The organism is Micromonospora sp. NBC_01740 (assembly GCF_035920365.1).
In the GTDB taxonomy this organism is placed as follows: domain Bacteria; phylum Actinomycetota; class Actinomycetes; order Mycobacteriales; family Micromonosporaceae; genus Micromonospora; species Micromonospora reichwaldensis.
The window spans coordinates 796,438-852,046 of record NZ_CP109150.1; the positions used below are offsets into that span (position 1 = coordinate 796,438).

Consider the following 55,609-nt stretch of genomic DNA (forward strand, 5'->3'; position numbering starts at 1 on the left):
CGGAGGACTGCTCCCCCGACGGGATCAGCTCGGGCTGGATGCCGAACGCGCGGACGGCGTCGGCGGTCGCCTCACCGATACAGGCGATCTTGACGCCGCCGAAGTGCCGGGCGTCGAGACCGTGCTCGGCGAACTTCTCCCAGACCGCGCGGACCGCGTTCACCGAGGTGAAGATCACCCAGGCGTACCGGCCGTCGACCAGGCCCTTGACCGCCCGCTCCATCTGGGCCGGGGTACGCGGCGGCTCGACCGCGATCGTCGGCACCTCGCAGGGGATGGCCCCGTACGCGCGCAGCCGGGCGCTCATCACGCCGGCCTGCTCCTTGGTGCGGGGCACGAGGACCTTCCAGCCGTACAGCGGCCGGTTCTCCCACCAGCTCAGCTTGTCCCGCTGGCCCACGCCCTCGCCGACGGTGAGGACCACCCGGCCGGTGAAGCCGAGCGCCGCCGCGACGAACGAGTCGACGGTCGACGTGGTGGTGTACTGCGTCTCGCCGGTGCCGTCGCCGGTCACCCCGACGCCGGTGGTGCCCTCCACCCCGGCCGCGAGCAGCCCGTCGCGGATCGCGGCGAGGTCGCCGGCGTCCACGGCCAGGGCCAGCGAGCCCCGGCCGACGGCGGCGGCCAGCGCGTCGAAGTCCAGCGTGCCGACGTCCTCGACGTCGGCCGCCGTCCGTACGCCCGGCAGCGGCACGCCCGCGTAGGTCGCCACCCCCTCGGCCTGGCCGACCCCGGGAACCACCTCGAAGTGTGCGGCGGTCCGCGCGACCGCCTGCACCTCCTTGACGACCGAATCGTGGCCGAACGGGTCGCCGGCGACCAGGTGCACCGCGTTCAGCCCGGAACGGGCCGCCGAGATCAGCACCTTCGCCACGTCACCCGGCGCGCCCTCCGCCGGAGTGAACTGGGCGTCTTCCCTGGCCTGGGCGCGGACGGCGTCGAGCAGCGACTCGGGGACTCCCCGGTCGTACACCACCTGGTCGGCGTCGACCAGAGCGTCGTGCGCCCGGCGGGTCAGCAGGCCCGGGTCGCCGGGACCGGCCCCGACGAAGGCGATGCGGCCTACGGGCTTACGGGTGCGGGTCATTCTGTGCTCCCAAATTGCTGGGTCCCCGGGCCGGCGTGTCCATCGTGGCCGAGGATCGAGTCGGCGCCGAGGTCGAGGAGTTCGGCGGCGAGTGCCTTGCCGATCTCCGCCGCGTCGGCGAGCGTTCCGGTGCGGGACAGCCGGAGGTCTCTCGTACCGTCCGGACTGATCACCGCCCCGCGCAGATAGATCTCCTGGACGAAGTCACCCTCGACGCCCGAGCCGGTTGGCTCGCCTTCGGCGACGACGGCGTAGGCGGCGACCGGGGCGGAGCATCCGGCCTCCAGGGTGGCCAGCAGCGCCCGTTCCGCGGTGACCGCGGCGTGGGACGGTGCGTGGTCGAGCACGGTGAGCAGCTCGACCAGGTCCGTGTCGTCGGCCCGGCACTCCACCGCCAGCGCGCCCTGGGCGGGCGCGGGCAGCATCAGCATCGGGTCGAGCGTCTCGGTGATCACGTCGGTACGCCCGAGCCGGGCCAGCCCGGCCCGGGCCAGGACGACCGCGTCGAGGTCGGCCTCCGGGCCGAGCACCCGCGCGAGGCGGCTGTCGACGTTGCCGCGGATCGGGGTGACCTCCAGCGGCATCCCGAGGGCGTGCAGCTGGGCGATGCGGCGCAGCGCTCCGGTGCCCACGGTCGCGCCGGAGGGCAGCTCGGCGAGCGTCCGGCCGTCCCGGGCGACAAGCGCGTCCCGCGGGTCCTGCCGCATCGGCACCGCCGCGATGTGCAGCCCGGCCGCCGCCGCGGTGGGCAGGTCCTTGTAGGAGTGCACCGCGAAGTCGATGGTGCCGGCGGTCAGGGCGTCCCGCAGGGCGGAGACGAAGACGCCGACGCCGAGCCGGTGCACCGGCGCGGACGAGCGGTCGCCGGCGGTGACCACCTCGACCAGCTCGACGGGCCGGCCGGTGGCGGCGGTCAGGGCCTCCGCGACGTGGCCGGACTGGGCCATCGCCAGTTTGCTGCCCCGGGTACCGAGGCGCAGGGGCGTGCTCATCGCTCACCTCCGAGGGGCGGGACGTCGGCGGAACCCGTCGACGGCAGATTGTCGGCGTGACCGACGGGCGGCGGGACGTCGGCGAGGCCGAACGGCGGCGGAAGGTCGGCGAGGCCGAACGGCGGCGCGGCGTCGCCGGCCACGATGTCGGGGACGCTGTCGACCGGGGACGTCTGCGGCACCTTGAGGTCGAACAGCTCGCGCAGCAGGGCCGCGTACTGGTCGCCGCCGGGTTCGGCCGCCAACTGGCGCACCCGCACGGTCGGCTGGTGCAGCAGCCGCTGCACCACCCGGTGCACCGTCCGGGCCACCTCGGCGCGCTGGTCGTCGGTGAGGTCCGGGCGGCGCTGGGCGAGCCGGCGCAGCTCGGCGCCGACCACGTCGTCGGCGCGGCCACGCAGGGCGGCCACCGTGGGCGCCACGTCGGCGCCGCGCAGCCAGGTGAGGAAGGCGTCGACCTCGCCGGCCACGATCCGCTCGACGGCGGCGGCGTCGGCGGCGGCGGGCCCGTCGGCGAGCAGCGTCGCCATCCGGTCGATGTCGATGACCTCGACGCCGGGCAGCTCGGCGACGCCGGCCTCCACGTCGCGCGGCACGGCCAGGTCGAGCAGGACCAGCGGCCCCCGGCCGGGGTCGCGCCCGGCGAGCGCCCGGGTCACCACGTCACGGGTGAGGACCGCTTCGGTGGCCGCGGTGGCGGCCACTACGATGTCCACTGTGGAGAGCACGGTGGTCAGCTCCGCCATCGGCGTCGCGCTGGCCCCGTACGCCTCGGCCAGCCGGACGGCCCGGTCGGCGCCCCGGTTGGTGACCGTGAGCGGCCCCGCGCCCAGCCGGGACAGCGTGGCGACGCTCAGCGACCCCATCGCGCCCGCGCCGACCACCAGCGCGGGACGGCCGGCGAGGTCGCCGTCGAGGTGCCCGGCGGCCAGCTCCAGCGCGGCGGTCACCACGCTCTGGCCGGCCCGGTCGATCCCGGTCTCCGCGTGCGCCCGCTTGCCGACCCGCAGCGCCTGCTGCATCAGCTCGTGCAGCAGCCGCCCGGCGGTGTCGGCCCCGGTCGCGGAATGGTAGGCGTCCCGGAGCTGGCCGAGGATCTGCGCCTCGCCGACCACCATCGAGTCGAGCCCGGCGGCGACCCGGAAGACGTGGTCCACGGCGGCGGCGTCGAAGTGCACGTAGAGGTGGTTGGCGAGCGCGGCGGGCTGGCAGCCGGCCTGGTCGGCCAGCACCGCGCAGATGTCGCCGAGGCCGCCGTGGAAGCCGGACACGGCGGCGTAGACCTCCACCCGGTTGCAGGTGGAGACGATCACGGCCTCGGTCACGTACGGCTGGGCGACCAGGCGGTCCAGGGTGCGGGTGAGGTCCGCGGGGCCGACCGCGAGCTGCTCCAGCGTGGCGACGGGAGCGGTGCGGTAGGACGCGCCGACGACGAGCAGTTTCACGTGCCGATCGCCTCCTGCGGGTCGGTGACGGCGAGCCCCCCGGGCAGGGCGGTCAGGGCGGACCCACCGGTGGCGGGCAGCGCGGTCAGCGATGCCTTGCGGTGCTCGTGGAAGGACAGGATCTGCAGCTCGATCGCGAGGTCGACCTTGCGCACGTCGACCCCCTCCGGAACCGAGAGTACGCACGGGGCGAAGTTCAGGATGCTCGTCACACCGACGGCCACGAGCTGGTCCGCCACCGCCTGGGCGGCCGGGGCCGGGGTGGCGATCACGCCGATGGCGATGGCTTCCTCGACGGCGACCCGGGGCAGCTCGTCGATGTGCCGGACGACCAGCCCGCTGATCTCCTCGCCGACCCGGGCGGGGTCGGCGTCGAAGAGGGCGGCGATCCGGAAGCCGCGGCTGGCGAAGCCGTCGTAGCCGGCGAGGGCGTGACCGAGATTACCCACGCCGACCAGGGCGACGGCCCGCCGCTGGGTGAGCCCGAGCACGTACTCGATCTGGTCGACCAGCAGCGCCACGTCGTAGCCGACGCCACGGGTCCCGTACGAGCCGAGGTGCGAGAGGTCCTTGCGGAGCTTCGCGGAGTTCACGCCGGCGGCGCTGGCCAGCCCCTCGCTGGACACGGTCTCGTGGCCGGTTTCGGCGAGGTTGTGCAGGGCACGGAGGTATTCCGGGAGCCGCGCGACGGTCGCCTCCGGCAGATCCGGGAGCGCCGGTACGGCACCGGCTCGGCCGGGCGCGCCAGGGTGACGGTGCTGACTCATGAGACTCCGTGCGGTGCGATCCTCGGCCAACTCGGGCGGCCGGCCGTTTCGGGATCCCCGCTGGCGACCGAGATTGCCGGCTGTGCTAGCAGGGCGCGTCGGAACTACAGAGTAGGCGCTTGTGAACGCGTGCACAAATCGCGATCTTGATAGCTCGCGACGCGGCTTCACCAGCCCCTCCATTCCGCAAGATCGATCCAGTGGCCGCCGCCGGCCACCGCCCCGACCTCCGGGCGGTGGCGATGGTGCCGGTAGCGCCGATTATTGCTCAATTACGACTTCTCTGACCAATCGCGCGGCCCACGGCTCGCCCACGATCCGGTCACGGTAGGGCCAGCCCTACGCCGCAGAGGCGGGCCGACGGGATGGGTCGGCGGCCCCGCGCTGCCTAGCCTCTTGACATGACCGCCGTACCCGTCGCCGCCGATCAGCCCGTGCCGGCGCCGACCATCTCCCGACAGCTCCTGCTGGACTCCGGCTACGTGCTGCTGGGCCTCCCGCTGGCCCTGGCCAGCTTCGTCGTCCTGCTGGTCGGCCTGGCCGCCGGGCTGGGGCTGGTCGTGACGGTGATCGGCCTGCCGATCCTCAGCGGCACCCTCTACGCCGCCCGGGGCCTCGCCGACATCGAGCGCCTCCGCCTGCCCACCGTGCTCCACCAGGCCCGGATCCGCCCCCAGTACCGGCTCCCGGAGCCCGGCGCGAGCGCCTGGCGGCGGATCTTCGTGCCGATGGGGGACGCGCAGTCCTGGCTCGACCTGGCGCACGGCATCCTCAAGCTGATCGTGGCCATCGTCACCTTCGTGGTCACGCTGGTCTGGTGGGCCGGCGCCGTCGCCGGCACCCTCTACTGGGCGTACGACTGGACGCTGCCGCACGGCGACCCGGAGGACGTCGGCCTCCCCCAGCTCCTCGGCCTCGGCGACTCGACCGTCGTCCGGATCGGGCTGCACACCGCGATCGGGCTGTTCTTCCTGATCACCCTGCCGATCGTGGCCCGGGGCTGCGCGCTGCTGCAGGCCGGCTTCGGTCGGGCCCTGCTCACCGGCGTGGCCGAGATGCGCAACCGGATCACCGTGCTGGAAGAGCAGAAGCGGGCCGCCGTCTCCGCCGAGGCGAGCGCGCTGCGCCGACTGGAGCGGGACATCCACGACGGCCCGCAGCAGCGCCTCGTCCGGCTCGCGATGGACCTCAGCCGGGCCCGCCAGCAACTCGCCACCGACCCGGGGGCCGCCGGGCGCACCCTGGACGAGGCGGTCACCCAGACCCGGGAGACGCTCGCCGAGCTGCGCGCCCTGTCCCGGGGCATCGCGCCGCCGATCCTGGTCGACCGGGGACTGCCCAGCGCCCTGGCGGCACTGGCCGGGCGCGGCCTGATCCCGATCGAGCTGCGGGTGGACCCGGAACTGGCCAACCCGGCCGGCCGGCTCGACCCGGCGGTCGAGAGCACCGCCTACTTCGTGGTGTCCGAGGCGCTGACCAACGTCGCCAAGCACAGCCGGGCGACCGAGTGCCAGGTCACCGTGGCCCGGCACGACGGGCGGCTGGAGGTCGACGTCGACGACGACGGGCAGGGCGGCGCCCACCTGGCCAAGGGGCACGGGCTGGTCGGCATCGCCGACCGGATCCGCTCCGCCGGGGGCCGGCTCTCCGTGGTCAGTCCGGCCGGCGGGCCCACCAAGATCCGCGCGGAACTCCCGCTGTGAGCCGTACGTGGTAGACAACAGGACATGCGGATCGTGATCGCGGACGACGCGGTGCTGCTCCGGGAGGGGCTGGTACGGCTGCTCACCGAGCGCGGGCACGAGGTGGTGGCCGCCGTGGCCGACGGCGACGCGCTGGTGGTGGCGGTGGTGGCGCACCGGCCGGACGTGTCGATCGTCGACGTCCGGATGCCGCCGTCGCACACCGACGAGGGGCTGCGCGCGGCGGTGGAGGCCCGCCGCCTGGTGCCCCGCACCCCGATCCTGGTCCTCTCCCAGTACGTCGAGGTGTCGTACGCCGACGACCTGCTCGCCACCACCGGCGGCGGCGGAGGCGGGATTGGCTACCTGCTCAAGGACCGGGTGGCCGCGATCGACGAGTTCCTCGACGCGCTGGACCGGGTGGCCGCCGGCGGGACGGTGCTCGACCCCGAGGTGGTCGGCCAGCTCTTCGCCCGGCGTCGGCGCGACGACCCGCTGCGCGAGCTCACCCCGCGCGAACGTGAGGTGCTCGCGCTGATGGCCGAGGGCCGCTCCAACACGGCGATCGCGAAGACCCTGGTGGTCACCGACGGCGCCGTCGAGAAGCACGTCCGGAACATCTTCACCAAGCTCCAGCTCCCGCCCGACACGGAGCAGCACCGCCGGGTCCTGGCCGTGCTGGCCTACCTGCGCAACTGACCCGCCGCCCGGCCCTGCCACCAGCGCACGGACCGGCCGCCGGCCTGCCGTCCGGGCGCGGACGGAGGCCGGTCTGCCGCGAGCGCGCGGACGGCCGCCGGCCCGGTCAGGGCAGCGTGGCCGCCAGGCTGACCGCCTCGCTGAGGGTGTCGGCGACCGGGTGGCCGGAGGCGCGCAGCCGTGCCGCGTCGGTGAACCCGCCGGTGTAGAGGACGGCGCGGCCCCCCACCGACACGGCGGCGTCGGCGTCGTCGACGGAGTCCCCGATCAGCACCGCGTCCCGGCCGTCCACGCCCAGCTCGGTCAGGTGCCGCCGGAGCGACTCGGCCTTGCGGTCGCCGCCGACGCTCGCCCGCAACCCGTCCACCCGGACGAAGTGCCCGGTGAGCCCGTACGTGTGCACGGTCGGCACCAGCTCCTCGTGGAACCACATCGACAGCAGGGACTGGCTGCCCGGCCAGGCGGCCATCGCGACCGTGGCGTCGTGCGCCAGCTCGCAGGTCGTCAGCCCGGTGCGGTACGCGTCGTGGAAGATCCGGTCCAGCCGGCCGAACGCGTCGTCGTCGACCGCCCGGCCGAGCACCTCGGCGTAGTAGTCGGCGATCGGCCGGCGGAACCGTACCCGGTGCTCGTCGGCGGTCACGGCGGGCCCGCCGACGCTGGCGAAGGCGGCGTTGGTGCAGGCGACCACCAGGCTCAGGTCATTGAGCAGGGTGCCGTTCCAGTCCCACACCAGGTGGTTGCGCGCCGGGGTCATCGGAGCACCCTAACGCCTGGCGTCACAGCTGCGGCGTGGTCAGGTCCCGCAGCAGCCGCTCCTCCTCCACCCGCCAGTAGCCGTGCTCCTTGCCGTCTAGCAGCACCACGGGCAGCCTGTCGCCGTACTCGCGTTCCAGCTCGATGTCGTCGGTGACGTCCTTCTCGGTCCACCGGTCCCCGGTGACCGCCACCACCCGGTCCAGCGCCAGTTTCGCCTCGTCGCAGAGGTGGCAGCCGGGGCGGGTGATCAGGGTGAGTCGGGGCTCACGCATCGGTCTCCTCCGTCGTGCTGGCGCCGGCCGGGGCCGACGGGCGGGTCTCCGGCGACGCCGCCGGGGACGGCACCGGGGACGCCGGGGACGACGCCGTCCGGAGCAGGGTCTTGCGCACCTTGCCGATCACCGAGTGCGGCAACTCGTCGACGAACTCGACGGCGGTCGGGCACTTGAACCGGGCCAGGTTGCGGGCGCAGTGGGCGAGCAGCTCCTCACCGGTCACCGGACGCCCCGGCGCCGGCACCACGTACGCCCGGACAGTCTCGCCGGTCCGCGGGTGCGGCACACCCAGTACCGCCGACTCGGCCACCCCCGGGTGCGCGGAGAGCACCAGCTCGACCTCGTGCGGGTACACGTTGAACCCGTTGACCAGGATCAGCTCGCCGATCCGGTCGACCAGGAAGAGGTCGCCGTCGGAGTCGGCGTACGCCACGTCGCCGGTGGACCACCAGCCGTCGGCGTCCGGGCCGCCCCGGCCGTCCGGCCAGTAGCCGGCGAAGACGTTGGCCCCGCGCACCACGACCTGGCCCGGGTCGGTGCCGGGTGTGACGTCGGAGAGGTCCAGCTCGTCGGCGTCGTCCTCCGGCTCGGCCACGCCGTCGCGCCACAGGTCGGCCCCATCGGTCCCGACCAGCCGCAACTCGACGCCGGGCAGCGGCCGGCCGATGGAGCCGGGCTTCGGCTCCCCGCCGACCAGGGTGGAGGTGAGCACCGGCGCGGTCTCGGTGAGGCCGTACCCGACGTGCACCGGGCGGCCGGCGACCTCGGCGAAGCGCGTCGCGACGGCCGGCTCCAGCGGCGCCGCGCCGCAGACCACGGCCCGGACCGACGTCATCGCCGCGGCGAGGGCGGCGGCGTCCGCCGTGGACCAGGCGGCCACCATCGACGGTACGCCGACCAGCACGGTGACCCGGTGCCGGGCGATCACGGCCAGTCCCGCGTCGGTGCCGAGGTCGTCGACGAGCACCCCGGTCGCGCCATGGTGGACGACCGCGCCCAGCCCCGCGTTCAGCCCGTACGCGTGGAACAGCGGCAGCGCCAGCAGCACGGTGTCGTCCGGGCCGACGACGGGCGGGTCGATGCGGCCGACCTGCTCGTGGTTGGCCGCCAGCGCCCGGTGCGTCAGCATCGCGCCCTTCGGCCGCCCCTCGGTGCCGGAGGTGTAGAGCAGCAGCGCCAGGTCGTCGCCGCCCCGGTCGGGGAACGGCTGACCGGCGTCGGCCACCGGCGGCGCGGTGTGCACGGCGACGAGCGCGGGCAGGTCCCCGGCGGCGTCGGCGACCAGGTCGCGTACCCGTTCGGTGCCGATCAGCACCGAGGCGCCGGAGTCGGCCAGCACGTGCCGCAGCTCGGGGGCGGTGAGGCCGGGGTTGACCGGCACCGCGACCAGCCCGGCGCGCAGCGCGGCCAGGCAGCTCACCACGAAGTCCGGCGAGTTGCCGAGCGCGACGGCGATCCGGGGCGGGTGCGGGTCGGCGGCTCCCGGCGTCGGGTCGGGCCCGGCGGGTCGCGCCCCGGTCAGGGCCGCCAGGGCGTGGGCGGTGGCCGTCACCGATGCGTCCAGTTCGGACCAGGTGAGGGTCCGATCGCGCCAGTGCAGCGCGGGTCGGTCGCCGTGGGCGGCGGCCGCCCGGTGGAGCCGCTCGACGAGGGTCGAGGCGGAGCTGTCGGTTGCGTCCTGCACGGTGGCTGAGTCTGGCACAGCGCGGGGCCTGTGGGCCATGCCCGCCGGAGGCCGGAGGGGACACCCCGGTCGGCGGGAACGGCGGCCCGGACGAGTCCCACCGACGGGACGACCGGTGGGCACGGGCGGGACGCGACCGGTCCCGTCCACAAGACACGCCGGGACGCGTCGGGCGTATCGGACGGTCCTGGGTCGACATCCGCGCCGCTGACCCGCCCGATCCCGCGACACGCGCGCTGACCTGGAATTTCTTTCGCAACCACGCGGCAATCCGAAAGTCAACCGCACACGACGGACAACCGGTCCGCCAGGTGTGCGGCGCGGAGGGAAATACTTCCGCCCTGTGTAACGGACTTGCCACGCGTGGGTGACGTTGGCCCTATCATCACTCGGGTCGGCTCACCCCATTTGCCGTGAGTCGACACCCCTCAGCCCGAGGAGGCCCCCGTGCCTGTGAGCGCATTGGACCAGCACCTCAAGGGGATCTGCCGCCCGTCGGCACACCCCGAGCCAGCCCTGCCCGGCCCATCGGGCCGGGCCACGACGGCGACGCGCCGACCGGCGTGGTCGGCCGGCGGGACGGAGGCGGCGCGGTGACCACCTTCGGATACGCGGAACGGCCGGCCGGCCTGACCAACCCGGTGATCCGCGGCCAGCTCAACGAACGGCCCGCCGCCCGGGGTCCGCTGGACGACACGGGCAGCCTCGCCGTCCGGGGGGAGGGCACGTCGAGCCGGACGCGCAGCCGGCCACACCAGAACGAACCGCCGCCCCGCTCCGCGACACCGGGCGGCAACGCCAAGTCGGCCGGCGGCCGGGTCGCCGTCCCCGCCCGGCCCACCATGCCGGCGCAGGGCCGCCGCACCACGGAACCGGCCAAGGCGCCCGACGATTCGGGCGCGGAGACGGCGGTGCTCCCGGCGGTGCCGGCCGCCGCCGCGCCGGTCAACACCTCGACGGGCTTCCCCAGCCGGCCCGACCCGTCCGACCCCGCGACCGAGGTCTGGGGGCTGGTCGAGCGGGCCCAGGCCGGCGAGTCCGAGGCGTTCGGGCTGATCTACGACCGGTACGTCGACACGGTGTTCCGGTTCGTCTACTTCCGGGTGGGCAACCGGCAACTCGCCGAGGACCTCACCTCCGACACCTTCCTGCGCGCCCTCAAGCGGATCGGCAGCTTCACCTGGCAGGGCCGCGACCTGGGCGCCTGGCTGGTCACCATCGCCCGGAACCTGGTGGCGGACCACTTCAAGTCCGGCCGCTACCGGCTGGAGGTCACCACCGGGGACGTGCTGGACGCCGACCGCGAGGACCGGGGCCCGGAGGGCAGCCCGGAGGCGGCGGTCGTCGAGCACATCACCAACGTGGCCCTGCTCAGCGCCGTCAAGCAGCTCAACCCGGAGCAGCAGGAGTGCATCGTGCTCCGCTTCCTGCAGGGCTTCTCCGTGGCCGAGACGGCCCGCACGATGGGCAAGAACGAGGGCGCGATCAAGGCCCTCCAGTACCGCGCGGTACGAGCGCTGGCCCGGCTGCTGCCGGACGGCTTCCAACCGTAGTCCCGGGCAGGAAGAACGCCGTGCATCGATGCGATGTACGCGCAGGTCCGTGGCGTCGCGACCCCGTGACAGCGATCACTTTCCGTGATTTCGCCTCCGCCGGCCCCGTAACCCATGTCCGGTGCGGACCGTTTCTCCGGGTGCGACCGGTGGTAGCCCCGGCATCCCCCGGGCCCCCGAGGTCCGGCAGCGCGGCCGGCCACGACCTTCGTCCGTGGTGTCCCGCCGTCACCGGTCGCTGTCGAAGACAGCGGCCGACCGGCCGCGACCAGCGAGAGGAGGTGCCCGCGGTGGACAGCAACCTCTTCTCCCGTCGGCGCGCGGAGCGCTTCGCGCAGCTTCTCGACGAGGCCAACGGGGGCCGGCGACACCACGTCCGTTCCCGGGCCGACGACCAGTTGGCCACGCTCGTCGCGGTGGGTCAGCGGCTGCCCGCCGCCCCGCCCGCCGTGGAGGTGGACCCGGAGTTCCGCACCGGGCTGCGGGCCATGCTCCTGGCCACCGCCGAACGCGAGGGCATCGGTGCCCCGGCCGCCGTCACCACCGAGCCGTCGTCCCGGCGCTCCGCCGCCGACGCCGGCCGCAACCGGCTGCTGCCGGCGGTGACCGCCCGCCGGGCCCGCGCCCGGGGCGCCATCCTGGTCGGCGTCGCGGCCGGCGCCGTCGCCCTCTCGGGCATCTCGGCCGCCAGCGAGAACGCCGTCCCCGGCGACGCGCTGTACGGCATGAAGCGCTCCACCGAACGCGCCCAGCTCGCGCTGGCCAGTTCCGACGTCAGCCGGGGCCAACTGTTCCTGGACTTCGCCCGTACCCGGCTCGCCGAGGCGGCCGCGCTGCGCGGCAACGAGGACGGCTTCAGCGCGGTGCTGGACGACATGGACGCCGACACCCGCCAGGGCGTACGCCTGCTGACCACCGCCGCGACGCAGCGCTCGGACCCGGCGGCGCTGGACGCGGTCAACTCCTTCCTCACCGGCCAGCGCCGGGCGGTCGGCGGGCTCCTCGACGACGCCAGCCGGGCCGAACGCGACCGGACCCGCCGCTCGCTCGCCCTGCTCGACGCGGCCCGCAAGCGCTCCGACGCGCTGCGCGCGGCCATCGCCTGCGGCGGGCCCGCACCCGTCGGCAGCGACGCCCTCGGCCCGGCTCCCGCCACCTGCCCCGGCGACCGCTGACCCGGCCTCGGCCGGACCGGCCGAGACGTCCGCGCCACAGTTCTCCCCATGGACGGCCGGCCGCCACGCGCGCCCGGCTACCCTCGCGGAAGCACATGTCGCGCCGGTCGAGCGGAGGGAGGTCGCGTGGTCCGCAGCCGCAAGGTGACCGTCAGCACCGACGCCCACGGTCACACCGCCGGCTGGGCGGAGACCGACTTCGCGCCCCTCGCGCCCCCGGAACCCGATCCGACCGCGGCGGCCTTCTTCGACGTCGACAACACGATGATGCGGGGCGCGTCGATCTACTGGTTCGCCCGGGGCCTCGCCGCGCGCGACTACTTCACCACCGCGGACCTGGCCCGGTTCGCCTGGCAGCAGCTGCGGTTCCGGCTGCTCGCCACCGAGCACGCCGGCGACATGTCGCAGGCCAAGGAGGCCGCCCTCGCCTTCGTCGAGGGCTGGCGGGTGGACGACGTGGAGCGCCTCGCGGAGGAGATCTTCGACGAGCTGATGGCGCCCCGGATCTGGGCCGGCACCCGCCAGCTCGCCCAGCGCCACCTGGACGCCGGCGAGCGGGTCTGGCTGGTCAGCGCCGCGCCCGTGGAGATCGGCCGGGTGATCGCCGCGCGGCTGGGTCTGACCGGCGCGGTCGGCACGGTCGCCGAGATCGTCGACGGCGCGTACACCGGCCGGCTGGTCGGCGACCTGATGCACGGCCCGGCCAAGGCGGAGGCCGTCACCCAGCTCGCCGCGGTCGAAGGGCTGGACCTGCGCCGCTGCACCGCCTACAGCGACTCGTGCAACGACCTGCCGATGCTCTCCATGGTGGGCCGGGGCGTGGCGGTGAACCCGGACGCGGCCCTGTTCAAGGAGGCCCGGCAGCGCGGCTGGGACGTCCGCGACTTCCGCACCGGCCGCCGCGCCGTCAAGATCGCCGTACCGTCCACCGCCGCGGCCGGCCTGGTCGCCGGGGCGGTCGGCGCCGGGTTGGCGCTGCACCGGCGCCGCCGCGACGGCTGACGGCTCGGGCCGCCCGCGCCGTCAGCGGCACCGACCGCCCGCGCCCTCAGCGACGCGGGCCGCCCGCATCGGTCAGGGGCCGAACGGGTCCGGGCGACGCTCCAGCAACTGGTGCAGGGTCTGCTGGATGGTCTCCCGCACCTGGTCCGCGAGGTTGAACACGACCAGCGGATCATCGGCGGAGTCGGTCAGGTGCGCAGTGGGGATCGGCGGGCAGAACTCGATCAGCCACTTGCTCGGCAGCGGCACCACGCCGAGCGGCCCCAGCAGGGGGAACGTGGGCGTGACCGGGAAGTAGGGCAGCTTGAGCAGCCGCGCCAGGGGCTTGATGTCGGCGAGCATCGGATAGGTCTCCTCGCCGCCGACGATGGCGACCGGCACGATCGGGGTGCCCGTGCGCAGCGCCGCCGAGACGAACCCGCCCCGGCCGAAGCGTTGCAGCTTGTAGCGCTCGGAGTAGAGCTTGCCGATGCCCTTGAAGCCCTCGGGGAAGACGCCGACCAGCTCGCCGTTGCCGAGCAGCCGCTCGGCGTCCGGGTTGCAGGCGACCGTACCGCCGGTCTTGCGGGCCAGCTCGGAGACCACCGGCATCCGGAAGACCAGGTCGGCGCCGAGCAGCCGCAGGTAGCGGCGGGCCGGGTGCTGGTCGTGCAGCGCGGCCGAGAGGATCAGCGCGTCCAGCGCCACGGTGCCCGAGTGGTTGCCGACCACCAGGCCGGCGCCCTCGGTGGGCACGTGCTCCAGGCCGGTGACCTCGGTGCGGAACCAGTCGCGGTAGAGCATCCGCAGCAGCGGGTGGAAGACCGCGTCGGTGATCTCGGGATCGAAGCCGAACTCGTCGACCTCGTAGTCGCCGGAGAGCCGACGACGCAGGAACGCCAGGCCCTTGGCGACCTTGCGGTCCCAGTGGTCGCCGGGCCGGTCCTCCACCGCCGGCCCGGCGGGGGCCGGCGCGGCCCCGTTCGGTCCCGTGCCACCCGGCGCCGGGTCCGCCACGGCGGCGGCCGGCTCGTCGGTAGCCGCCGGGTCGGGCTCGTCGGCGAGGGCCGGCGCGTCGTGCGCGACCGTCTCGTCGGTGGCGGAGGTGTCGGGCTCGTCGGGGGTGCCGAGATGGTGTCCGTTCGCCCGCGCGGGCTCCGCGTCCGGCGCGGGCACGGTCAGCGGTACGTCGTAGCGGCCGTCGCGCCGCTCCTCCGGCCCGTTCACGAGCCCTCCCGTACGGCCGCCCGGACCTGCCGGATCCCGTCCAGCACGAGCTGCTCCGCGACGGCCAACTGGTCCCGGTTCACGACGACACCGCCGTAGTGGGCGCGGATGAAGTCGTCGAAGGCGGCGGCGGTGGAACGGGGCGTGAAGCCGTACTCCCGCTCCAGCCGGCTGGTGTCGACGACCCGGCCGTGCACGAAGAGGTCGACCTGGTCCAGGCCGTAGCGGCCGAAGCCGAGGTTGCGGGCGATCGCGGCGGCGCTGGAGAGGCCGGGCTCCAGCACCGGCACGGCCACCCGACCGGCCCGCCGGATCGCCTGCGACAGGGAGAGCACGCCCGGTCCGGCCACGTTGTACGTCCCCGGATGGTCCTCGACGATCGACCGGTGCAGCACCTCCAGCGCGTCGTCGAAGTGCAGGAACTGCAACCGGGGGTCCCGCCCGAACACGGTGGGCACCACCGGCCGGGAGAAGTAGCGGGTGAGGGTGGTGTCGGCGGTCGAGCCGATGAACGGCGCGAAGCGCAGCACGGTCGCGGTGACGTCGGGCCGGCGGCGGCGGAAGCCGCGGACGTACCCCTCGATGTCCAGGATGTCGCGGCCGAACCCGCCGCGCGGCACCTCGCGCGGCTCGGTCTCCTCGGTGAAGACGGCCGGGTCGCGGAACGACGCCCCGTAGGCGGCCGTCGAGGAGCGGACCACGAGCTTGCGCAGCCGGGGCGCGCGCTGGCAGGCGGCGAGGAGCTGCATCGTGCCGATGACGTTCTGTTCCTTCATCGCCGAGCGACCGCCGTGCTGCGGATCCGGCGAAGTGACCAGGGCCAGGTGGACCACCGCGTCGACGTCGAGGTCGGCGAGGAGGCCGCCGAGCGAGCCGGCGTCGACGCGGACGCGCTCGACCCGGTCGAGCAGGTCGGAGAACTCGGCGCCGGGCTCGGGCTGGTCCACGCCGATGACCCGCTCGATGCGGGGGTCGGCCGCGAGCCGGGCCGCGACGTGCGCGCCGAGGTATCGGCTGACCCCGGTGACGACGACGACCCCCGGGGCACCTGTGGTGCCACCGGGGGTCATGTCGCGCACCTTCCCCGGCAGGAGGGATCGAACCGGGAAATCCGCGGCGTGATCACCTGAGCCTCCGGGGGTCGACAGTTGGCAAGTGACGACGGGAGCCGGGCCGGGACCCGGCCCCGGTCACTTGCCGAGACGGCGACGCTGGACGCGGGTCTTGCGCAGCAGCTTGCGGTGCTTCTTCTTAGCCATGCGCTTGCGGCGCTTCTTGACCACCGAGCCCATACGAAAGCCTTTCGATGCAACGTGCGGGGCGACCGGATGACGCCACGGTGTGGCGTCGGCGACCGCTTGCGGACAACGGACCGGACCAGCGGGGTAAGCGGCAGGGCGCACCTGCGGTCACGGTCGGGGTCCAGGGTAGCCGGAGAGCGTCAGCAGGACCAACGCGCCCCCGTCGATGCCCGTTACGTCGTGCTCGGACGACGGCCCGCGGGAGGGTCAGGCGGTTTCCTGAAAGGCGCCCCGCAGGTATTCGTGCACCGCGTGTTCGGGCACCCGGAACGACCGGCCGACCCGGACAGCGGTGAGCTCACCGCTGTGCACCAGGCGGTAGACCGTCATCTTCGACACCCGCATCACCGTCGCCACCTCGGCGACGGTGAGGAACTTGACCTCCGACAGCCGTCCGTCGGACTGCGACCCGGCCATGGCTCACCGACCAATCCCATGCCCGGCGCGTGCCACCGGACGGGTTCGTCCCGCCCGGACCGGCGACGCGCGTGTTACCAGTACGGTAGCGGGACGGCTGTGACCGGCGCGATCCCTTCGTACAACTGATCATGATTCTCGCCGGTGTCCACCCGACCGGTCGGTTCGTTGTCGAACCTGTTGCGCCCGGCGTCCGATCGGTCCCCGTCCGGGACACGCCGCCCGGTCCGGGGCGGTCCGGGACGCTGCCCGACGCACGTGGCCGCCGCGACGGTCGGAAGCGGGCCGCCGCGCGGAAGGCGTCCGGTGGCTCCGGCGGCGCCACCGGAGCCACCGGACGGGTGCCCCGGGCCGCTTCCGGACGCGGACCGGGGCTCCGCGCTGGGAGCGGGCACCAGTGTGTCAGGTCGCCCGGCGCGGCCCGACAGCGGTCGATCATGAATGTCGGGGGCCGCCCGGACCGGCGCCAGCGGGGGCCACGGCGCCGCCCGGCCCGTCAGCCGACCACGGCCCGGACGTACCCGACGCACTCGTCGTGCAGGGCGGACCAGGGTTCGCCGAGGACCCGCTCGGCCGCCTGGTCCACCGGCGTGCGCTCGTGCACCACGGCCGCGAAGAAGGCGAGCAGCCGCTCCGGGCCGAACCGGTCGACCAGGTGCCGGACCGCCAGGTAGGAGACGCCGTAGCTGCCGCTGACCCGGTCGGCGGGGGCGTCGTCGACCGGGCTGAGGCTGTCGAGCCGGCCGTCCCAGCCGCCGCCGAGCAGGCGCCGCACCTCGTCCAGTCCCGCGTACCGGTCGATCGGCTCGCCGTCGGCGCCCGCGTACTCGGCCAGCCCCTCCACCAGCCACCAGGTGCCCTTGCCCGGGTAGCCCCGCTCGGGCAGGGACGCGGCGTGGGTCAACTCGTGCCGGAGCAGGTCGTCCACCCCGCCGGCGACGAGCCCGTCGGCGTTGAGCACCACCTCGTGGTGGCCGCCGCCGACCGTGACCGCGTACCCGCCCGTCCACTTCGGCCGGCCGCCGCCGTACCAGCGCTGCCACTCGCCCCGGCCCGCGTAGAAGATCCGGTACCGGTCCGGCGTGCGGCCACCCACGGCGTACGTGTCGGCGACCCGGGCGGCGGCCTCCGCCTGGGCCAGCAGGTCGGGCAGTTCCTTGCGCAGGGCGGGAGTGGTGGCCACGAGCGTACGCCGACCGACGGCCACGGCCAGTGCGCTGACCTCCCAGGGCCGGGTGCCGGTCTCGGCGGACCGGGACGGCTCCACGGCGAGCAGCCGGGGCCGCTCCCCCTCCCGCCACCGGGTGCCGGTCAGCACGCGGCTGGTGCGGCAGTCCGGCGTGACGAAGCAGTAGCGGAACTCGACAAGCAACCGCCACTCGCCGGGCCGGCCCTCGACCGGGGTGGGCAGGCCGTTGGCGCCGGCCTGCCAGGCGGTCACCCGCAGCGCGCGCAGCGCGGCGTACCGGCGGCGCAGGTCCGGATGCGCGACCGGCTCCGCAACCGCCAGGAACCCGGCGCGGTCCCCGCCGAGCAGGGCGGCGGACTGCCGGGCCAGTTCCGCCGTCATCCGCTCGCCGAGCCGGCGGGCGGCCGCGGTGGCGGGATCGTCGGCCGGTGCGGCGGACGCCCCCGGGGCCGGCGGGTCACCGGCGCGCACCAGGCCGGCCACCAGCGCCGCGGGCAGGCCGCAGGCCAGCAGCAGTACGACCACCGCCAGCGCCACCCCGAGCGGCCGGATCCGCCGCGACGACCGCTCGCTGCCCACCGCCGGAAGGGCCGGCGCGGCGGGCGCGGCCGTCCCGGCGGAGTCAGCGGGCTCGGCCCTCTCAGCGGGCGCGGCTTCCCCGGCGGGCTCGGCCCCCTCTACAGGCGCGGCCCTCTCGGCGGGCTCGGCGGGGCCAGCCGGCTCGGCCCTCTCGGCCGGCTCGGCCTCAATCTCGGCCTCAGCCTCGACAATGGACTCGGCACCGTCAGCCGGCCCGGCCTCGACAGCGGGCCCGGCGCCGTCAGTGGGATCGGCCTCGACCGTGGGCCCGCCGCCGTCGGCGGGCCCGGCCCCATCAGGGGGCCCGGCGCCGTCAGTGGGCCCGGCGCCGTCAGTGGGCCCGGCGCCGTCAGTGGGCCCGGCGCCGTCAGTGGGCCCGGCGCCGTCAGTGGGCTCGGGGCCGTCAGCCGGGTCGGCCTCTTCTGTCGCGGCGGCCGGTGTGCCGTCCGTCACCGGTCGGCCGTCCGTTCCGGGCTGCCCGTCAGTCACCCGCCGAAGGGTACGACCATCGGGCCGGCCGGGCGACCACGGCCCGGCGAGCCACGCCGCCTGGCAGCCCGGAGCGCGGCAGCAGACGGCGGCACGGCGACGGCGGCCACCCACCCCGGCCGGGCGTCGCCGCGTCCAGGGTCAGCCCCACCGGCCGCCGACGGCCGGCACGGCCGGCTCCAGCGGAAAGAGCGGCAGCGGACCCAGGGCCGTCAGCGGCGGTCCGCGCGGGGCCAGGACCGGAACGCGCCGTCCAGCGCGGCGACCAGGTTGTCGAACGTGGCATCGACAGCGCGGGGCATGCCGAAGCCGCCGGCCGCCTCCAGCGAGACGAACCCGTGCAGGGTGCTACGCAGCATCCGGGTCGCGTCGACGGCGTCGTCGCCGTCGAGCCCGTAGCCCCGCAGGGTGGCCCGGATCGCCCCGACGGCCCGCTCGCCGGCGGCGACGTGTTCCGGGTCGGCCGGGTCCGGGACCCGCTGGGTGGCCGGGTAGCGACCGGGGTGCCGGTGCGCGTACGCCCGGTAGGCGGTGGCGACGGCCCGCAGCGCGTCCCCGCCGGCCCGGCCCGCGGCGGCGGCGGTCAGTTCGTCGGCGAGTTCGGCGGTGGCCAGCGCGGAGAGCTTCTGGGCGAGCGCGTCGGCCCCTCGCACGTGCTTGTAGAGGCTCGGCAGCGCGACGCCGAGCCGGTTGGCCAGCGCGGCGAGGGTGAGCTGGTCGGCGCCGACCTCGTCGGCGAGGCGGGCCGCCTCGCGCACCACGCTCGCCTGGGTCAGTCCGGCCCTAGGCACCGGTGACCGCCAGGAACTCGGCGAGCTGGGCGGCGGTGCGCGCCGGCTGGTCTGCGTGCGGGTAGTGGCCGGAGTCGTCGATCATCCGGGCCTCGGCGGTGGCGAAGAGCCGGCGGGCCGCCCGCGCCCCGGCACCCGGGTCGCGGAAGTCCGGGTCCTTCGTGCCCATCAGCACCAGCACCGGCTGCCGGACCTCGCGCGCCCGCGCGGTCCAGTGCGGGTCGGCCGGCGCGATCACGCCGCGCATCGCCGCCATCCGGCCGGGCTCGCGCAGGGTGGCGACCATGGCCTTGCGGTACGCGGCGTCGTCGGCGGGCCGCTCGCACGGGAAGAGCGTGCGGTGGAAGAGCCCGAACAGCCGGGGGCTGCGCAGCACGGCGGCCAGGGCCACCCGCATGAACGGGTTGAGCTTCGGCTCCTCGGCGAACGGGGCGAGCTGGACGACGCCGTTGACCAGGGCGGGATCGTCGGCGGCGGCGAAGACCACGGCCGCCGCGCTGGACGAGCTGCCGACGAGGGTGGCCGGTCCGCCGCCGAGGTCGCGGACCACCGCGAGCAGGTCGGCACCGACCTCCGCCGGGGCGTACGACGGCCAGCCGGCGCTGGACGCGCCGTGCCCCCGGACGTCCACCGCCGCCACCCGGTGCCCGGCCGCGACGAGCAGCGGGACCAGGTGGCGGAAGGAGCCGCGGTTCTCCCCCATGCCGTGCGAGAGGACGACGAGCGGCCCCTGCCCGTGCACCTCGTAGGCGATCCGCCCGCCGTCCCGCTCCACATAGCTAACCGTCATAACCAATAAGCTAATGCAGTTAGCCAACGCCGTCAAGGCTTGACCTCACATCGGCTTCAGGTCGCACGATCGGGTCATGTCGCTCGCCCCCACGCACCTGCGCATCGCCCGACCGAGCCGCGACCTGGCAGCCGCCGAACGCTTCTGGGTCGGCGGACTCGGCCTCGACGTGCTCTGGCGCTCCGCCGCCGAGGCGCCGGGCGAGCACGACCTGCTGATGGTCGGCCGGCCGGGCGACCACTGGCACCTGGAACTCGTCGGCGGGGAGCACGCCGTCGCGCCGACGCCGACCGTCGAGGACCTGCTGGTGCTCTACCTCGACGGCCCCGTCGACGACGGGCTGGTCCGGGAACTGGAACGGGCCGGCGGGACGAGGGTCTCCGCCGGCCCGTACTGGGACCGCTGGGGGGTGACGGTGGCCGATCCGGACGGCTACCGCCTGGTGCTGAGCACCCGGGGCTGGTCGAACGGCTGACCTACTTCTTCGACAGCACGGCCCGGCCGAAGAACATGAGGTTGGCCGGGCGCTCGGCGAGCCGGCGCATCAGGTAGCCGTACCAGTCCTCGCCGTAGGGCAGGTAGGTGCGCACGGTGTAGCCCTCGCCGGCCAGCCGGGCCTGCTCCTCCGGACGGATGCCGTAGAGCATCTGGAACTCGAAGCGCTCGGGGCCGCGGTCGAACCAGCGGGCCCGGTCCTCCCCGATGGCGATCAGGCGGGGGTCGTGGGTGGCCAGCATCGGGTAGCCGTCGCCGGACATGAGGATGTTCATGCACCGCACGTAGGACTTGTCCACCTCGCGCGCGGACTGGTAGGCCACCGACTCCGGCTCCTTGTACGCGCCCTTGCACAGCCGGACCCGGGAACCGGCCGTGGCCAGCTCGCGGCAGTCCGACTCCGTCCGCCGCAGGTACGCCTGGAGCACGGCGCCGGTCGACGGGTGGTCCTTGCGCAGCTTGGCGAGGATGTCCAGCGTCGAGTCGGTGGTGGTGTGGTCCTCCATGTCCAGGGTGACCGTGGTGCCCGCCTCCTCGGCGGCGGCGCAGATCGCCCGCGCGTTGTCGTAGGCGAGCTGCTCGTCGAACATCTGGCCCAGCGCCGACAGCTTGACGCTGACCTCGGCGGCCGGGGTGAGCCCCGCCTCGGCGAGCCGCCGGAGCAGCCCGACGTACTCGTCGCGGGTGGCGGTGGCCTGCTCGGGGGTGACGGTGTCCTCGCCGAGGTTGTCGAGGGTGACCGCCAGACCGTCGTCGACGAGTTCGCGGGTCGCGCGCAACGCGTCGTCGGTCTTGGCGCCGGCGACGAACCGGCGGACGAGGTCCCGGCTGAACGGGGCCGTCGCGACGAGCCGCTCGACCTGGGGTGACCGGGAGGCGGCGAGGATGACGGTACGGAGCATGGACCGAGGGTAACGCCCGCCGGTGGCCCCGCGCGGGGCAGCGGGCGCAGCCTCGGTCGCCAGGTCCCAACACCGTCACAGGCACCGACCGGGGGCGGACGGCGGTGGCCCCCATCGGTTACAACGATGACGTGGAACAACGCCCCCGCCGCCGGCTCCGGTCGGCCTCCGTGCAGCTCGGCGCGCTCACCGTCCTCGCGCTCACCCTCTCCGGCTGCAACATGTCCTCGGACGACGACGATGACGACTGCGCCCTCGGCCCCGTGGGCGGCGGCGAGACGGTGGCCCTGGCGCTGCGGGCGCCCACGGTGACCGCCGGGCGCACCGCGCCGGAGCCGGCCGCTGCGGCGGTGCCCGACCGGGGCGGCTTCGGCACCCACCTCGCCTCCTGCGGCGGCTGAGGTGCGCCGGGAGTCGGTCACCCCCCGCCCGGACTGGGACGCCACGATCCGCTCCCAGGGCCTGGTGTACGTCGACACCGAGCTGCCCGACGGCGGCATCATGTCGTACTGGGACGAGACCGCCGCGTACGCGTTCGAGCTGGACGAGGTGCTGCGGCTGGAGGAGGCGACCGAGGAGCTGCACCGGATGTCGGTCGCCGCCGCCGAGCACGTCGTCGCGCGCAACCGCTACGCCGAGTTCGGCATCCCCGCCTGGGCGGCCGAGGCCGTGGCCCGGTCGCTGCGCGAGGCGCCGCCCGCCCTCTACGGGCGCTTCGACCTCGCCTACGACGGCAGCTGGCCGCCGAAGATGCTGGAGTACAACGCCGACACCCCCACCGCGCTGGTCGAGGCGAGCATCATCCAGTGGTACTGGCTGGAGCACACCCGACCGGAGCTGGACCAGTGGAACAGCCTGCACGAGCGCCTCGTCGAGGCCTGGGCGAAGATCGGCGCGGGGCTGCACGACCGCCGGGTGCACGTGGTCTGGTCCAACGAGGAGGAGTCCGGCGAGGACCACATGACCGCCGGCTACCTCGCCGAGACCGCCCGCCAGGCCGGGCTGGAGGTCACGCTCCAGCCGATCCAGCGGCTCGGCTGGGACGGCCGCCGCTTCGTCGACGCGGCCGACCAGCCGGTCACCACCTGCTTCAAGCTCTACCCCTGGGAGTGGATGCTCGCCGAGCCGTACGGGCCGCTGGCGTTGGAGCCGGGCACCCCGACGACCTGGATCGAGCCGGCGTGGAAGCTGCTGCTGTCGAACAAGGCGCTGCTCGCCGTGCTCTGGGAGCTGTACCCCGGCCACGAGCTGTTGCTGCCCGCGTACCTCGACTCGCCGCGCGGCATGACCGAGTACGTGGCCAAGCCGCTGCTCGGCCGCGAGGGCGGCTCGGTGCGGATCGTCACGGGCGACACCGAGATCACCAACCCGGGGATCTACGGCGACGAGGGCTGGTGCTACCAGGAGTTCCGGGCGCTGCCGGAGTTCGCCGGCAACCGGATGGTGCTGGGCAGCTGGATCGTCGACGGCGAGTCGGCCGGGGTGGGGGTGCGGGAGAGCGCGAGCCTCATCACCGACGGCTACGCGCGGTTCCTGCCGCACTACATCGACGCGCCACGGGTCCCCTGAGTCGTCTACGGTTGTGGGCGTGAACTTCGACGCGTACGCCCGGACCGGCGTTGACCTCGTCAACGCCCGCCTGGACGACCTCGACGACCTCCGGGCCCTCTTCCCCGACGACAACGCGTGGATGCGCGACGAGGTGGCGGAACGGGACCTCGCGACATTCCGGCGGGCGCAGAAGCGCTTGCGCGACGTCTTCGAGTACGGCACATCCGGGCGGGACGCCCAGGCGGTGACCGAGCTCAACGCGCTGCTGGAGGCGTTCCCGGTGCAGCCCCGCATCTCCGGGCACGACTCCAGCGACTGGCACATGCACGTGACCAGCCGGGGCGCCTCGGTGAGTGCCGAATACCTGGCCGGCGCCGCCTGGGGGCTGTCGGTCTGGCTCTGCGAGTACGGCAGCGCCCGGTTCGGGGTGTGTGCCGACGACCGCTGCGGCAACGTCTACCTGGACACCTCGTCCAACTGCTGCCGGCGGTTCTGCTCGGAACGCTGCGCCACCCGCTCGCACGTGGCCGCCCACCGCGCCCGCAAGCGCGCGGCCATCGGCGAGCAGGCCGGCGTGAGCAGCAAGGAATCGCTCAGCACGACCGTCTGACGCCCGGCCCGGCCGGCCCTCCGGTGCCGGCCGGGCACGCGCGGCGGCCCTCCGGGCGGCCATCGGGCACGGGGCGGCGGCCCTCCGGGCGTCGATCGGGCACGGCGCGGCGGTCAGACGTCGACCGGGGACGGGGTGCCGAGGTGCTGGCGGGCGAACGCCAGCGACTCCCGCAGGTCGGCCTCCCGCACGGCGCGGCTCTTCGCGCCCCGGGTGGTCACCTCCACGGCGACCGAGCCGGTGAAGCCGCGCCCGGCCAGCGAGGCGAGCAGCTCGCCGCAGGGCTGGGTGCCGCGCCCCGGCACCAGGTGCTCGTCGCGGCCCTCACCCGTGCCGTCACCGAGGTGCACATGGGCCAGGTTGGCCCCCATCCGGTCGGCCATCGCCAGCGAGTCGGTGTGCGAGGCGGCGCAGTGCGACAGGTCGAGCGTGTAGGAGTCGTACCCCGTCTCGGTCGGGTCCCAGCCCGGGACGTACGGCACGAACTGCCGCCCCGCCATCCGGACCGGGTACATGTTCTCGACCGGGAAGCGCAGGTCGGGGTAGTCGGCGGCGATCGTGGCGAGCCCGTCGGCGAAGTTGCGCGCATAGTCCCGCTGCCAGGTGAACGGCGGGTGCACCACCACGGTGGGCGCCCCGAGCGTCGCCGCCAGCTCCGCGGAGCGGCGCAGCCGCTCCCACGGGTCGGGGCTCCACACCCGCTGCGTGACCAGCAGGCAGGGCGCGTGGACGGAGAGCACCGGGACGCCGTAGTGCTCGGCGAGCCCGCGCAGCGCGCCGGCGTCCTGGCTGACGGCGTCGGTCCAGACCATCACCTCGACGCCGTCGTAGCCGAGCGCGGCGGCCAACTGGAACGCCGCCGCGGTCCGCTCAGGAAAGACCGAGGACGTGGACAGGAGCACGGGGACGCGGGAAGTCACACCATCGAGGGTAGCCGGGGTCGATCGACACCTCGTGACGAGAGACCGCAAACCGCCCAGATCACACCGGACCGTCTACCGTTCGCGGCTCACACCGGACCGAGCTGGTCGAGGTGGCGCAGGATCACGCCCTCGCGCAGCGCCCAGGGGCAGATGTCCAGCGCGTCCACGTCCAACTGGCGCAGCACGGCCTCGGCGACGACCGCCCCGGCGAGCAACTGGTGGGCCCGGCCGGCGCTGACCCCCTCCAGCTCGGCGAGCTGGGCCGGCGGGATGTGCCGGATGAACCCGAGCACCTGGCGCAGCCCGGCGCGGGTGAGCCGGCGGGGCGCCCACAGTCCGGCGCCGGAGGGCGCCGCGCCGGCCAGCCGGGCCAGCGTCCGGAACGTCTTCGAGGTGGCCACCGGCCGCTCCCAGCCCACCGCGGTCAGCTGCGCGACGGCCGGTTCCAGCAGCCCGTCGACGTACGCCCGCAGCTCGTCGACCGCCTCGGCCGGCGGCGGCGCCGCGCTGTCGGGGGCCACCCGGAGCCGGTCCCGGGTGAGCCGGCCGGCGCCGAGCGGCAGGGAGACCGCCACGGCCGGGTCCTCGTCGATGCCGGCCGCTAGCTCCAGCGAGCCGCCGCCGATGTCCAGCACCAGCAGCCGACCAGCCGACCAGCCGAACCAGCGCCGCACCGCCAGGAAGGTCAGCCGCGCCTCGTCCGCGCCCGGCAGCACCTCCAGGCGTACGTCGGTCTCGTCGCGCACCCGCGCCAGCACCTCGGCGGCGTTGGTGGCGTCGCGGACGGCGGAGGTGGCGAACGCGATCAGGTCCTCGGCGCCCAGCCCCACGGCCGCCGCCCTGGCCATGCCGACCGCCTTGACCAGGCCGTCCGCGCCGGCCTCGGTGAGCGCGCCGTCCGGGCCGATCTGCTCGGCCAGCCGCAGCACGACCTTCTCCGAGTGCGCCGGCCAGGGGTGCGCCCCGTGATGGGCGTCGACCACCAGCAGGTGCACCGTGTTGGAACCGACGTCGAGGACACCCAGTCGCATGCTGAAGACACTAGGGCCAACCGGATTGCGCGGCTCGGCGGACCGGTGGGGGCACCGGGCGTACGCTGGGCCGGGTGACAGGCCAGATCGAACTCCGTGTGCTGGTGGACGACCCGGACGACCCCCGCAGCCGCGAGGTGCCCCTGGACTTTCCCCGGGAGTGGATCGAGTTCGCCGACCCGGCGGACGACAACCACCTCATCCGGGCCGACCTGACGTGGCTGCTCTCCCGCTGGACGTGCATCTTCGGCCGGGGCTGCCACGGCATCGTCGCCGGCCGGGCCGCCGACGGCTGCTGCTCGCACGGCGCGTTCTTCACCGACTCCGAGGACGAGCAGCGGGTCCGGGCCGCAGTCAAGCGGCTGACCCCGGCGACGTGGCAGCACTTCCGGCGCGGGTTCAAGAACTGGACCGAGAACGACACGATCGACGGCAAGAGCTCCGCCCGCCGCACCGCCACCCAGGAGGCGGACGGGCCGTGCGTCTTCCTCAACGACGCCGGCTTCCCGGGCGGCGCCGGCTGCGCCCTGCACGCGCAGGCGCTGCGCGACGAGGTGCACCCGCTGGAATACAAGCCCGACGTCTGCTGGCAGCTGCCGATCCGCCGCGACCAGGAGTGGGTCAAGCGGCCGGACAACACGAAGGTGCTGGTCTCCACGCTCTCCGAGTTCGACCGGCGGGGCTGGGGTGCCGGCGGGCACGACCTGGACTGGTGGTGCACGTCCTCCACCGACGCGCACGTCGGCAGCGAGCCGATGTACGTCTCGTACGGCCCGGAGCTGACCGCACTCGTGGGCGCCCCCGCGTACGCGAAGCTGGCCGAGGTGTGCGGGGCGCGCAGGCGGCAGGGCATGGTCGCCCCGCACCCCGCCGACGGCGCCTGACCGACCGACGACGGGGCCTGCGCGCGGCACGGGGCCCGCGCGCGGCACGGCCCCGTCGTGCGTACGCCGGTCAGGGCTCGAACTTGTAGCCCAGACCCCGCACGGTGACGATGAAGCGCGGCGCGGACGGCTCCGGCTCGACCTTGGAGCGCAGCCGCTTGACGTGCACGTCGAGGGTCTTGGTGTCGCCGACGTAGTCGGCCCCCCAGACCCGGTCGATGAGCTGGCCCCGGGTGAGCACCCGGCCCGCGTTGCGCAGCAGCAGCTCCAGCAGCTCGAACTCCTTGAGCGGTAGCTGGACCGCGGCGCCGTCGACGGTCACCACGTGCCGTTCGATGTCCATCCGGACCGGGCCGGCGGCCAGCGTCGGCCCGCCCGACTCGGCGGCCTCGGCGCTCTGCCGCCGCAGCACCGCCCGGATCCGGGCGACCAGCTCCCGGGGCGAGTACGGCTTGGTCACGTAGTCGTCGGCGCCGATCTCCAGCCCGACCACCTTGTCGATCTCACTGTCCCGGGCGGTGACCATGATGATCGGCACGTGCGAGCGCTGCCGGAGCTGCCGGCACACCTCGGTGCCGGACATCTCGGGCAGCATCAGGTCGAGCAGCACGATGTCGGCGCCGGTCCGGTCGAACTCGGTGAGGGCGGCGGTCCCCGTCGCGGCGACGGACACCTCGAAACCCTCCTTGCGGAGCATGTACGACAGGGCGTCGGAGAACGACTCCTCGTCCTCGACCACCAGTACGCGGCTCAACGGGACTTCCTTTCCATGTGCTGTCAGGCCTGCCGGAGCTCGGCCGGACCGGCCTCGATCCCAGCGGGCGGCGGTGTCGCCAGGCCCTCGTCGGGGGGACGGGTGGGCAGCCGGAGGGTGAACGTCGATCCACCACCAAGAGTGCTCGACACCTCCACCCTTCCGCCATGGTTGCCGGCGATGTGTTTCACGATGGCCAGCCCGAGGCCGGTGCCGCCGGTCGACCGGGACCGGGCCTGGTCGGCCCGGTAGAACCGCTCGAAGATCCGGTCGACGTCGGTCGGGGCGATCCCGATGCCCTGGTCGGCGACGGAGATCTCCACGTGTTCGTCGGCGGCGCGGGCGGTGATCCGGACGGTGGTGTCCTCGCCCGAGTAGTTGACGGCGTTCTCCACCAGGTTCGACACGGCCGTGGCGAGCTGCGCGTCGCTGCCGTGGACGGTCAGGCCCCGTTCGGCGTCGACGGCCACCTCGATCCGGCGGGCGGCGGCGGAGGTGCGGGTCCGGTCGATCACCTCGGCGATCACCCAGTCGATCGCGACCGGCTCCGGGGGCGGCTGCGGCTCGGCGCCCTGGAGGCGGGTCAGCTCCAGCAGCTCCTGCACCAGGCGGCCCAGCCGGGTCGACTCGTGCTGGATGCGCTCGGCGAACCGACGCGCGGCGACCAGGTCCTCGGAGAGGTCGGGTGCGCCCGCCCCGGCGGGCTCGGTGGCGTCCAGCAGCGCCTCGGCGAGGAGTTGCAGCGCCCCGATGGGGGTCTTGAGCTCGTGGCTGACGTTGGCGACGAAGTCGCGGCGGACCCGGGCCAGCCGGTGCGACTCGGTCACGTCCGAGGCCTCGACGGCGATGAAGCCTGCCCCGATCCCCATCGCCCGCAGGTGCACCCCGAGCGGGTTCACCCCGGCGTTGTCGCGGCCCCGCGGCAGGTCCAGCTCGATCTCGCGCCGCACGCCGGTGCGGCGCACCTGCCCGGCGAGCGTACGGATCAGTGGGTGGGCGGCGATCGAGCCCTGGGTGGGGCCGGTGCGGAGCAGCCCCATCGCCCGGGCGGCCGGGTTGACCAGGACGGGCAGGTCGTCGGGGTCGAGCACGACCACGCCGGCCCGTAGGGAGTCGATGGTCCGGCGGCCGATGCCGGACTGCGGATCCTCGGCTATCGGGAGCCTCCCGGAGGTGTGGGGGTAGCCGGACCGGCTCCCCGCCCGCGTGGCGCGTTCGCCCAGCGCCGGAACGAGCCGGGGCAGCAGCACCCCGGCGACCAGTCCGACCGCCAGCCCCACGGCCACCGCGACCGTCACCGCCCATTCCACCCGGCGATCGTAGGGTCATTGTTAACCTGGCAACCACCACAAATAGGATGAATCACCTTCGCTTCCGGCAAAGTTCACTCCCGCGTCCGGCGTCGTTCACCGAGGTTCACCTCGGGTCTCCCCGCCCGACCTACCGTGGGCGGCGTACCTGCCCCCGCCGGCCCGGGGCCGGCGACCAGCGACCCTCGCCCGCGCCACGGAGCCGGCGACCGTTGCGCCGGCCCCCCGGCCGGGCGACCGACAACCAGCGACCACAGGACGTGACAATGCGCGACGAGTTCCGGGCTGACCTCCAGATCGTCAGCCAGCTGCTGGTGGACATGGCGGAAGGGGTCCGGGCCGCGATGCGGCAGGCCACCCACGCCCTGCTCACCGCGGACCGCCGGGCGGCCGAGACGGTGATCGAGCGGGACGCCGAGATCGACGAGCTCTACCGGCACGTCGAGGAGCGGGTCTGCGACCTGCTCGCCCGGCAGGCCCCCGTCGCCTCCGACCTGCGCGCGATGATCACCGCGCTGCACGTCGCGGCCGACCTGGAGCGGATGGGCGACCTGGCCGACCACGTCGCCAAGACCGCCCTGCGCCGGCACCCCTCGCCGGCCGTCCCGGCGGAGCTGCGGCCGACCTTCACCGACATGGCCGCCATCGCCGACCGGATGGCCATCAAGATCGGCTCGGTGCTCGCCAAGCCCGACGCCGACCTCGCCGCCGAACTCGACGGCGACGACGACGCCATGGACGACCTGCACCGCAGCCTGTTCGGGCTGCTGCTCGGCGAGGATTGGCCGTACGGGGTGGAGACCGCCATCGACGCCACCCTGCTCGGCCGCTTCTACGAGCGCTTCGCCGACCATGCCGTCAACGCCGGCGAACACGTGGTCTACCTGATCACCGGCCAGACCACCCCCACGGCGGGCTGAGCGCACGCAAAGGGCCCCTCCCCACGCGCGTCGCGCCGGGAAGGGGCCCTTTCCGTGGCTACGTCAGCGGCCCTGGTTGGCCACCGCGGCGGCGGCCGCCTTGGCGGCGGTCGGGTCCAGGTACGTGCCGCCCAGGGTGAGCGGGCGCAGCTGCGGGTCCAGGTCGTAGCGCAGCGGGATGCCGGTGGGGATGTTGAGCTTGGCGATCGCCTCGTCGGAGATCTGGTCCAGGTGCTTCACCAGGGCGCGCAACGAGTTGCCGTGCGCGGCCACCAGCACCGTACGGCCAGCCAGGATGTCCGGCACGATCGAGTCGTACCAGTACGGCAGCATCCGCTCGACGACGTCCTTGAGACACTCGGTGCGGGGCATCAGCTCGCCCGGCAGCAGCGCGTAACGCGGGTCGCCGACCTGCGAGAACTCGTCGTCGTCCGCGATCGGCGGCGGCGGGGTGTCGTACGAACGACGCCAGAGCATGAACTGCTCCTCGCCGTACTCCTCCAGGGTCTGCTTCTTGTTCTTGCCCTGGAGGGCGCCGTAGTGCCGCTCGTTGAGCCGCCACGACCGGCGCACGGCGATCCAGTGCCGGTCGGCGGCGTTGAGCGCCAGCTCGGCGGTGCGGATCGCGCGGCGCATCACGCTGGTGTGCACCACGTCCGGCAGCAGGTCGTGCTCGCGCAGCAGCTCGCCGCCGCGGCGCGCCTCGGTCTCGCCCTTCTCGGTCAGGTCGACGTCGACCCAGCCGGTGAAGAGGTTCTTGGCGTTCCAGTCGCTCTCGCCGTGCCGCAGCAGGACCAGCGTCCCGACGGTGGGCCCCTCGCTAGCAGTCATGCCGATCATCCTGCCGCACGTCGCCGGGCGACGCGCGGGCGGTGGTGGTGACGACCACCACGTGGAAAATGCGCTGCCCGGAGATCCGGCCTGGCACTAGATTGTAAGGCGCAACAATCAAGACGGTCATTACGGGGGCGCTGGCGTGCGGACGATGCGGGGTTGGTTCCGGGACACCACCGGCGGCCTCCCGGTCAGCTTCTGGTACCTGTGGGCCGGCACCCTGATCAACCGGCTCGGCTCGTTCGTCCTGGTCTTCCTGGCCATCTACCTGACGCAGGAGCGCGGCTTCTCCGCGTCGCAGGCGGGGCTGGTGCTCGGCCTCTGGGGCGTCGGCGGGGCGCTCGGCACCACCGCCGGCGGCACGCTGAGCGACCGCTGGGGCCGCCGGCCCACCCTGCTCACCGCGCATCTCGGCGCGGCCACCATGATGCTCGCCCTCGGCTTCGCCCGGGAACTGTGGGCCGTGGCGCTCGGCGCCCTGCTGCTCGGCATGTTCGCCGAGGCGGCCCGGCCCGCGTTCGGCGCGATGGTGATCGACGTGGTGCCGGAGAAGGACCGGCTGCGCGCCTTCTCGCTGAACTACTGGGCGATCAACCTCGGCTTCGCCAGCGCGGCGATCCTCGCCGGCCTCGCCGCCGAGGCCGGCTTCCTGCTGCTCTTCGTGGTCGACGCGACCACCACCGTGATCACCGCACTGGTCATCTTCCTCAAGGTCGGCGAGACCCGGCGGGTCCCCGCCGGCGGGGGCGGCCAGCGGGGCGCCGGCGCCCCCGTCGGGGCGCTGCGCACCATCCTGCGCGACCGGGTCTTCCTCGGCTTCGTGACGCTCAACCTGTTCGCCGCGCTGGTCTTCCTCCAGCACATCTCGATGCTGCCGATCGCCATGGGCGACTCCGGGCTCAGTCCCACCACCTACGGCTCGGTCATCGCGCTCAACGGGGTGCTGATCGTGGTCGGCCAACTCTTCGTACCCCGGCTGATCAGGGGCCGGAGCCGATCGCACGTGCTCGCCCTGGCGTCGGTGGTGATGGGCGTCGGGTTCGGGCTCACCGCCTTCGCCGACACCGCCTGGTTCTACGGCCTGACCGTGCTGGTCTGGACGGTCGGCGAGATGCTCAACTCGCCGTCCAACGCCACCCTGATCGCCGAACTCTCCCCCGCCGAGCTGCGCGGCCGCTACCAGGGCGTCTTCTCGCTCTCCTGGCAGGGAGCCGCCGCGGTCGCGCCCGTCCTCGGCGGCCTGGTCCGGGAGCAGGCCGGCAACGCCCAGCTCTGGTTCGGCTGCGCCGCCATCGGCGGGCTGATGGCGCTCGCCCACCTGATCTCCGGCCCGGCCCGGGAGCGGCGGGCCACGCTGCTGCGGGCCACCACCGGTCCCGTCGTACCGGTGGTGGCGATCCGCCCGCCCGCCCCGCAGGCCGCCGAGGCGGCGGCGACGGCCCCCGCCGAGCCGGTCGGCCCGGCAGGGGACGACGGCCTGCCGGACAAGGGCCCGGCAGGGCCGGTCGGTCCGGCCGGGAGCGACGGCCTGCCGGACAGAGGCCCGGGGCGGGCGCCGGAGCCGACGGGAGCGCGGTGACCAGCGACACGCTGGCGCGGCAGCCCTCGGCTTCCTACGGTCGAGGACGCTTCGGCGAGGACGCCTCGGTTAGGAAACAGAACTGTCGGGAGGACGGGTGCGGGCCCTGCGCCGCTGGCTGGACGACACCGCGGGCGGGCTCCCCGCCACCTTCTGGTACCTCTGGGCCGGCCTGCTGATCAACCGGGCCGGCGCCTTCGCGATGCTCTTCCTGTCGCTCTACCTGACCGAGGCGCGGGGAGCGAGCGAGGCGCTCACCGGCACGGTCGTCGGGGCGTACGGGCTGGGCGGGGCGGGCGGCGTGCTGCTCGGCGGGGTGCTGGCCGACCGGTGGGGGCGGCGGTCCACCCTGCTCGCCGCCCACCTGGCCACCGCCGGACTGATGGTCGGGCTGGCCTTCAGCCGGCACCTGGTGATGATCGCGGCGCTCGCCGCCCTGGTCGGGGTGGCGCACTCGATGCCCAGCCCCGCCTTCGTGGCGGCGATCGTCGACGTGGTGCCCGAACGCCGGCGCTCCCGGGCCTTCAACCTCCAGTTCTGGGCGTTCAACCTGGGCATGGCCGTCGCCTCGCTGCTGGCCGGTCTCCTCGCCGAGGCGAGCTTCGTCGCGCTCTTCCTGGTCGACGCCGCCGCCACCGCGCTCGCGGCGGTGGTCATCGCCTGGAAGGTCCCGGAGACACTCCCCCGCCGCGCCGCCAAGGCTGCCCCGATCTTGGACACTTTCCGCTCCGACCGGACGGAAAGTGTCCAAGATCTTCGGGTGGCACCGGTCCGCGGCAGCGGAGCGGTGACGCGGCGGGTGGGGCGGGAGCGGCAGCGGCGGGTGGGGTGGCCGCGGCGGGCGGGGCAAGAGCGGCAGGCGGGGCGGGAGCGGCAGGCGGGGCGGGAGCGGCGGGTGGGGCGGGAGCGGCGGCCGGGGCTGCACACGGCGCTGACCGACCGCACCTTCCTCACCTTCGTGGGCCTGACCTTCGTGTTGGCCGTGCTGACCATGCAGACGTCGACGATCATGCCCCTGGCGATGCGGTCGGACGGCCTGCGCCCGTCGGCGTACGGCGCGGTGGTGGCGCTCGGCGGAGTCCTGATCGTGCTCGGGCAGCTCTTCGTGCCGCGGCTGATCGAACGGCACCGCAAGGACCGCGTCCTGGCCGTCTCCACCGCGCTGCTGGCGCTCGGCTTCGCCACCCTCGCGTTCGCCGACGACGTGGCGGTCTACCTGGCCGCGGCGGTGGTCTGGACGGTCGGCCAGATGCTCGCCGCGCCGCCCAACGCGCAGATCAACGCCGACCTCGCCCCGCTCGAGCTGCGGGCCCGCTACCAGTCGGTGTTCTACCTGGCCTTCCCGGCGGCGTCGTTCGTGGCGCCCACCCTGGGCGGGGTCAGCCTCCAGTACCTCGGGGACCGGCACTGGCTCATCGTCGGCGGGCTCGGGCTGCTGGCCGCCGGCTGCCATCTGCTCGCCGGCCCACCCCGCGAACGCCGCGTAGCGGCCCTCCGCCAGCTCTCCACCCCCCTTCCCCCATCCCCGACCCCCGCCCCGTCCTCGGTGCGGTGATCATCAGGTTGGCGGCCCTGGGAGATCGACATCGCCGCCGACATCATGATCAACTCAGGTGGCGGGCGGGAAGGAAAGCCCGGGTTGGGGGGACAGCAGAACGCCCACCGCGACTCGTGATCGCGATGGGCGTTCGCACCGTATGACCGGCGGCGGCGGGCGAAGCCCACCCCCGTAGGCGTCGCCCGCTCGCGCCGCCGGTCCAAACAGGTGGCCACCGTCCCCCAACGGTGTTGTTCCACCCGTCCCCCGCGCCTCACTCGGTGCACGGATCTGATCGATCCACCGCTCCCCCGAACGGTTCCAAGCGTGGCGCGGTGCAATAAAGTTAGTTCGCCCGGGATTACGAAGACAACCTGGATGGGCTGTCTCGCCGGTCACAGCTCCGGTTCCCACCGGGAGTACCGTCACTTCGGGCCTCGGTGGTGGCCAACAGCGGTTACCCGTCGACCATTCCCCCAAACACGTCAGGCGTCCTCACGATCGGGCGATTCCGTACGGAAGAAGTTGCTCGGCCGGCCGTCACGGAGCTGCTCCTGGTAGATCAGGTTCAGCTTCCGCTCGTCGAAGGTCCGGAACCACTCGTCCCAGGTGATCTCACGTACCCGGCTGCTCTCGCGGTAACCGGGCATGTTGAAGGTGAGTACGCCGGCCCGCCCCTCCCGCTCGGTGCCCGCGATCGTCGCCGGTGCGGCGCCGCGCTCCCGCGCCCAGTTGCGGATCACGTCGTGGTTGGTGGTCACCAGGCTTCGGCCGGGGCGCTCCGGCCGGTCGGCGGTGGACGAGATGAGCTGCGAGGAGCGCACCGACCGCGAGGTGCTCCGCCCGGTTCGGACACCGGTCGCCGTACCGCCGCGCGTCGTGCCCGCCCGCGACGACGCCGACGCGGACGCACGTGCCGCCGTGGACTTCCGGGCCGCCGACGTGGTCTTCTTCGCCGGGGCGGCCTTCCTGGCCGGAGCCCGCTTCGCCGCCGCCTTCGCCGGCGGAGCGGTCTTCCTCGCCGCCGCCTTCTTCGCCGCCGGAGTTCTCTTCGCCGCAGCCGTCTTCTTCGCAGCCGGTGCCTTCTTCGCAGCCGCCGTCTTCTTCGCCGCGGGTGCCTTCTTCGCCGCCGGGGCCGTCTTCTTCGCCGCTGCCTTCTTTGCCGCCGCCTTCTTCGCCGGAGCGGCCTTGTTCGCCGCCTGTGCCCGGCCCGGGGCTGCCTTGTTCGCCGCCCGGCCCGACGCCGCCTTCTTCGTGGCGGCGGCCCGTCCGGCGGACGCCCGCGTCCCCGTCGCCCGACCGGCGGGCCCGGTGCTGCGACGCGCGGCACCGCCCGAGGGACGCTCCGCCCGCAGGGCCTTCGCCAGCGTCTTCACCAGTTCCGGCTTGCGCAGGGCGGAGATGCCGGAGACCCCGCGCTTGCGGAGCTGCCCCCGAATCTCGTCCACCTTCATGCCGGAGATCTCGGATTCGGAGATCGACGGGGTGTTCGGGGTCTGGTTGCCCGGCTGCCGTTTCATCCTGGTCGCAGTCCCGCCGCGACCTGAGCTGTTCCGCTGAGCCATGGGACGCTCACGCTCCTCGACAGTTGGTCCTCGGCGCGCGGCGGGTCCCAGTGCCGCACCGCGCGGTGCGGCATACCCGTCAGGACCGGTCCGAACCTCCGACCGGGGCACCCGTGGTCCAGGCCGGTCGACGAGCGGCCAGGACCATCCCGGCGAGCACGACCCGAGGCGGTCGTCGGCGGCACCCCCGGTCGGCCCGGCGGCACCGGTGCGGCCCGACGGCATCCGACTGCCCGGCGGGCATCCGACTGCCCGGCGGGCACCAGGCTGCCCGGCGGGCACCAGGCTGCCCGGCGGCACAGGGCTGCCCGACGGCGACCGACCTACCCTGCCGTGCCCGGCTGCCCGGCCGCGCCCGGGGAGGGCTCGAAGAGGTGGGCGAACGCCGCGAGGTTGGCGGTGGACTCGCCCCGCTTGACCCGCCACTCCCACTCCCGCCGGATCGAGCTGCCGAAGCCGATCTCCAGCATCGTGTCGAAGGACTCGTCGGCGTACGTCAGCACCGCGCCCAGGAGCCGGTCCAGCTCGTCGGCGTCGATCCCGGCCGGGTTGACGCGACCGGTCAGGTAGACGTCGCCGACCGCGTCGACGGAGAACGACACGCCGTACATGCGGGCGTTGCGCTGCAACAGCCAGGCCCACAGCTCCTCGCGCCGCTCGTCCGGCTGGCGCATCACGAAAGCCTCGATGCGCAGCGCGTGCTCACCGAGGATGAGGTTGCAGACCGTCTTCAGCTTGTGGGTGCCCGGCAGCGTGACCGCGTACGAGCCCGGGCCGGTCGACTCCCAGGCCAGCTCCCGCTCGTCGCAGACCGACTCGATCAGGGCCGCAAGATCACTCTTCCCGCTCATCGGATCCACTCTACGGCCGGCACCGCCCCGGCACCGGACGACGACGGCCGGCACGACAGCAGCCGGCACCAGGCGACGACGGCCGGCGACGACGGCCAACGCGACAGCGGCGGGCACCAGGGACAGCGGCGGATACCACGCGACGACGGCCGTCGACGACGGCCAACGCGACAGCGGCGGGCACCAGGCGACGACGGCCGGCACGAGAGCGGCCGGCCCAGGCAACGACGGTCGGCATCAGACAACGGGGGTCGGCGCGCGACCGTAGGCCGGCAGGCAGGCGCACGACCGGTCACCAGGAGCAGGACATCGCCGGGCCGCAGGCCAGCTCGGAGGCGAGCCGGGCCCGGTGTGCGGCGATCGCCTCGCCGTAGACGGTGAGCAGCCCGGAGGCGGTGCGGTGCCAGGAGAAGTTGCGGGCGTGCCGCGCGGCGCCCCGGGCCAGCTCGGCGCGGTGGGGCCGGTCCGGCAGCAGGCGGCCGAGCGTACGGGCCCAGTCGGCCGGGTCGTGGCCGTCGATCAGCACGCCGCTGACCTGGTCCCGCACGGCGGTCACGAGGCCGCCGACGGCGGCGGCCACCACCGGCGTACCGCAGGCCTGTGCCTCCAGCGCGACCAGGCCGAAGGACTCGTTGTACGACGGCACCGCGACCAGGTCGGCGGCCCGGTACAGGGCGGGCAGGTCGTCACCGGTCTGCGGGGGCAGGAAACACACCCGGTCGGCGACGCCGAGCGTGCCGGCCAGCTCCATCAGGGCGGTCGGCCGGTCCAGCCCGCTGCCGCTGGGGCCCCCGCAGATCACCACGGTCACCTCGTCGGCGAGGACCGGGTCGCGCTCGCGCAGCGCGGCCACCGCGCGGATGAGCACGTCCGGGGCCTTCAGGGGCTGGATGCGGCCGACGAAGGCCACCACGTACCCGGTGGCGGGCAGCCCGAGTCGGCGGCGGGCCTCGACGACGGCGCGGTCGCGGTTCCCCGGGGCCGGGCGGAACCGGTCCAGGTCCACGCCGGGCTCGACCACGGCGACGCGGGCCGGATCGGCGTCGTACCGGTCGATGAGGTCACGGGCCTCGACCGCCGTGTTCGCGACCAGCCGGTCGGCCTCGGTGACCACCTGCTCCTCGCCGATGACGCGGGCCTTCGGTTCGGGCCGGTCCCCGGCGGCGAGCTGGGCGTTCTTGACCTTCGCCAGCGTGTGCGCGGTGTGCACCAGCGGCACCCCCCAGCGCTCCTTGGCCAGCCAGCCGACCTGGCCGGAGAGCCAGTAGTGGGAGTGGATCAGGTCGTAGTGGCCCGGGGGCCGGGACGCCTCGGTGCGGAGCACGCCGGCGGTGAAGGCGCAGAGCTGCCCCGGCAGCTCCTCCTTGGTGAGCCCTTCGAGGGGGCCCGAGGTGACGTGCCGGACGTGCACGCCGGGCGCCGTCTCGACCACCGGGGGCAGGTCGCCGGAGGTGGCCCGGGTGAAGATCTCCACCTCGACGTCCGCCTCGGCCAGCCGCCGGGCGACCTCCAGGATGTAGACGTTCATGCCGCCGGCGTCGCCGGTGCCCGGCTGGTGCAGGGGTGAGGTGTGCACCGAGAGCGTCGCGATCCGCCGGGGGCGGGGCCACGGGCGCGCACCGCGCTGACGACCCACACCGGTGTGCAACTCCGCCACGTCCGCTCCTTTTGTCACGGTTTATGCCGTCCGCACGCCCGGCGCCCTTCGAACAACGTCCCCGGCCGATGTCATCTTCCCCATCGGGCACCCGTAATGCGCCGGGGCGGCGCCCGGGCGTGACGGACCTCATCACCACGCCGCCGGCACCCGCCGCGGTGGCCCGGGGGAGAATGGCCGGATGACCTCTGTCGCCGTCGTCACCGGAGCCTCCAGCGGGATCGGGGCGGCCACCGCCCGCCGGCTCGCCGCCGAGGGGTTCCACGTCCTCGCCGCCGCGCGGCGTACCGACCGGTTGGCCGCCCTGGTGGCCGAAATCGAGGCCGCGGGGGGCGCGGCCACCGCCGTGGCCTGCGACGTCACCTCCGACGAGTCGGTGGCCGGCCTGGCCGGGGCGGCGACGGCCCTGGGCCCGGTCACCCTCCTGGTCAACAACGCGGGCGGCGCGCGCGGCCTGGATCCGGTCGAGTCCGGGTCGGTCGGCGACTGGCAGTGGATGTACGACGTCAACGTGCTCGGCACGCTGCGTGTCACCCAGGCGCTGCTGCCCGCGCTGGAGGCGTCCGGGGCCGGCACCATCGTGGTCGTCTCCTCGACCGCCGGCTTCACCGTGTACGAGGGCGGGGGCGGCTACGCCGCCGCGAAGCACGCGCAGACGGCGATCGCCGGCACGCTGCGGCTGGAACTCTGCGGCCGACCGGTGCGCGTGATCGAGATCGACCCGGGCATGGTCCGGACCGACGAGTTCGGGCTGGTCCGCTTCGCGGGGGACGCCGAGCGGGCAGCGGCCGTCTACGCCGGGGTCGCCGAGCCGCTGGTCGCCGAGGACGTCGCCGACTGCGTCGCCTGGTGCGCGACGCGCCCGCAGCACGTCAACGTGGACCGCCTCGTCGTACGGCCGCTGGCCCAGGCCGCCCAGCACAAGGTGCACCGGGTCGGCTGAGCCGGCCCGGGCGGTCGCGGACGATGACGGGCACGGCGCGGCACCGGCCGCTCGGCGTGGTGACCCGGGGGACGACGAACCCGAACCGGCTCCGCCGGGTGGACAACTGGATCGTCGAGACCTGCCGGGAGGCGCTGCGCGAGGCGGCCGACCCGCTGGTGGTGGACCTCGGCTACGGCGCCAGCCCGGTGACCGCCGTCGAACTGCGCGCCCGGCTCGCCACCGCGGTCCGCCCCGACGTGCGGGTCGTCGGGCTGGAGATCGATCCGGTACGCGTCGCCGCCGCCCAGCCGTCCGCCGACCCGCCCCGGCTCACCTTCGCCCGGGGCGGCTTCGAGCTGGCCGGGCTGCGGCCCGCCCTGGTCCGCGCGTTCAACGTCCTGCGCCAGTACGACGAGCGCGAGGTCGCCGATGCCTGGCGCACCATGACCGCCGGGCTGGCCCCGGGCGGGCTGCTGGTCGAGGGCACCTGCGACGAGTTGGGGCGGCTCGGCGGCTGGCTGCTGATCGACGCCGACGGTCCCCGTACGCTCACCCTCGCCGCGAAGCTCACCACCCTCGACACCCCGGCGGAGCTGGCCGAGCGGCTGCCCAAGGCGCTGATCCACCGCAACGTCCCCGGCGAGCGGATCCACGACCTGATCCGCGCGCTCGACGACGCCTGGCACGCCGCCGCCGGCTACGCCCCGTACGGCCCGCGCCAACGCTGGCTGCGCGCGGTCGCCGCGGTACGGGCGGCGGGCTGGCCGGTCCTGGACGGCCCCCGCCGCTGGCGCCACGGCGAACTCACCCTCCCCTGGCCCGAGATCGCCCCCGCCTGACGGCTGCCCGGCGGCGGGTCAGATGGTGCAGTTGATGAGGATCGGTTCGGGGTGCAGGGTCACGCCGAAGCGGTCGTGGACGCCGTCGCGGATCTCCCGGGCCAGCTCGACCAGGGACGCCGTGCTGGCGGTGCCGCTGCGGTTGGTCAGGGCGAGGGTGTGCTTGCTGGAGATGGCGACGCCCTCCGGCCCCGGATGGCCCTTGCCGAAGCCGGCCCGGTCGATGAGCCAGGCGGCGCTGACCTTGACCATGTCCCCGGGGCAAGGCCAGGACGGCGGCTCGCCGATGTCGGCGGCGCGCTCCCGCAGCAGCTCGTACGCGGCCACGTCGAGCACCGGGTTGGTGAAGAACGAGCCGACCGAGCGGGTGTCCGGGTCGGTGGCGTCGAGCACCATGCCCTTGCCGGCGCGCAGCCGCAGGACCGTGGCCCGGGCGTCGGCCAGCGGCACCCGGTCCCCCACCTGCACGCCGAGCGCCCGGGCCAGTTCCGCGTAGCGCACGGGGCCGGACAGCGGCGAGCGGGCGAGCCGGAAGTCGACGGAGAGCACCACCCAGCGGTCGCTGTACTTGAAGATGCTGGACCGGTACGCGAACCCGCAGTCGGCGGCGTCGATCCGCCCGACGGTCCCCTCGACCCGGTCGTGGACTCCGACGCCGACGATGGTCTCGGCGACCTCCTGGCCGTACGCGCCGACGTTCTGGATGGGGGTGGCGCCGGTCGAGCCGGGGATGCCGGAGAGGCACTCCAGGCCGGACCAGCCGTTGGCGACGGTGGTGGCGACCAGCTCGTCCCAGGGCTCGCCGGCCTCGACGCGTACGGTGACGGCGTCGGCGTCCTCGGCGACCACCCGCACGCCCCGGGAGCGCACCAGGACGACGGTGCCGGGGAAGCCGGCGTCCCCGATCACGACGTTGCTGCCCCCGGCGAGGAGCAGGACCTGCTCGTCGCGTCCGGCCGCCTCCCGCACGGCCCGCACGATCGCGTCGGCGTCGGTGCCGGCGACGACACGGGCGGCGGGACCGCCCAGGCGTAGGGTGGTGTATCGCGCCAGGTCGCACGTCGTGGCGGGTTCGGTTCCGGTTGTCGGCTGGGCGTAGACGTCTGACACGCCTTTCACCCTAGGCTGAGGGGTAGCCGCGGCGCCCACTGGTGGCCCGGTCACCCCCGGGAGGATGGCGATGAGCAGACTGCACGCAACGAAGGACTTCTGGTTGGGAGCGCTCCGGGCGGAGGGCCCGGCGTTCGCCGCCGCCGTGGCGGAAGCCCCGCCGGAGACACCGGTGCTGTCCTGTCCCGGCTGGACAGTCGCCGACCTGACCCTGCACCTCACCTCCCTCTACCGCTGGGTGCACTCGTTCGCGGGCACCGGCGCGGCCACCCCCTCGCCCGGCGGGTCCGAGCCGGTCGAGCTGGAGCCGGGCGTCGCCCCGCTCCAGCTCTGGCAGCAGGCGTACGACCGGCTGATGACCCTCTTCGACGGCCTCGACCCGGAGGCCCCGGCGTGGAACTGGGCGCCGCAGCCGAAGAAGGCGGGCTTCTGGCCGCGCCGGATGGCGCACGAGACCGCGGTGCACCGGTGGGACGCCCAGCTCGCCATCGCGGCGGGCGAGCCGGTCGAGGCGAAGCTCGCCGCCGACGGGGTGAGCGAGATCCTGGACACCTGGCTGCCGGCCGGTCGGCGCCGCACGGCCGGCCAGTGGCGCGGGGTGGTGCAGATCTCCGCCGTCGACGCCGGTCAGGAGTGGTTCCTGCGGCTGCGCGGCGAGGGCGTGGCGCTGCTCGACACGGCCACCATCTTCGACCACGACGACCACCACGCGCGGGCGCAGGTCAGCGGCACCGCGAGCGACCTGCTGCTGGCGCTCTGGGGCCGGGTCGGCCTCGACACGCTGGACGTGGCCGGCGACCGGGCCCTGCTGGAGGGCCTCCGCGTCGGCTGATCCACCGCCGCGCGGAGCCGGGCCCCGAGGGCTCCGCGCAGTTCCCACCGCACGTACGACGAGAGTGGCCGCCCGGCACAGGCGGCCACTCTCTTTGCGTCCGGTCTCGATCCGCAACCAGCGGAGAGCGCTCTCTTGACACCGGACCGGACCAACCACCACCCTGTCGTGAGAGCGCTCTCTCAGCTCTGCTCCACCACCTGCCTCACCACCTCAGACGACCTGAGAGGGGTCCGACCGATATGGGTGTCTTTCCGCGCCGCCGCCTGGCGGCGGTGGCCCTCGTCGCCGCCACCGCGCTGTTCGCCACCGCCGGCTGCGCCGGCGACGAACCCGCCAAGGACGGCAAGATCACGTTGACCGTGGACGTGTTCAGCCAGTTCGGCTATGAAGAGCTCTACAAGGAGTACATGGCCAGCCACCCGAACGTGAAGATCGTCGAGCGTGGCACCGGCACCAACCTCGACGACTACTCGCCGAAGCTGACCCAGTGGCTCGCCGCCGGCAAGGGCGCGGGCGACGTCGTCGCCATCGAAGAGGGGTTGATGGTCGAGTACAAGGCCAACCCCGACAACTTCGTCAACCTGCTCGACCACGGCGGGGCCGAGCTCCAGGGCAACTTCCTGGAGTGGAAGTGGAAGGGCGGGATGACCCAGGACGGCAAGCTGATCGGTCTGGGCACCGACGTCGGCGGCATGGCCATGTGCTACCGCACGGACCTGTTCGCCAAGGCCGGCCTGCCCACCGACCGCGAGGCCGTGTCGAAGCTCTGGCCGACCTGGCAGGACTACGTCAAGGTCGGTGAGCAGTTCAAGGCGAAGAACACCGGCGCCTCGTTCCTGGACGCCGCGACCAACATCTTCAACACGATCGTGCTCCAGACGGCCGGCAACGCGCAGGGCTACCACTACTACGACACCAGCGGAAACCTGGTGGTGGACAGCAACCCGGCGGTACGGCAGGCCTGGGACACCACCATGGACATCATCGACTCCGGCCTCTCCGGCAAGTACGGCTCCTGGTCCGAGGAGTGGGTGTCGGCCTTCAAGCAGGCCAAGTTCGCCACCATCGCCTGCCCGGCCTGGATGACGGGCGTCATCGAGGGCAACGCCGGCGCCGAGGCCAAGGGCAAGTGGGACATCGCCCGGGTGCCCGGCAACGGCGGCAACTGGGGCGGCTCGTGGCTCGCCGTGCCGACCCAGAGCAAGCACCGCGCCGAGGCGATCGAGCTGGCGAAGTTCCTGACCAGCGCCAAGGGCCAGATCGGGGCGTTCAAGGCCAAGGGCCCGCTGCCCTCCTCGCCGCAGGCGCTGGCCGACCCCGCGATCGTCGACGCCAAGAACGCGTACTTCTCCGACGCCCCCGTCGGGCAGATCTTCGGCGAGGGCGCCAAGACGCTGAAGCCCGTCTACATGGGGCCGAAGAACCAGGCCGTCCGCACCGAGGTCGAGAACGCCGTCCGGACGGTGGAACTGGGTCAGCGCAAGCCCGACCAGGGCTGGACGGACGCGGTCAACAACGCGAAGAAGGCCGCCGCCAAGTAGCCCGAGCCGGAGTGCGGGCGGGAGGGCGCCGGGGGCGCCGGTCCCGCCCGCACCCGGGAAAGGAGTGGTCCGGGCATGACCGTCCAGCTCGACCCGCGCCCGCCGGTCGCACCGGCGCCCCGCACCGGTCGACGCACACCGGCGATGCGGTTCAGCCGCCTCGACACGAAGTACTCGCCCTACCTGTTCATCGCCCCGTTCTTCGTGCTCTTCGGGGTGTTCGGGGCGTACCCGCTGATCTACACCTTCTGGGTCTCCCTGCACGACTGGGACCTGCTCGGCAGCAACCACCCGTTCGTCGGGCTGGAGAACTACAGCCGGCTGCTGGAGGACCCCGACTTCTGGCACGCCGTCGTCAACACCCTCGGCATCTTCGTCATCTCCACCGTCCCGCAGTTGCTGGCCGCGCTCTGGCTGGCCAACCTGCTCAACCGGCAGCTGCGGGCCCGGACGACGTTCCGGATGGCGGTGCTGATCCCGAACATCACGTCGACGGCAGCGGTCGCGATCGTCTTCGGGGTGCTCTTCGGCCGCGAGTTCGGCATGGTCAACTGGCTGCTCGACCTGGTCGGGATCGACGCGATCGAGTGGAAGTCGAACCGGTTCGCGTCCTGGGTGGCCATCTCCACCATGGTCGACTGGCGGTGGACCGGCTACAACGCGCTGATCTTCCTGGCCGCGATGCAGGCCATCCCGCGCGACCTCTACGAGTCGGCCGCCATCGACGGGGCCGGCCGGGCCCGCCAGTTCTGGTCGATCACCGTGCCGCTGCTCAAGCCGACGATCATCTTCACCGTCATCATCTCCACCATCGGCGGGCTCCAGCTCTTCACCGAGCCCCGGCTGTTCCACTCCGGAACCAACCCGATCCGGGGCGGAACGCTACGGGAGTCGCAGACCGTGACCATGTACATGTTCGAGAACGCCTTCGCGCCCCACTACAACTTCGGCTACGGCTCGGCGGTGGCGTGGCTGCTCTTCGCCCTGATCGCGGTCGTCGCGGCGATCAACGTGCTGCTCCTGCGCCGGCTCGGCGGCGCGAAGCCCCCGAAGGATCACGCGAAGTCGAAGGAGGGAGCGCGATGACCCGCCTCTGGGCCGCCAGCCGGCTCACCTACGCCGCGCTGATCGCCGCCGGGGTCCTGTCGATCTTCCCGATCTACTGGATGTTCGTGGTGGCGAGCCGCTCCAACGACGCGATGGGCCAGCTGCCACCACCGGTCACCCCCGGCGGCAACTTCGGCGCGAACGTGTCCCGGCTGCTGAACAACACCGACGCGTACTTCGTCGCCGGCCTGGTCAACTCGGCGATCGTGGCGGTCACGGTCACCGTCTCGGTGGTCTTCTTCTCCACGCTGGCCGGGTTCGCCTTCGCCAAGCTGCGGTTCCGGGGACGCAACGCGCTGCTCATGGTGATCATCGCGACGATGATGGTGCCCACCCAGCTCGGCGTCATCCCGCTCTACCTGCTGATGACGAAGCTGAACTGGAACGACCGGCTGCCGGCGGTGATCGTACCGGCCCTGGTCACCGGCTTCGGGGTGTTCATGATGCGGCAGTACGCCGGCCAGGCGGTCAGCAACGAGCTGATCGAGGCGGCCCGGGTGGACGGCTGCAACACCGCACGGATCTACTGGAACGTCGTGCTGCCGGCACTGCGCCCGGCCGCCGCCGTGCTGGGGCTGCTCACGTTCATGACCACCTGGAACGACTTCCTGTGGCCGTACGCTGTCCTCAACGACCCGGAGAACCCCACCGTGCAGCTCGCCCTGCGCACGCTGTCCGACGGGTACTACACGGACATGTCCCAGGTGTTCACGGGAACGGCCATCGCCACCCTCCCGCTGTTGCTGGTCTTCGTCCTGTTCGGCCGCCAGATCATCGGCGGCATCATGGAAGGTGCGGTCAAGGCGTGAGCACTCTGCGATTCCCCGACAACTTCGTCTGGGGGGCGGCCACCGCCGCGTACCAGATCGAGGGGGCGGCCACCGACGACGGTCGCGGCCCGTCGATCTGGGACACCTTCAGCCGTACGCCGGGAAAGGTCCACCACGGCCACACCGGCGACGTCGCCTGCGACCACTACCACCGCTACGTCGACGACGTGGCGCTGATGGCGGAGCTGGGGCTGAAGGCGTACCGCTTCTCGGTGGCCTGGCCCCGGATCCAGCCGGACGGCACCGGCCCGGTCAACCCGCGCGGCCTGGACTTCTACGACCGGCTGACCGACACGCTGCTGGCCCGGGGCATCGACCCGATCGTCACCCTCTACCACTGGGACCTGCCGCAGGCCCTCCAGGACCGGGGCGGCTGGACCAACCGCGAGACCGCCGAGCACTTCGCCACGTACGCCACGGCGGTGCACACGCGGCTCGGCGACCGGATCCGCACCTGGACGACCCTCAACGAGCCGTGGTGCTCGGCCTACCTCGGCTACGGCAACGGGGTGCACGCCCCCGGCGAGCAGGACGCGGGCGCGGCCTTCACCGCCGTACACCATCTGCTGCTCGGGCACGGCCTGGCGGCCCGCGCGCTGCGCGCGGCCGGCGCGCAGACCGTCGGGATCACGGTCAACCCGGCCGACGTACGCGCGGCCGACCCGGACAGCGCCGCGGACGCGGCGGCGGTCCGCCTCGTCGACGGCCTGCACAACCGGATCTTCCTCGACCCCCTGCTGCGCGCGGCCTACCCCGACGACGTGCTGGAGCACGTGGCCCGCATCGTCGAGCCGACGTTCATCCGCGACGGCGACGAGAAGCTGATCGCCGCCCCGATCGACCTGCTCGGCGTCAACTACTACGCCCCCACCTACGTCGCCGGCCGGCCGGACGGCGCGGGCGGCAGCGCCTACCCGGGCACCGACGGCGCGGTGGAGTTCCTCCCGCCGACCGGGCCGCTGACCGACATGGGGTGGATGATCGAACCGGCCGGGCTGACCCGGCTGCTGGAACGCATCGCCACGGACTACCCCGGCGTGCCGCTGATGGTCACCGAGAACGGCGCGGCGTTCCCCGACAAGGCCGACGCCGACGGTGCCGGGCAGGTGATGGACGCGGACCGCATCGCCTACCTCGACGGGCACCTGCGCGCCGTGCACGAGGCGATCTCCCGGGGCGTGGACCTCCGGGGCTATCTCGTATGGTCGTTACTCGACAACTTCGAGTGGGCCGAGGGCTACCGTCGACGGTTCGGCATCATCCACGTCGACTACCTGACGCAGCGACGCACACCGAAGTCCAGCGCCCGGTGGTACCAGGAGGTGATCTCCCGGAACGGGCTGTGACGAGGGTGGTAACGGGGATGACGACGGCGCAGCGGCCGACGCTGGAAGCAGTGGCCCGGCGGGCGGGCGTCTCGCGGGCAACCGTGTCCCGGGTGGTGAACGGCTCCACGACGGTCGCCGAGCCCATCCGGGACGCGGTCCGCCGGGCGGTGGCCGAGCTGGGGTACGTGCCGAACCTGGCCGCCCGCAGCCTGGTCACCCAGCGGACCGACTCGATCGCCCTGGTGCTGCCGGAGGCCGCCACCCGGGTCTTCTCCGACGACCAGGTCTTCCCCGGGATCATCCGGGGCGCGGCGCAGGAGCTGGAGGCGGCCGACAAGCAGCTCGTGCTGATGCTGGCCGGCTCGCCCGCCGGCCACGACCGGGTCGAGCGCTACACGACCGGGCGACACGTCGACGGGGTGCTCTTCGCCTCGCTGCACGGCGAGGACCCGCTGCCCGGCCGGCTCGCCCGGCTGGGCATCCCGGTCGTGTGCAGCGGCCGGCCGCTCGACGGCGCCGACGTGCCCTACGTCGACGTCGACCACGTCGGCGGGGTGGCCACGGCGGTGCGGCACCTGCTCGACAGCGGACGCCGCCGCATCGCCACCATCGCCGGCCCGCAGGACATGGTGGCCGGCATCGAGCGCCTCGCCGGCTACCGGAACACGGTCGCCGAGGCCGGCCTGCCGGAGCTGGTGGCGACCGGCGACTTCACCCGCGAGTCCGGGGCGACGGCCATGCGGCAGCTCCTCGCCGAGCACCCCGACCTGGACGCCGTCTTCGCCGCCTCCGACCTGATGGCGCACGCCGCCCTGCGGGCGCTGCGCGAGGCGGGGCGGCGGGTGCCGGACGACGTGGCGGTGATCGGCTTCGACGACATCGAGACGGCGGCGTACACCGAGCCGCCGCTGACCACCGTCCGGCAGCCCATCGTGCAGCTGGGCCGGCAGATGACCCGGCTGCTGCTGCGGCTGGCCGCCGGCGAGGCCATCGAGTCCGTGGTGCTCCCCACCGAGCTGATCCTCCGCGAGTCGGCCTGAGGGGCCGGCGGATAACCGGTCGAGCCGCACGGGGGTCCGGCGGTAGCGTCACCGCCGTGACCCCACCGACCCGGCTGATCCGCGTACCCGCCCTCTCCGACGTCGCCGAGTACGCGTACGCGGCCACGGTCGAGCCGCCCGCCCGGCTGGTGTTCACCGCCGGCGCCTGCCCGCTCGACGCCGAGGGCCGGACCGTCGCGCCCGGCGACCCCGCCGGCCAGGCCCGGCAGGTGATGGCCAACCTGGAGACCGCCCTCGCGTCGGCTGGGGCCCGGCTCACCGACGTCGTCAAGACCACCGTGTACGTGGCGTCGTCCCGCCAGGAGGACCTGGTGGCCGTGTGGGAGGTGGTCCGGGACGCGTTCGGCGACCACGAGCCGCCCAGCACCCTGCTCGGGGTGGCCGTGCTCGGCTACGCCGACCAGCTCGTCGAGGTCGAGGCCGTCGCCGCCGTACGCGGGGAGAACTGACGTGCGAATCCGTACCGCCCGCCCCGACGACGCGCCCGCCGTGGTGGCGATGCGTGCGATCGTGCACCCCTACCTGGTGCGCGGCGTCGAGTCGACCCGGCAGATGATCGCCCAGCCCCCGCCCGGCGAGGACTGGACCGCGTACGTCGCCGAGGTCGACGACGCCGTGGTCGGCTGGGTGTCGGCGTACCGCAACGACCGGACCTCGGAGCCGGACGTCGGCGAGATCTCCACCCTGCACGTCCACCCGGAGCACCGGGGCCGGGGCGCCGGCACCGCGTTGCTGACCGCCGCGCTCGGGCACCTGCGGGACATCGGGGCGCGCCGGATCCGCACCTGGGCGCTGCCGGAGTCGCTGCCGTTCGCCCGCCGGCACGGCTTCACGCCGAGCCGGGAGATGCGCTACTCGGCCCTCGACCTGCGGCCGGCCCCGCCGATGCCGGAGTCGCCGCCGGGCGTACGGCTGCTTGCGCTGACCGACGTCGAGCCGCGTCGGGTCTACCTGGCCGAGGTGGCCGCGGCGGCCGACGAGCCGGAGGACGTGCCCGCCGACGCGATCAGCTACGAGAGCTGGCGCTCCGAGATCTGGGACAGCCCGGGCCTGGACCGCGCGGCCAGCACGGTGGCGGAAATCGGCGGCGAGGTGGCGTCCTTCAGCCTCGTCCAGCGCGACGGCGACCGGATGTGGTCGGACTACACCGGCACGCTGCCGACGCACCGGGGGCGTGGGCTGGCCCGCCTGGTCAAGGCGGCGGCGCTGCACCGCGCCGCCGCCGGCGGCGTACGCGTCGCCTACACCTCGAACGACGAGGCGAACGCGCCGATGCTGGCGGTCAACGTCGGGCTCGGCTACCGCCCGGTCGGGTCGAGCTGGTCCTGCCTGCGCGAGCTTTCCTGACGGTGCGATTCAGCCGACGGCCCGCACCGAGGTCCAGGGCCAGCCGGCGGCCCGCCCCGAGGGCTGGGGTCAGCCGGCGGCCCGCACCCGCTGGGCGACCGCCAGGGTCTCGGCGCCGAAGAGCACCAGCCGGGCCTCGGTGACGTGCGCCGGGGTGGCCGAGCCGAGCACCGACAGGGCCTGCCGTACGGCGTCCTCGACCGGCCAGCCGTAGACGCCGGCCGAGATCAGCGGGAACGCCACGGTGCCCGCGCCCAACTCGTCGGCGATCCGCAGGCTGTTCGTGTAGCAGTCGCGCAGCAGCGCCGAGCGGTCCTCGGCGGCCGACCAGACCGGCCCGACCGTGTGCACCACCCAGCGGGCCGGCAGGTCGCCCGCGGTGGTGGCCACCGCCTGGCCGGTCGGCAGGCCGCGGCCGTACCGGGAGGCGCGCAGCGCCCGGCACTCGTCGAGGATGGCCGGCCCGCCCCGCCGGTGGATGGCGCCGTCCACTCCCCCGCCGCCGAGCAGCGACGAGTTGGCGGCGTTGACGATCACGTCCACCCGCTGCGTCGTGATGTCGCCCCCGACCAGGGTGATCTCCACGTCAGCCCTCCGTGACGGACTGGCCGAGCGAGCGGCGGGCCAGCAGGGTCGCCCCGGCGACGGCTGCCGGCATGACCAGCACCGCGCCGAGCGGGATCAGGAAGCAGACGAAGACCGCCACGCCGAAGCCGAGCGTGGTCGGCCGGTCCGCCTTGAGGTGCGCCCGCCGCTCCGGCAGCCGCATCCCGCGCCGGTAGAAGGGGGCCCCAACCAGCTCCACGGCGAGCAGCCAGCCGCCGACCGCCGCCCCGATCACCGGCACCACGGTCTGGCCGACCACCGGGATGAAGCCGGCGGCGAAGAGCGGGATGCCGAAGAGGATCGACAGGCCCACCAGCCGCACCGAGTCGGCGATGCTGCGCCGCAGCGACGGCCAGAACGGCACGTCGACCGCGCCGGGCGTGCCGCCGAGGCGCTCCTCGACGCGTTCGGAGATCTTCTCGTAGAACGGGTCGCCGATGACCAGGGTGACGGCGGTGAAGGTGACGACCGCGAGCAGGCCGCCGAGGCCGAGGAATGCCAGCCCGGCGATCACCCGGACGAGGCTGCGCCCGGTGGTCGACCAGTCGTCGGCAAACGGCGTCACCAGCGCGGCCAGGTCCTCGACGAAGTACGCCAGGGTGGCGAACGCGGCCACGAAGATCGCGCCCGAGATCAACGCCGGGATGACGCCGAGCAGCATCAGCCCGGGGCTGCGGACGTAGAGGCCGAGGCCGCGCAGGAGCAGGCCCACGCCGGTGAAGAACCGGCCGGCGGCGCCGGTCACGGGCGCGGCGATGCGGGGTGCGTTCACGACCGCAGAGCCTAGTTGTACCCGGTCATGAGGGTGATCGCAGCCGGCCGGGCCTCCGGACCCGCGCTCTACTGCCAGGTGGCGGTGTCGGGGTCGATGTCGTGAGCGCGTGCGCTGGCGTCGATGCTCTGCCGGAACCACGTGGTGAGGCCGGCACGGATGCCGTCGTAGTGGGCGGCGAATGCCGGATCGGCCTCGTACCTGCGGCCGAGACAGACCTGCATCTGCCTGGTGAGGGGAAAGTACGAGGAAAAGACCTCGCGGTGCCGCTCGACGAGTCGATTCGCCTCCGGGCTGCCAGGGGTGACCCCGGCGTCCATCGCGTCGCCGAGGGCACGGTCGAGGTCGGCAACGGTGTCGGCGACGGCCTGCCATTCCTCCGGGCTGCGAGAGGCTGCGCGTTCGGCGTACTGCTGCCACTGCGTCGTGTCTCCGTAGCGGTGACGGGCCTGGGCGTGCCGGTCCGGGTCCCACTGGGGGCCGAAGATCGCGGCCTGCTGCTCGACGGTCAGCAGCAGGCCGCGCTCGTGGGCGTCGATCATGCGATCCAGTCCGGCGCTGAGCTGCTGGAGACGGTCGATCCGCTGGGCGACCTGGATGCGCTGCGCGCGCAGTGCGCCGGGCACGTCCGCGGTCGAGTCGTCCAGGATGGCCCGGATGCTGTCCAGACCGAGGCCGATCTCCCGGTAGACGACGATGCGGTGCAGGCGTTCCAGGTCGCCGGCGGTGTAGAGCCGGTAGCCGGCAGTCGTGCGCAGCGACGGTCGCGCCAGACCGATGTCATCCCAGTGGTGCAGCGCGCGGACCGTCACGCCCAGCCGCGTCGAGACCTGGCCGACGGTCAGGCCGTCGGCGTCGGTGGCATCAGGCATGCTCCGCATTGTCGCCGCGACCGCCGCCCGGTGGGGTGATCCCCATGGCTTCAAGGTTCCGCGCCTCCTGGCTGGCCGGATCGAAGGGCTTCGCCGCCGTGAAGACGATCCGTGCGTTCTCGGGGGTGATCACCTCCACGTCGCGGGTGTTCCAGGGGGTGTCCCGGGGGCCGTCGACCGAGTCCGGGTTCAACGCACGACAGGCCTCGACAAGGGGATCGATCTGGCTGAGCACGCCCGAGAAGCTGAAGCTCATCGCTGGTGGCTGCGCCGGGACGCTCTCCGCCGAGCGGAGGAGCACGTCCTGGAACGCCCACCGGCGCAGGTGCACGAGCGTGCCGGGGATGCTGAACAGCTCGAAGAACCCGAGCCCACGAGTCCAGAAGTCCACCGACGCCGCCAGGTCGCTCGTGGGGATCGTCACGAACGCGGGCATCCCGTAGATGCCTCGGAACGGCTCAGGCGCAACCGCGTCCGGGCCCGGATCGGGCACGGGACTCATCTCGAAAGCGTCGTAGTAGTCACTCATGTACCCCACCCTGGGGCCTTACGCAGCGTGAGGGTCAAGCCGCATCGGTGCCGGTCCTACCGCTGGCTGCGGCCAACGTCGTGGCCGCCGTACACCCGGTAGGCGGACCGCCGGCTGGGGACGTCGAGCGGGCACGGCAGGATGGATACGTGCGGGCGGCCCGGTTGATCTCGTTGGTCCTGCTGCTCCAGGCGCGGGAGACGATGACCGCGGCGGAGCTGGCGCGGGAGTTGGAGGTCTCCGAGCGGACCGTCTACCGGGACGTGCTGGCGCTCTCCGCCGCCGGGGTGCCGGTCTACGCCGACCGGGGCCGGGCCGGCGGCTACCGGCTGCTCGGCGGCTACCGGACCCGGCTGACCGGGCTGACCCGCGACGAGGCGGAGGCGCTCTTCCTGGCCGGGTTGCCCGGACCGGCGGGCGACATGGGGCTCGCCGACGCGGTGGCCTCGGCCGAGCTGAAGGTGCTCGCCGCGCTTCCACCGAGCCTGCGCGACGCGCCGGTGCGCACCGGGCAGCGCTTCCACCTGGACGTGCCGGGCTGGTTCCGGGAGGCAGGGCCGCCACCGTGGCTGACCGAGCTGGCCGGCGCGGTCTGGCGGGACCGGGTGGTCGAGCTGCGCTACCGGCGCGGCGACCGCGAGGTCGAACGCGAGGCGCACCCGTACGGGCTGGTCCTCAAGAGCGGGGTCTGGTATCTCGTCGGCCGGGTCGGCGGCGCGTACCGCACGTACCGGGTGGACCGGGTCACCCACGTCGGGGTCCAGACCGCGACCTTCGACCGGGACGCCGGCTTCGACCTGGCCGGATACTGGCGGGAGCAGGCCGAGGAGTTCCTGCGCGGCATGCTCCGGGCCGAGGTCACGATGCGGCTGAGCCCCGTCGGCCTGCGCCGGCTCCGCTTCGTCGCCGACGCCCCCTTCGCGTACGACGAGGCGCTCGCCGCGGCCGGCGAGCCCGACGGGCAGGGGTGGGTGGTGACCCGCCTGCCCGTCGAGTCCGTCGACGTCGCGTACCCCCAGTTGCTGTCCCTGGGGCCGGAGGTGGAGGTGCTCGGCCCGCCGGACCTGCGGGAGCTGATGGTCGACGCCGCCAGGCGGTCCGCCGCGGTCTACCGGGTCGCGCCCGGTCAGCGGTAGCCGGTCACGTCGGCCGGTCTGTCCGTCTCCACCACCTCGGTGATGTAGCGGAACCCGTCCGGCCGGCTGCCGTCGACGTCGGTGAACCCGTACACCTGGGACAGCTCGCCGGCTGAGACGGACGCCTGGTTCCAGCGGGCCCGGTCCTCGTCGGCGGCGAGCGCGGCGACCGCGCGCCCGACGAAGGCCGGGGTCTCCGAGATGAGGAAGTGCGGATCCTTGGCGGCGCCGTCCCGCCAGTTCTCCTCGGTGACCCCGAAGTGCTCCAGCATCGCCTCGGACCGGATCCAGCCCGGTGTCAGCGCCACGGCGGTGCCGCCGTGCGGCTTCAGCTCGTGCCCCCAGACGTACGCGAGCCGGTTGACCGACGTCTTCGCCAGGTCGTAGAAGACCGACAGCCGGTAGTGGTCGTCGTTGTACGCCTTCGTGCCGTCGCCGACCTCCACCACCAGGCCGCCGGGGCGGCGGATCAGCAGCGGCAGGGCGAAGTGGGCGGTCACGACGTGCGTGTCGATCGCCAGGCGCAGGCTGCGGAAGCCGGCCTCCAGCGGCTGCTCCCAGACCGGCTTCTCCCAGGTGGTCAGGGGGTCGCCGCCCCAGATGTCGTTGACCAGCACGTCGAGGCGGCCCTGCTCGGCGTCGATCCTGGCGACGAGGTCGCGGACCTGCTCGGGGACGAGGTGGTCGACCCGGACCGCGATGCCGGTGCCGCCGGCGGCCGTGACCAGCTCGGCGGTCTCCTCGATGGTCTCCGGGCGGTCCATCTCGGAGCGGCCGGCCCGGCTGCTGCGGCCGGTGGCGTAGACCGTGGCACCGGCGGCGCCGAGCTGCACCGCGATCTGCCGGCCGGCGCCCCGTGTCGCCCCGGCGACGAGCGCGATCTTTCCTGTCAGCGGTTTCGTCATGCGGCGAGCCTGTCAGCGATACCTGACAGCCGAAGTCCGGTTTCGCGAAGCCGTGTCGTCCGGCATGCTCGCCGGCATGCACCTGCTGCTCTCCGGGATCGTCGGCTCGGTCGCGTACGGGCTGGCCGGGCCGGGCTCCGACGTCGACCGGATCGGCGTCTTCGCCGCGCCCACCGTCGCCTTCCACGGGCTGCGCCCGCCCCGCGAGTCGGTGGTGACCACCGATCCCGACATCACCCTGCACGAGGCGGCGAAGTGGTGCCGCCTGGCGCTGAGCGGCAACCCGACCGCCACCGAGCTGGCCTGGTTGCCGGAAGACTGCTACGAGACCCGTACGGAGTTCGGCGACCGGCTGGTCGCCATCCGCTCGGCGTTCCTCAGCGCGCCCCGCGTCCGCGACGCCTACCTGGGCTACGCCGGCCAGCAGTTCCGCAAGCTGGAGTCCCGGGGCGACGGCACGTTCTCGGCCGACACCCGGCGGCGCACCGCCAAACACGCCCGGCACCTGGCGCGGCTGGTGCACCAGGGCCGGCTGCTCTACGCCACCGGCGTGCTGGAGATCCGGCTCGCCGACCCACAGTGGTTCCGCAGCTTCGGCGAGCGGGTGGCCGGCGGCGCGTTGGCCGAGGCACGGGCCCTGATCGCCGAGGCGGAACGCGACTTCGACCGGATCCGCACCCCGCTGCCGGACCGCCCGGACGAGGCGGCCGTGGAACGCTGGCTGCTCGACGTGCGCGCCGCCCACCTGCCGCCGGGTCCCGCCACGCCCTGACCCCCCGGGCCGATCCTGGCGGGGCGGCGCGGCGGACAGCCGCTGGCCAGCATCGCCCGGGACGCGGTGGACCTGTTCACCGGCCCGTACCGCGACCGCATCCGCGAGTGCGCCACGCACGACTGCTACCTCGTCTTCGTGGACACCTCGCGCCCCGGCCGGCGACGCTGGTGCGCGATGGAGCGCTGCGGCAACCGGCACAAGGTCCGCTCGCTGCGCGCCCGCCGCGCCGAGTAAACCCGTTGCCCGGCGGCCGCGGTCCGCTGTTAGGGTTCCGGCACGCCCTCGTCGAGGAAAGGGAGGTGAGCGCCGTGTCCACGACATCGCTGTGCTCCCGCCCGGCCACGAGGGCACCACGGTTCTGAGCCGGGGGCACGAAACCCGGAAGGACCTCATGACCGACCTGGTCATCCGCCCGCTCACCGCGGGCGAGGAAGCACTGTTCGACTCCCTGCCCCACACCAGGCTGGTGGGGCGCGCCGCCTTCGGCGACAACTACTCCGACATGGCCGCCGACGGCCAGTACCGTCCCGAGTGGAGCTGGGTCGCCCTGCGCGCCGGCACCGTGGTGGCCCGCGCCGCCTGGTGGGGTGGGCCGGACGACGAGTCTCCGCTGGCCCTCGACTGGCTCGACTTCACCGACCACGAGGCCGCGGTCCGGCTGCTGCGCGCCGCGCCGCTGCGGGCCGAGTACTCCCTCTCGTTGCCATCCGGCTGGCGGGACGACCCGGCCGTCCGAGCGGAGGCGCAGGCCCGGATCGACGCGGCGACCGCCGCCGGCATGTCCCCGCTGGTCGCGCGGTACCGGTACCGGTGGACGCGAGAGCACGGGCTGCCCGCCCGGCCCGGCCGGTTGGAGTTCCGCCCGGAACCCGACGACGCCGTGATCCTCGACGTGCTGCGCCGCATCGGCGAGGGGAGTCTCGACGCCCACACCCGCCGCGCCGCCGCCGAGCACGGGCCGGAGGCGGCGGCGCGGGAGGAGCTCGACCTGTTGCGCTGGCTGCCGAGCCCGCGCGACTGGTGGCGGCTGGCCTGGACGCCGGCCGGTGAACTGGTCGGCGTCACCGTGCCGGCCCGCAACCACAGCGATCCGGTCGTCGGCTTCGTCGGCGTGGTGCCCGAGCAGCGCGGGCACGGCTACGCGTACGACCTACTGGTCGAGGCCACCCACCTGCTCGTCGAGGCGGGAGTGACCGAGATCGTGGCGGCCACCGACCAGACGAACCACCCGATGGCCGCCGCCTTCGCCCGGGCGGGCTACCCGATCGAGCGGGAACGCATCGATCTCGTGTGACGGCCCGGCTCCCGGCGCCGACGACCGGCGCCGGGAGCCACCCGGTTCAGTCGGCCAGGCGTACGCGGACCCGACGGTTGGCCCGCCCCTTGCTCTCCACCTTGACCACCTGCACCTTGCCGATCTGCGCGGTGGAGGCGACGTGCGTGCCGCCGTCGGCCTGGACGTCCAGCCCGACGATGTCGACGATCCGCACCTCCTGCTCCTCCGGCGGGATCAGGTTCGACTGGGTACGGATGATGTCGGGCAGGGCGAGCGCCTCGTCGCGGGGCAGCACCCGCACGGCCACCGCCCGGTCGGCGGCGACCTCGGCGTTGACCAGCTCCTCGATGCGGCTCTTGAAGTCGGACGGCACCTCGGGCAGGTTGAAGTCCATCCGGGCCTCGCCCGGCTCCATGTCCTCGTGATGACGGACACGGAGCCCACGGGCGCGGCTCATCCTGCCTGGGAGAAGCGGTAGCGGCTGAGCGCGACGACGTTGGCGTCGATGCCGCAGGTGTCGGCGTCTACTC

General features: G+C 73.9%; 57 protein-coding genes and 2 pseudogenes (2 of these 59 running past the window's edge). 27 read left to right on the plus strand and 32 right to left on the minus strand.

What is annotated here, in order from left to right; translation table 11 throughout:
• The 4 genes in view from OG989_RS03645 to OG989_RS03660 are tightly spaced (each overlapping or abutting the next) and all read right to left on the minus strand, a layout consistent with a single transcriptional unit that may run on beyond the window.
• A protein-coding gene (locus tag OG989_RS03645) for a uroporphyrinogen-III synthase (protein WP_327029657.1) crosses the window boundary here: on the minus strand, positions 1-1,087 show its 5' portion. It extends 494 nt beyond the left edge of the window; only the first 1,087 of its 1,581 coding nucleotides appear in the window; its start codon is at positions 1,085-1,087; its stop codon lies beyond the left edge, outside the window.
• Entirely contained in the window at positions 1,084-2,079 is a 996-nt protein-coding gene (hemC, locus tag OG989_RS03650; protein WP_151453399.1) for a hydroxymethylbilane synthase, read from the minus strand. The genes OG989_RS03645 and hemC overlap by 4 nt, the downstream gene beginning before the upstream one ends.
• Positions 2,076-3,524, minus strand: coding sequence for a glutamyl-tRNA reductase (locus OG989_RS03655; RefSeq protein WP_151453398.1), 1,449 nt, complete (start codon positions 3,522-3,524; stop codon positions 2,076-2,078). The genes hemC and OG989_RS03655 overlap by 4 nt, the downstream gene beginning before the upstream one ends.
• Positions 3,521-4,291, minus strand: a complete 771-nt coding sequence (locus OG989_RS03660) for a redox-sensing transcriptional repressor Rex (protein WP_151453397.1) — start codon at positions 4,289-4,291, stop codon at positions 3,521-3,523. The genes OG989_RS03655 and OG989_RS03660 overlap by 4 nt, the downstream gene beginning before the upstream one ends.
• Before the next feature lie 401 nt (positions 4,292-4,692).
• Between OG989_RS03660 and OG989_RS03665 the strand changes: the two genes are divergently transcribed.
• A complete protein-coding gene (locus tag OG989_RS03665) occupies positions 4,693-5,994 on the plus strand; it encodes a sensor histidine kinase (RefSeq protein ID WP_151453396.1) in 1,302 nt (433 codons plus the stop codon).
• A gap of 24 nt (positions 5,995-6,018) precedes the next feature.
• Positions 6,019-6,672, plus strand: coding sequence for a LuxR C-terminal-related transcriptional regulator (locus OG989_RS03670; protein WP_151453395.1), 654 nt, complete (start codon positions 6,019-6,021; stop codon positions 6,670-6,672).
• Positions 6,673-6,778: 106 nt separating this feature from the next.
• On the opposite strand, the gene OG989_RS03675 is transcribed toward OG989_RS03670, so the two are convergent.
• Genes OG989_RS03675 through OG989_RS03685 form a run of 3 tightly spaced genes read right to left on the minus strand, consistent with a single transcriptional unit; the run spans position 6,779 to position 9,429 of the window.
• On the minus strand, positions 6,779-7,429 hold the full coding sequence (locus OG989_RS03675; RefSeq protein WP_327029658.1) for an HAD family hydrolase: 651 nt from the start codon (positions 7,427-7,429) through the stop codon (positions 6,779-6,781).
• Between the two features lie 22 nt (positions 7,430-7,451).
• A complete protein-coding gene (locus OG989_RS03680; protein WP_121399981.1) occupies positions 7,452-7,703 on the minus strand; it encodes a glutaredoxin family protein in 252 nt (83 codons plus the stop codon).
• Entirely contained in the window at positions 7,696-9,429 is a 1,734-nt protein-coding gene (locus OG989_RS03685) for an AMP-binding protein (RefSeq protein WP_327029659.1), read from the minus strand. The genes OG989_RS03680 and OG989_RS03685 overlap by 8 nt, the downstream gene beginning before the upstream one ends.
• Before the next feature lie 554 nt (positions 9,430-9,983).
• On the opposite strand from OG989_RS03685, the gene OG989_RS03690 reads away from it, so the two are divergent.
• The 3 genes from OG989_RS03690 (at position 9,984) to OG989_RS03700 (ending at position 13,120) form a co-directional block, all read left to right on the plus strand.
• Positions 9,984-10,943: an ECF subfamily RNA polymerase sigma factor, BldN family gene (locus tag OG989_RS03690; protein WP_327029660.1), complete on the plus strand. Its 960-nt coding sequence runs from the start codon at positions 9,984-9,986 to the stop codon at positions 10,941-10,943.
• Positions 10,944-11,233: 290 nt separating this feature from the next.
• A complete protein-coding gene (locus OG989_RS03695) occupies positions 11,234-12,118 on the plus strand; it encodes a DUF5667 domain-containing protein (RefSeq protein ID WP_327029661.1) in 885 nt (294 codons plus the stop codon).
• Positions 12,119-12,244: 126 nt separating this feature from the next.
• On the plus strand, positions 12,245-13,120 hold the full coding sequence (locus tag OG989_RS03700; RefSeq protein ID WP_225852020.1) for an HAD family hydrolase: 876 nt from the start codon (positions 12,245-12,247) through the stop codon (positions 13,118-13,120).
• 72 nt (positions 13,121-13,192) lie between these two features.
• On the opposite strand, the gene OG989_RS03705 is transcribed toward OG989_RS03700, so the two are convergent.
• The 8 genes and pseudogenes from OG989_RS03705 to OG989_RS03740 form a co-directional block, all read right to left on the minus strand.
• Entirely contained in the window at positions 13,193-14,050 is an 858-nt protein-coding gene (locus OG989_RS03705; protein ID WP_151453408.1) for a lysophospholipid acyltransferase family protein, read from the minus strand.
• Between the two features lie 272 nt (positions 14,051-14,322).
• Entirely contained in the window at positions 14,323-15,396 is a 1,074-nt protein-coding gene (locus OG989_RS03710) for an NAD-dependent epimerase/dehydratase family protein (protein ID WP_151453389.1), read from the minus strand.
• 120 nt (positions 15,397-15,516) lie between these two features.
• A complete protein-coding gene (locus OG989_RS03715; RefSeq protein ID WP_007465623.1) occupies positions 15,517-15,618 on the minus strand; it encodes a 30S ribosomal protein bS22 in 102 nt (33 codons plus the stop codon).
• Positions 15,619-15,834: 216 nt separating this feature from the next.
• Positions 15,835-16,044, minus strand: a complete 210-nt coding sequence (locus OG989_RS03720; protein WP_007465625.1) for a helix-turn-helix domain-containing protein — start codon at positions 16,042-16,044, stop codon at positions 15,835-15,837.
• 275 nt (positions 16,045-16,319) lie between these two features.
• Positions 16,320-16,484: pseudogene (locus OG989_RS03725) on the minus strand (ABC transporter ATP-binding protein); the annotation flags it as partial.
• Between the two features lie 56 nt (positions 16,485-16,540).
• On the minus strand, positions 16,541-17,812 hold the full coding sequence (locus OG989_RS03730; protein ID WP_327029662.1) for a hypothetical protein: 1,272 nt from the start codon (positions 17,810-17,812) through the stop codon (positions 16,541-16,543).
• A gap of 701 nt (positions 17,813-18,513) precedes the next feature.
• Complete coding sequence (locus OG989_RS03735; protein WP_327029663.1) at positions 18,514-19,092, minus strand: TetR/AcrR family transcriptional regulator; 579 nt, start codon at positions 19,090-19,092, stop codon at positions 18,514-18,516.
• Positions 19,085-19,882 carry an alpha/beta fold hydrolase gene (locus OG989_RS03740; RefSeq protein WP_132230795.1) on the minus strand — a complete coding sequence of 266 codons (798 nt, stop codon included), beginning with the start codon at positions 19,880-19,882 and terminating at the stop codon, positions 19,085-19,087. Before OG989_RS03740 ends, OG989_RS03735 begins: the two co-directional genes overlap by 8 nt.
• A 76-nt stretch (positions 19,883-19,958) precedes the next feature.
• On the opposite strand from OG989_RS03740, the gene OG989_RS03745 reads away from it, so the two are divergent.
• A complete protein-coding gene (locus OG989_RS03745; RefSeq protein WP_327029664.1) occupies positions 19,959-20,357 on the plus strand; it encodes a VOC family protein in 399 nt (132 codons plus the stop codon).
• Between the two features lies 1 nt (position 20,358).
• Here the strand turns inward: OG989_RS03745 and OG989_RS03750 are convergent, their stop codons facing one another.
• The gene (locus OG989_RS03750) at positions 20,359-21,279 is read right to left on the minus strand and encodes a proline dehydrogenase family protein (protein WP_151453384.1); all 921 of its coding nucleotides are present in this window, start codon (positions 21,277-21,279) and stop codon (positions 20,359-20,361) included.
• Positions 21,280-21,410: 131 nt separating this feature from the next.
• Here OG989_RS03750 and OG989_RS03755 point away from each other — a divergent pair, with 131 nt between their 5' ends.
• Genes OG989_RS03755 through OG989_RS03765 form a run of 3 tightly spaced genes read left to right on the plus strand, consistent with a single transcriptional unit; the run spans position 21,411 to position 23,440 of the window.
• On the plus strand, positions 21,411-21,680 hold the full coding sequence (locus tag OG989_RS03755; protein WP_225852019.1) for a hypothetical protein: 270 nt from the start codon (positions 21,411-21,413) through the stop codon (positions 21,678-21,680).
• Position 21,681: 1 nt separating this feature from the next.
• Entirely contained in the window at positions 21,682-22,848 is a 1,167-nt protein-coding gene (locus OG989_RS03760; RefSeq protein WP_327029665.1) for a glutathionylspermidine synthase family protein, read from the plus strand.
• A 19-nt stretch (positions 22,849-22,867) separates the two neighbouring features.
• Positions 22,868-23,440, plus strand: coding sequence for a CGNR zinc finger domain-containing protein (locus tag OG989_RS03765; protein WP_132230792.1), 573 nt, complete (start codon positions 22,868-22,870; stop codon positions 23,438-23,440).
• Between the two features lie 113 nt (positions 23,441-23,553).
• On the opposite strand, the gene OG989_RS03770 is transcribed toward OG989_RS03765, so the two are convergent.
• Positions 23,554-24,360 carry a sugar phosphate isomerase/epimerase family protein gene (locus OG989_RS03770; protein ID WP_327029666.1) on the minus strand — a complete coding sequence of 269 codons (807 nt, stop codon included), beginning with the start codon at positions 24,358-24,360 and terminating at the stop codon, positions 23,554-23,556.
• An 89-nt stretch (positions 24,361-24,449) separates the two neighbouring features.
• Positions 24,450-25,394 (minus strand): Ppx/GppA phosphatase family protein, encoded by a 945-nt coding sequence (locus tag OG989_RS03775; RefSeq protein ID WP_327029667.1) that lies wholly within the window; start codon positions 25,392-25,394, stop codon positions 24,450-24,452.
• 74 nt (positions 25,395-25,468) lie between these two features.
• Between OG989_RS03775 and OG989_RS03780 the strand changes: the two genes are divergently transcribed.
• Positions 25,469-26,278, plus strand: a complete 810-nt coding sequence (locus OG989_RS03780; RefSeq protein ID WP_151453380.1) for a hypothetical protein — start codon at positions 25,469-25,471, stop codon at positions 26,276-26,278.
• A 70-nt stretch (positions 26,279-26,348) separates the two neighbouring features.
• Here the strand turns inward: OG989_RS03780 and OG989_RS03785 are convergent, their stop codons facing one another.
• Positions 26,349-27,032: a response regulator transcription factor gene (locus OG989_RS03785; RefSeq protein ID WP_151453379.1), complete on the minus strand. Its 684-nt coding sequence runs from the start codon at positions 27,030-27,032 to the stop codon at positions 26,349-26,351.
• A gap of 23 nt (positions 27,033-27,055) precedes the next feature.
• Positions 27,056-28,342, minus strand: a complete 1,287-nt coding sequence (locus OG989_RS03790; protein WP_151453378.1) for a sensor histidine kinase — start codon at positions 28,340-28,342, stop codon at positions 27,056-27,058.
• A 266-nt stretch (positions 28,343-28,608) separates the two neighbouring features.
• Between OG989_RS03790 and phoU the strand changes: the two genes are divergently transcribed.
• Positions 28,609-29,262, plus strand: a complete 654-nt coding sequence (gene phoU, locus OG989_RS03795) for a phosphate signaling complex protein PhoU (protein WP_132230787.1) — start codon at positions 28,609-28,611, stop codon at positions 29,260-29,262.
• A 63-nt stretch (positions 29,263-29,325) separates the two neighbouring features.
• On the opposite strand, the gene OG989_RS03800 is transcribed toward phoU, so the two are convergent.
• Positions 29,326-30,093 (minus strand): phosphoglyceromutase, encoded by a 768-nt coding sequence (locus OG989_RS03800; protein WP_151453377.1) that lies wholly within the window; start codon positions 30,091-30,093, stop codon positions 29,326-29,328.
• 145 nt (positions 30,094-30,238) lie between these two features.
• Here OG989_RS03800 and OG989_RS03805 point away from each other — a divergent pair, with 145 nt between their 5' ends.
• Both OG989_RS03805 and OG989_RS03810 read left to right on the plus strand, forming a co-directional pair.
• Entirely contained in the window at positions 30,239-31,675 is a 1,437-nt protein-coding gene (locus OG989_RS03805; RefSeq protein WP_327029668.1) for an MDR family MFS transporter, read from the plus strand.
• A gap of 97 nt (positions 31,676-31,772) precedes the next feature.
• Positions 31,773-33,230 carry an MFS transporter gene (locus OG989_RS03810; protein WP_327029669.1) on the plus strand — a complete coding sequence of 486 codons (1,458 nt, stop codon included), beginning with the start codon at positions 31,773-31,775 and terminating at the stop codon, positions 33,228-33,230.
• 467 nt (positions 33,231-33,697) lie between these two features.
• Here OG989_RS03810 and OG989_RS03815 read toward each other — a convergent pair whose 3' ends face one another.
• The 3 genes from OG989_RS03815 to mshA all read right to left on the minus strand — a co-directional run bounded on the left by OG989_RS03815 (position 33,698) and on the right by mshA (position 37,285).
• Positions 33,698-34,567 carry a hypothetical protein gene (locus OG989_RS03815; RefSeq protein WP_327031103.1) on the minus strand — a complete coding sequence of 290 codons (870 nt, stop codon included), beginning with the start codon at positions 34,565-34,567 and terminating at the stop codon, positions 33,698-33,700.
• A 533-nt stretch (positions 34,568-35,100) separates the two neighbouring features.
• Complete coding sequence (locus tag OG989_RS03820; RefSeq protein ID WP_151453002.1) at positions 35,101-35,628, minus strand: YbjN domain-containing protein; 528 nt, start codon at positions 35,626-35,628, stop codon at positions 35,101-35,103.
• A 292-nt stretch (positions 35,629-35,920) separates the two neighbouring features.
• A complete protein-coding gene (gene mshA, locus OG989_RS03825; RefSeq protein ID WP_327029670.1) occupies positions 35,921-37,285 on the minus strand; it encodes a D-inositol-3-phosphate glycosyltransferase in 1,365 nt (454 codons plus the stop codon).
• 181 nt (positions 37,286-37,466) lie between these two features.
• Between mshA and OG989_RS03830 the strand changes: the two genes are divergently transcribed.
• Positions 37,467-38,228 (plus strand): SDR family NAD(P)-dependent oxidoreductase, encoded by a 762-nt coding sequence (locus OG989_RS03830; protein ID WP_151453000.1) that lies wholly within the window; start codon positions 37,467-37,469, stop codon positions 38,226-38,228.
• A 23-nt stretch (positions 38,229-38,251) separates the two neighbouring features.
• Complete coding sequence (locus OG989_RS03835) at positions 38,252-39,049, plus strand: class I SAM-dependent methyltransferase (protein WP_327029671.1); 798 nt, start codon at positions 38,252-38,254, stop codon at positions 39,047-39,049.
• Between the two features lie 18 nt (positions 39,050-39,067).
• Here OG989_RS03835 and OG989_RS03840 read toward each other — a convergent pair whose 3' ends face one another.
• On the minus strand, positions 39,068-40,159 hold the full coding sequence (locus tag OG989_RS03840; protein WP_327029672.1) for a UDP-N-acetylmuramate dehydrogenase: 1,092 nt from the start codon (positions 40,157-40,159) through the stop codon (positions 39,068-39,070).
• Between the two features lie 70 nt (positions 40,160-40,229).
• On the opposite strand from OG989_RS03840, the gene OG989_RS03845 reads away from it, so the two are divergent.
• The 8 genes from OG989_RS03845 to OG989_RS03880 all read left to right on the plus strand — a co-directional run bounded on the left by OG989_RS03845 (position 40,230) and on the right by OG989_RS03880 (position 48,208).
• Entirely contained in the window at positions 40,230-40,991 is a 762-nt protein-coding gene (locus OG989_RS03845) for a maleylpyruvate isomerase family mycothiol-dependent enzyme (RefSeq protein ID WP_327029673.1), read from the plus strand.
• Between the two features lie 242 nt (positions 40,992-41,233).
• Positions 41,234-42,535: an ABC transporter substrate-binding protein gene (locus tag OG989_RS03850; protein WP_327029674.1), complete on the plus strand. Its 1,302-nt coding sequence runs from the start codon at positions 41,234-41,236 to the stop codon at positions 42,533-42,535.
• A gap of 75 nt (positions 42,536-42,610) precedes the next feature.
• Positions 42,611-43,621 carry a carbohydrate ABC transporter permease gene (locus tag OG989_RS03855; protein WP_151452995.1) on the plus strand — a complete coding sequence of 337 codons (1,011 nt, stop codon included), beginning with the start codon at positions 42,611-42,613 and terminating at the stop codon, positions 43,619-43,621.
• Positions 43,618-44,451, plus strand: a complete 834-nt coding sequence (locus OG989_RS03860) for a carbohydrate ABC transporter permease (RefSeq protein WP_132230775.1) — start codon at positions 43,618-43,620, stop codon at positions 44,449-44,451. The genes OG989_RS03855 and OG989_RS03860 overlap by 4 nt, the downstream gene beginning before the upstream one ends.
• The gene (locus OG989_RS03865) at positions 44,448-45,818 is read left to right on the plus strand and encodes a GH1 family beta-glucosidase (RefSeq protein WP_327029675.1); all 1,371 of its coding nucleotides are present in this window, start codon (positions 44,448-44,450) and stop codon (positions 45,816-45,818) included. The genes OG989_RS03860 and OG989_RS03865 overlap by 4 nt, the downstream gene beginning before the upstream one ends.
• Before the next feature lie 17 nt (positions 45,819-45,835).
• Positions 45,836-46,840 (plus strand): LacI family DNA-binding transcriptional regulator, encoded by a 1,005-nt coding sequence (locus OG989_RS03870; RefSeq protein WP_132230773.1) that lies wholly within the window; start codon positions 45,836-45,838, stop codon positions 46,838-46,840.
• 56 nt (positions 46,841-46,896) lie between these two features.
• Positions 46,897-47,310: a RidA family protein gene (locus OG989_RS03875; protein ID WP_327029676.1), complete on the plus strand. Its 414-nt coding sequence runs from the start codon at positions 46,897-46,899 to the stop codon at positions 47,308-47,310.
• A 1-nt stretch (position 47,311) separates the two neighbouring features.
• Positions 47,312-48,208, plus strand: coding sequence for a GNAT family N-acetyltransferase (locus OG989_RS03880; protein ID WP_327029677.1), 897 nt, complete (start codon positions 47,312-47,314; stop codon positions 48,206-48,208).
• 69 nt (positions 48,209-48,277) lie between these two features.
• On the opposite strand, the gene OG989_RS03885 is transcribed toward OG989_RS03880, so the two are convergent.
• The 4 genes from OG989_RS03885 to OG989_RS03900 all read right to left on the minus strand — a co-directional run bounded on the left by OG989_RS03885 (position 48,278) and on the right by OG989_RS03900 (position 50,987).
• Positions 48,278-48,793: an O-acetyl-ADP-ribose deacetylase gene (locus OG989_RS03885; protein WP_327029678.1), complete on the minus strand. Its 516-nt coding sequence runs from the start codon at positions 48,791-48,793 to the stop codon at positions 48,278-48,280.
• A 1-nt stretch (position 48,794) separates the two neighbouring features.
• Complete coding sequence (locus OG989_RS03890; RefSeq protein ID WP_151452990.1) at positions 48,795-49,586, minus strand: EI24 domain-containing protein; 792 nt, start codon at positions 49,584-49,586, stop codon at positions 48,795-48,797.
• Positions 49,587-49,654: 68 nt separating this feature from the next.
• Positions 49,655-50,458, minus strand: coding sequence for a MerR family transcriptional regulator (locus OG989_RS03895; RefSeq protein WP_151452989.1), 804 nt, complete (start codon positions 50,456-50,458; stop codon positions 49,655-49,657).
• Complete coding sequence (locus tag OG989_RS03900; protein ID WP_327029679.1) at positions 50,451-50,987, minus strand: hypothetical protein; 537 nt, start codon at positions 50,985-50,987, stop codon at positions 50,451-50,453. The genes OG989_RS03895 and OG989_RS03900 overlap by 8 nt, the downstream gene beginning before the upstream one ends.
• A 149-nt stretch (positions 50,988-51,136) precedes the next feature.
• Here OG989_RS03900 and OG989_RS03905 point away from each other — a divergent pair, with 149 nt between their 5' ends.
• A complete protein-coding gene (locus OG989_RS03905) occupies positions 51,137-52,123 on the plus strand; it encodes a helix-turn-helix transcriptional regulator (protein WP_151452987.1) in 987 nt (328 codons plus the stop codon).
• Here OG989_RS03905 and OG989_RS03910 read toward each other — a convergent pair.
• Positions 52,114-53,028, minus strand: coding sequence for an SDR family oxidoreductase (locus OG989_RS03910; protein ID WP_151452986.1), 915 nt, complete (start codon positions 53,026-53,028; stop codon positions 52,114-52,116). The genes OG989_RS03905 and OG989_RS03910 overlap by 10 nt on opposite strands.
• A gap of 76 nt (positions 53,029-53,104) precedes the next feature.
• On the opposite strand from OG989_RS03910, the gene OG989_RS03915 reads away from it, so the two are divergent.
• The 3 genes from OG989_RS03915 (at position 53,105) to OG989_RS03925 (ending at position 55,097) form a co-directional block, all read left to right on the plus strand.
• The gene (locus tag OG989_RS03915) at positions 53,105-53,800 is read left to right on the plus strand and encodes a nucleotidyltransferase domain-containing protein (RefSeq protein WP_327031104.1); all 696 of its coding nucleotides are present in this window, start codon (positions 53,105-53,107) and stop codon (positions 53,798-53,800) included.
• 66 nt (positions 53,801-53,866) lie between these two features.
• Entirely contained in the window at positions 53,867-54,037 is a 171-nt protein-coding gene (locus OG989_RS03920) for a CGNR zinc finger domain-containing protein (RefSeq protein ID WP_370518902.1), read from the plus strand.
• 157 nt (positions 54,038-54,194) lie between these two features.
• Positions 54,195-55,097 (plus strand): GNAT family N-acetyltransferase, encoded by a 903-nt coding sequence (locus OG989_RS03925; RefSeq protein WP_327029680.1) that lies wholly within the window; start codon positions 54,195-54,197, stop codon positions 55,095-55,097.
• Positions 55,098-55,143: 46 nt separating this feature from the next.
• Here the strand turns inward: OG989_RS03925 and OG989_RS03930 are convergent.
• Positions 55,144-55,497, minus strand: a pseudogene (locus OG989_RS03930) (alanyl-tRNA editing protein); the annotation flags it as partial.
• Positions 55,498-55,532: 35 nt separating this feature from the next.
• A protein-coding gene (locus tag OG989_RS03935; protein WP_327029681.1) for a hypothetical protein crosses the window boundary here: on the minus strand, positions 55,533-55,609 show its final stretch. It continues 316 nt past the right edge of the window; only the last 77 of its 393 coding nucleotides appear in the window; its start codon lies off the right edge, out of view — the gene reads right to left on this strand; the stop codon is at positions 55,533-55,535.

Excerpts from the sequence above, each read along its gene's own strand:
- hemC (WP_151453399.1), bottom strand. The coding sequence starts at position 2,079 with ATGAGCACGCCCCTGCGCCTCGGTACCCGGGGCAGCAAACTGGCGATG.
- OG989_RS03660 (WP_151453397.1), bottom strand. The coding sequence starts at position 4,291 with ATGAGTCAGCACCGTCACCCTGGCGCGCCCGGCCGAGCCGGTGCCGTA.
- OG989_RS03750 (WP_151453384.1), bottom strand. The coding sequence starts at position 21,279 with ATGCTCCGTACCGTCATCCTCGCCGCCTCCCGGTCACCCCAGGTCGAG.
- OG989_RS03800 (WP_151453377.1), bottom strand. The coding sequence starts at position 30,093 with ATGACTGCTAGCGAGGGGCCCACCGTCGGGACGCTGGTCCTGCTGCGG.
- OG989_RS03855 (WP_151452995.1), top strand. The coding sequence starts at position 42,611 with ATGACCGTCCAGCTCGACCCGCGCCCGCCGGTCGCACCGGCGCCCCGC.
- phoU (WP_132230787.1), top strand. The coding sequence starts at position 28,609 with ATGCGCGACGAGTTCCGGGCTGACCTCCAGATCGTCAGCCAGCTGCTG.
- OG989_RS03820 (WP_151453002.1), bottom strand. The coding sequence starts at position 35,628 with ATGAGCGGGAAGAGTGATCTTGCGGCCCTGATCGAGTCGGTCTGCGAC.
- OG989_RS03830 (WP_151453000.1), top strand. The coding sequence starts at position 37,467 with ATGACCTCTGTCGCCGTCGTCACCGGAGCCTCCAGCGGGATCGGGGCG.
- OG989_RS03900 (WP_327029679.1), bottom strand. The coding sequence starts at position 50,987 with ATGAGTGACTACTACGACGCTTTCGAGATGAGTCCCGTGCCCGATCCG.
- OG989_RS03845 (WP_327029673.1), top strand. The coding sequence starts at position 40,230 with ATGAGCAGACTGCACGCAACGAAGGACTTCTGGTTGGGAGCGCTCCGG.
- OG989_RS03710 (WP_151453389.1), bottom strand. The coding sequence starts at position 15,396 with ATGACCCCCGGTGGCACCACAGGTGCCCCGGGGGTCGTCGTCGTCACC.
- OG989_RS03925 (WP_327029680.1), top strand. The coding sequence starts at position 54,195 with ATGACCGACCTGGTCATCCGCCCGCTCACCGCGGGCGAGGAAGCACTG.
- OG989_RS03670 (WP_151453395.1), top strand. The coding sequence starts at position 6,019 with ATGCGGATCGTGATCGCGGACGACGCGGTGCTGCTCCGGGAGGGGCTG.
- OG989_RS03685 (WP_327029659.1), bottom strand. The coding sequence starts at position 9,429 with ATGGCCCACAGGCCCCGCGCTGTGCCAGACTCAGCCACCGTGCAGGAC.
- OG989_RS03775 (WP_327029667.1), bottom strand. The coding sequence starts at position 25,394 with ATGCGACTGGGTGTCCTCGACGTCGGTTCCAACACGGTGCACCTGCTG.
- OG989_RS03835 (WP_327029671.1), top strand. The coding sequence starts at position 38,252 with ATGACGGGCACGGCGCGGCACCGGCCGCTCGGCGTGGTGACCCGGGGG.
- OG989_RS03720 (WP_007465625.1), bottom strand. The coding sequence starts at position 16,044 with ATGGCCGGGTCGCAGTCCGACGGACGGCTGTCGGAGGTCAAGTTCCTC.
- OG989_RS03850 (WP_327029674.1), top strand. The coding sequence starts at position 41,234 with ATGGGTGTCTTTCCGCGCCGCCGCCTGGCGGCGGTGGCCCTCGTCGCC.
- OG989_RS03895 (WP_151452989.1), bottom strand. The coding sequence starts at position 50,458 with ATGCCTGATGCCACCGACGCCGACGGCCTGACCGTCGGCCAGGTCTCG.
- OG989_RS03745 (WP_327029664.1), top strand. The coding sequence starts at position 19,959 with ATGTCGCTCGCCCCCACGCACCTGCGCATCGCCCGACCGAGCCGCGAC.
- OG989_RS03680 (WP_121399981.1), bottom strand. The coding sequence starts at position 7,703 with ATGCGTGAGCCCCGACTCACCCTGATCACCCGCCCCGGCTGCCACCTC.
- OG989_RS03675 (WP_327029658.1), bottom strand. The coding sequence starts at position 7,429 with ATGACCCCGGCGCGCAACCACCTGGTGTGGGACTGGAACGGCACCCTG.
- OG989_RS03665 (WP_151453396.1), top strand. The coding sequence starts at position 4,693 with ATGACCGCCGTACCCGTCGCCGCCGATCAGCCCGTGCCGGCGCCGACC.
- OG989_RS03740 (WP_132230795.1), bottom strand. The coding sequence starts at position 19,882 with ATGACGGTTAGCTATGTGGAGCGGGACGGCGGGCGGATCGCCTACGAG.
- OG989_RS03715 (WP_007465623.1), bottom strand. The coding sequence starts at position 15,618 with ATGGGCTCGGTGGTCAAGAAGCGCCGCAAGCGCATGGCTAAGAAGAAG.
- OG989_RS03910 (WP_151452986.1), bottom strand. The coding sequence starts at position 53,028 with ATGACGAAACCGCTGACAGGAAAGATCGCGCTCGTCGCCGGGGCGACA.
- OG989_RS03915 (WP_327031104.1), top strand. The coding sequence starts at position 53,105 with ATGCACCTGCTGCTCTCCGGGATCGTCGGCTCGGTCGCGTACGGGCTG.
- OG989_RS03860 (WP_132230775.1), top strand. The coding sequence starts at position 43,618 with ATGACCCGCCTCTGGGCCGCCAGCCGGCTCACCTACGCCGCGCTGATC.
- OG989_RS03870 (WP_132230773.1), top strand. The coding sequence starts at position 45,836 with ATGACGACGGCGCAGCGGCCGACGCTGGAAGCAGTGGCCCGGCGGGCG.